Genomic DNA, 47919 nt, shown 5'->3' on the forward strand with positions numbered 1-47919 from the left:
GAGCGATGATCAGTCGTAGATCGTCGAGCCCGTCAATGCCGGCCACCAGGGCGCTTTCCGGCTCGAAACGCACATCGCCTTCGACCAGATGCGGATCGGCGGCGCGGATGTATGGCGGGTTGCTGATGATCAGCTCGAAACGCTTGCCTTCGAGAGCACTGAACCAGTGACTGCTGAGCACAGTGGCGTTGTTCAGGTGCAGACGCTGGCGGTTGCGTTCGGCCAGGGCCACGGCTTCCAGCACGCGATCCACGGCGGTGACGTTCCATGCCGGACGCTCGCTGGCCAGGGCCAGGGCAATCGCCCCGCTGCCGGTGCCGAGGTCGAGAACCTTGGCCGGAGTTGCCGGCAGCAATTCCAGTGCTGCTTCCACCAGCAGTTCGGTGTCCGGGCGCGGAATCAGCGTATGCGGCGCGACTTCCAGATCCAGCTTCCAGAAACCCTGCTGGCCGAGAATGTAGGCCACCGGCTCACCGCTGCGGCGGCGTTGCAGGTATTCGGTGAAGACCAGCACGGCTTCGCTGGGCACGATGCGTTCGGGCCAGGTGTGGAGAAAACTGCGGGACTTGCCCAGCGCCGCGGCGAGGAGCAGTTCGGCATCCAGGCGTGCGGTGGGCGAGTCCGGCAGTTCGGCGGCGCGCAACAGGCTGGCGATGATGGTCATTTATTCACCTATCGCTGCCAGTTGGTCGGCCTGGTATTCGGCCAGCAACGGTTCGATCACCGCTTCGACGCCACCGGCGAGGATCTCGTCGAGGGAATACAGGGTCAGGTTGACGCGGTGGTCGGTGACCCGGCCCTGGGCAAAGTTGTAGGTGCGGATCCGCTCGGAGCGGTCGCCGGAACCCACCAGCAATTTACGCTCGCTGGCGATGGCGTTGGCCGCTGCGGTGGTCTGCTGATCGTTGAGCTTGGCCGACAGCCAGGCCATCGCCCGCGCACGGTTCTTGTGCTGGGAACGTTCTTCCTGGCACTCGACCACGATGCCCGTCGGCAAGTGGGTGATACGGATCGCCGAGTCGGTCTTGTTGACGTGCTGACCACCGGCCCCGGAGGAACGGTAGGTGTCGACGCGCAAGTCCGCCGGGTTGATCTCGATCGCTTCCTGCTCGTCGGGCTCCGGCAACACGGCCACGGTGCAGGCCGAGGTGTGGATGCGGCCCTGGGATTCGGTGGCCGGCACGCGTTGTACGCGGTGCGCGCCGGACTCGAATTTCAGCTTACCGTAGACATTGTCGCCTTCGACCCGGGCGATGACTTCTTTATAGCCGCCGTGCTCGCCTTCGTTCTCCGAGAGGATTTCCACCCGCCAGCCGCGTTTCTCGGCATAGCGCGAGTACATGCGGAACAGGTCGCCGGAGAAGATCGCCGCCTCGTCGCCACCGGTGCCGGCGCGGATTTCGAGGAACACGTTGCGCCCGTCGTTGGGATCCTTGGGCAGCAGCATGCGCTGCAAGGTGGCTTCCAGCTCGATGAGTTGCTCTTTGGTTTCGCGGACTTCTTCCACGGCCATTTCGCGCATGTCCGGGTCGCCGTCCTTGAGCAGCGCCTGGGCGCCTTCCAGATCGGCCTGGGCCTTGAGCAGCTGTTTATAGGCTTCGACGACCGGCTCGACTTCGGCGTATTCCTTGGAATAGGCGCGGAATTTGGTCTGGTCGGAAATGACTTCGGCGTCGCCGAGCAGCGCCGTCAGTTCCTCGAAACGGTCCTGGAGGATGTCCAGCTTATTGAGCAGTGACGCTTTCATTGCGGTTTTTTATCCGAAAAGCTATCCGGTGAGCCCTCGAGGGCAAAGAGTTCCTGGGCCATGGCCAGCGCATCGAGGCGGCCTTCGGCAGAAAGCTTTTTCAACTGCACGCTCGGGGCGTGCAGGAGTTTATTGGTCAGGCCACGGGCCAGCTGGCCCAGCACGTCTTCGGCGTTGCCGCCATTGGCCAGCAGGCGCAGGGCCTTTTGCAGTTCTTCGTCGCGCAGGCGTTCGCTCTGTTGACGATAGGCCTTGAGCACGTCGACCGCAGCCAGCTCGCGCAGGCGCACCATGAAATCGTCGGCGCCGACCGAGACCATCTCTTCGGCGGCTTGCGCTGCGCCCTGACGGCTCTTGAGGTTTTCGGCGACCACTTCGTGCAGATCGTCGACGCTATAGAGGTAAACGTCGTCGAGTTCGCCGACTTCCGGTTCGATATCCCGGGGAACGGCGATGTCGACCATGAAGATCGGCTTGTGCTTGCGCAGCTTCAGGGCGCTTTCAACGGCGCCCTTGCCGAGGATCGGCAACTGACTGGCGGTGGAGCTGATGACGATGTCGCTGCGCACCAGTTCCGCCGGAATGTCCGACAGCAATACCGCGTGGGCGCCGAACTGTTCCGCCAGCAGGCTGGCGCGTTCCAGCGTGCGGTTGGCCACCACGATACGCTTGACCCCCAGATCATGCAGATGGCGGGCGACCAGGGTGATGGTCTCGCCGGCGCCGATCAGGAGGGCCTGGCTGCGTTGCAGGTCACTGAAAATCTGTTTGGCCAGGCTGACCGCGGCAAACGCCACGGACACCGGGTTTTCGCCAATGGCAGTATCGGTGCGCACTTGCTTGGCGGCGTTGAACGTTGCCTGGAACAAGCGCCCGAGCAGCGGCCCGATGGTGCCGGCCTCGCGGGCCACGGCGTAGGCCGATTTCATCTGGCCGAGGATCTGCGGTTCGCCCAGCACCAGCGAGTCGAGCCCGGAGGCGACGCGCATCATGTGACGAACTGCCGCATCATCTTCATGCACATAAGCACTCGCGCGCAGCTCATCGAGGCTTAAATGGTGATAGTCGGCCAGCCAGCGCAGCACGATATCGGCCGAAAGCTGATCCTGTTCTATATACAGTTCACTGCGATTGCAGGTGGAAAGGATCGCAGCTTCGCGGCTGTCGGTGAGTCGGCAGAGCTGCTGCAAGGCCTCCACCAGCTGCTCAGGGGTAAAGGCCACGCGCTCGCGGACGTCTACTGAAGCAGTCTTGTGGTTGATACCGAGTGCAAGGAAGGCCATTCAAGGTCGCTGATGGTGACGTGAAGCCGGCAATTGTCCTACTTCGTCAGATTCAGAACAACTACCGCTGACTATTGTCCCAATTGTCGGCCCCTATAATGGCCACAATCGAGACTCGGTTATGTTTGGCCGAAGGCTTGTGTCATGATGATCCGACCGCAGGTTAGTCGTCCTCTTCCTATATGAATAGATCTTCCGCGTTGCTCCTAGCTTTTGTCTTCCTCAGCGGCTGCCAGGCCTTGGCCCCCGTTTCGCACGATGGCGCCTCATCGGTCGAAGACACCACGCCAGCCCCTGAAAAGCCCAAGGTTTACAGCTCGTTCAGCCAGGAAACGGTGTTCAGCCTGCTGAGCGCCGAACTCGCCGGCCAGCGCAATCGCTTCGACATTGCCCTGGACAACTACGTGACCCAGGCCATCAACACCCAGGACCCGGGTGTTTCCGAGCGGGCGTTCCGTATCGCCGAGTACCTGGGCGCGGATCAACCGGCGCTGGATACCGCACTGATCTGGGCGAAAAACGCACCTGACGACCTCGAAGCGCAACGCGCCGCCGCCGTGCAACTGGCACGCGCCGGGCGTTATGACGACTCGATGGTCTACATGGAGAAAGTCCTGCAGGGCAAGGGCGACACCCATTTCGACTTCCTCGCGCTGTCGGCCGCCGACACCGATCAGGAAACCCGCAACGGTCTGATGAAAAGTTTCGACCGCCTGCTGCAGCGCCACCCGCACAACAATCAGCTGATTTTCGGCAAGGCCCTGCTGATGCAGCAGGACGGCGACACCAAAGGTGCGCTGACCCTGCTCGAAGACAATCCGCCGGACGACGGCGAAATCGCCCCGATCCTGCTGCGTGCCCGCCTGCTGCAAGGGCTGAACCGTGGCGACGAAGCCCTGCCCCTGCTGCAGAAGAACATCAAGAAGTACCCGGACGACAAGCGCCTGCGCCTGACTTACGCACGGATGCTGGTGGAACAGGACCGGATGGACGACGCCAAGGTCGAGTTCTCGACGCTGGTCCAGCAATACCCGGAAGACGACGAACTGCGTTACTCGCTGGCATTGGTCTGCCTGGAAGCCAAGGCCTGGGACGAGGCCAAGGGTTACCTGGAAGACCTGATCGCCCGGGAAAGCCACGTCGATTCCGCGCATCTGAACCTGGGGCGCATCGCCGAAGAACGCAACGACCCGCAAGGCGCACTGATCGAGTACGCCCAGGTCGGGCCGGGCAACGACTATCTGCCGGCGCAACTGCGTCAGGCCGACATTCTGATGAACAACGGCAAGACCGCCGAGGCCCAGAGCAAACTGGCCGCCGAACGTGATGCGCAACCGGATTACGCGATCCAGCTGTACCTGATCGAGGCCGAGACCCTGTCCGCCAACAATCAGGGCGACAAGGCCTGGAAAACCCTGCAGCAGGCGTTGCTGCAATACCCGGACGATCTGAATCTGCTCTACACCCGGGCCATGCAGGCGGAAAAACGCAATGACCTGGCACAGATGGAAAAAGACCTGCGCCTGATCATCAAGCGCGACCCGGACAACGCCATGGCGCTCAATGCCCTCGGCTACACCCTGTCCGATCGCACCACCCGCTACGCCGAAGCCAAGGCTTTGATCGAGCAGGCACACCAGATCAATCCGGAAGACCCGGCGGTACTCGACAGCCTCGGCTGGGTGAATTTCCGCATGGGCAACCTGGATGACGCCGAGAAGTATCTGCGTCAGGCGCTGGAGCGTTTCCCCGATCACGAAGTCGCCGCTCACCTGGGCGAAGTCCTGTGGACCAAGGGTAACCAGCGCGAAGCCAAACAAATCTGGGGCAAATTCCTCAAGGACCAGCCCGATAGCACCATCCTGCGCAGCACCATCAAGCGCCTGACCGGATCCGAGACTCTTTAACCCATGTTTTTGCGCCACGTCATCGTTTTCAGCTTCATCGCCCTCCTCGCCGGTTGCGCGGGTTTTGGCGCCCGCGAATCCGTCGAGGGCCACGGCAGCCCGGCACAATGGGCCGCGAACAAACAGCAACTGACCGGCCTCGACGGCTGGCAGATCGACGGCAAGATCGGCATCCGCGCCCCGAAAGACTCGGGCAGCGGCACGCTGTTCTGGCTGCAGCGCCAGGATTATTACGACATCCGCCTGTCCGGCCCGCTGGGTCGCGGCGCGGCGCGATTGACCGGTCGCCCGGGCAAGGTTTCGCTGGAAGTCGCCAACCAGGGCCGCTATGACGCGCAATCCCCGGAAGTCCTGCTGGAAGAACAACTCGGCTGGAAACTGCCGGTATCGAATCTGTCCTGGTGGGTTCGAGGCCTGCCGGCTCCGGCCAGCAAGAGCCGCCTGACCCTCGATGCCGACAGTCGCCTGGCCAATCTGGAACAGGACGGCTGGCAGGTCGAGTACCTCGGTTATGCCGAACAGAATGGTTATTGGCTCCCCGAGCGGATCAAACTGCACGGCACCGATCTGGACGTGACCCTGGTCATCAAGACCTGGCAACCGCGTAAATTGGGGCAATAAGCATGACCGCTCCACGCCTGACGCTGCCTTCTCCGGCCAAACTCAACCTGATGCTGCACATTCTCGGTCGTCGTGAAGACGGCTATCACGAGTTGCAGACGATTTTTCAGTTCCTCGACTACGGCGACGAAATCAACTTCGCCGTCCGCGACGATGGCGTGATTCGCCTGCACACCGAATTCGACGGCGTGCCTCACGACAGCAATCTGATCGTGCGTGCGGCGAAAAAACTGCAAGAGCAATCCGGTTGCTCGCTGGGCATCGACATCTGGATCGACAAGATCCTGCCGATGGGCGGCGGCATCGGTGGCGGCAGCTCGAATGCGGCGACCACCCTGCTCGGACTCAATCATCTTTGGCAACTGGGCTGGGATGAAGATCGGCTGGCAACACTGGGCCTGAGCCTGGGCGCCGACGTGCCGGTGTTCGTCCGTGGCCACGCGGCTTTCGCCGAAGGTGTCGGCGAGAAACTGACCCCGGTCGAGCCCGCCGAACCGTGGTATGTCGTGCTCGTACCGCAAGTCTCTGTTAGTACGGCAGAAATTTTTTCAGATCCATTGTTGACACGTAACACGCCGCCCATTAAAGTGCGCCCCGTTCCCGAGGGAAACAGTCGAAATGACTGCTTGCCGGTGGTAGCAAGGCGTTATCCAGAAGTACGTAACGCATTGAATTTGCTAGGTAATTTTACCGAAGCAAAACTCACCGGAACTGGAAGTTGTGTGTTTGGGGGCTTCCCAAGCAAAGCTGAAGCTGATAAAGTCTCGGCCCTTCTGACAGAGACCCTTACAGGGTTTGTAGCAAAAGGAAGCAACGTTTCGATGTTGCATCGCAAGCTGCAAAGTCTGCTCTAAAGGAACCAAGTGCCCGGCACTTGCAAGCAACAGATACAGGGGCGTCGCCAAGCGGTAAGGCAGCAGGTTTTGATCCTGCCATGCGTTGGTTCGAATCCAGCCGCCCCTGCCATTTTCTATACTCATCCAGGTTACCCTCAGCCTCTAGGTACTGCGCGTGTCCAAGATGATGGTCTTTACGGGGAACGCTAACCCCGATCTGGCTCGGCGTGTCGTACGTCAGCTGCATATCCCTCTCGGTGACATCTCTGTCGGTAAATTCTCCGACGGCGAAATTACAGCCGAGATCAATGAAAACGTTCGCGGTAAAGACGTTTTCATTATTCAGCCGACTTGCGCTCCGACCAACGATAACCTGATGGAACTGGTAGTGATGGCTGATGCCTTCCGCCGCTCCTCGGCTACTCGTATCACTGCTGTTATTCCTTATTTTGGTTATGCCCGTCAGGATCGCCGTCCGCGTTCCGCACGTGTGGCTATCAGCGCGAAAGTCGTCGCTGACATGCTCACCGTAGTCGGCATCGACCGTGTTCTCACGGTTGATCTGCATGCTGACCAGATTCAGGGTTTCTTCGATATTCCGGTAGATAACATCTACGGCTCCCCGGTTCTGGTGGATGACATCGAAGATCAGCGCTTCGAGAACCTGATGATCGTGTCCCCGGACATTGGTGGCGTCGTGCGTGCACGTGCCGTTGCCAAGTCGCTGGGCGTGGATCTCGGGATCATCGACAAACGCCGTGAGAAAGCCAATCACTCTGAAGTGATGCATATCATCGGTGATGTCGAAGGGCGTACCTGCATCCTGGTCGATGACATGGTCGATACCGCCGGCACTCTGTGCCACGCGGCCAAGGCCCTGAAAGAGCATGGCGCAGCCAAGGTCTTTGCCTACTGCACACACCCTGTGCTGTCGGGTCGGGCCATCGAGAATATCGAAAATTCCGTGCTGGACGAGCTGGTGGTCACTAACACCATCCCGCTGTCCGCAGCAGCACAAGCCTGTGCACGTATCCGTCAACTGGATATCGCACCGGTTGTTGCCGAAGCGGTTCGCCGCATCAGCAATGAAGAATCGATCAGCGCGATGTTCCGCTAAGGGCCCTGCCCTTCTCGAAATGTCTCGTTGACGAAAAGCGCCCCGCCCCAACACTCATGTTGGGGCGGGGCTTTTTTGCCCATGCCGCTTTGACGTCGGTCGCAGACGTCGCCCGGACATGGCTATTTTGGAGATACAAAATGACTGATTTCATCCTGAACGCCGAAGCGCGTACCGACCTGGGGAAAGGTGCGAGCCGCCGCCTGCGTCGTCTCGCCAGCCAGGTTCCTGCCGTTGTATACGGTGGTGACAAGGCTCCTGAGTCCATCATGATGCTGGCTAAAGAAGTAGCCAAGCTGTTCGAAGACGAGGCTGCTTTCAGCCACGTCATCCAACTGAACATCGGCGGCGTCAAGCAAGACGTGGTTGTTAAAGCCATGCAGCGTCACCCGGCCAAGCAGTTCATCATGCACGCCGACTTCGTACGCGTTGTTGCCGGCAAGAAACTGACTGCCGTTGTTCCAGTGCACTTCATCAACGAAGAAGCTCCGGTCAAGAAAGGCGGCGAGATCTCGCACGTTGTTGCAGAAATCGAAGTTTCCTGCGAAGCCAAAGACCTGCCTGAGTTCATCGAAGTCGACCTGGCCAAAGCCGAAATCGGCACCATCATTCACCTGTCGGACCTGAAAGCTCCTAAAGGTGTTGAGTTCGTTGCTCTGGCACACGGCGATGACAAGGCTGTTGCCAACGTCCACGCTCCACGTGTTGCTCCAGAAGCTGCCGAAGGCGCTGCAGAGTAATCACTCTGTAAAGCCGGAGTGAACAGGTAACATCGCGGACTGGAACGTAGCGAGAAAGCGGGCGGGAACGCGGAGTTTACATCCATGGTAAATGAGCATTTTTCGTCCACTTTCGCCGCCTTCCCCGATCGCGGCGATGTTATCCACCACTCCAAGGAAGGGCCCCTATCGTGACTGCCATCAAACTGATCGTTGGCCTGGGAAATCCAGGTGCCGAATACGAACAGACCCGGCATAACGCAGGGGCCCTTTTTGTTGAGCGTATCGCCCACGCACAGAACGTGAATCTCGTGGCCGATCGCAAGTATTTCGGCCTGACCGGGCGTTTTTCGCATCAGGGTCAGGACGTTCGTCTGCTGATTCCCACCACCTACATGAACCGCAGCGGCCAGGCCGTGGCGGCACTCGCCGGTTTCTTCCGCATCAAGCCCGAAGAGATCCTGGTGGCACACGACGAACTCGATCTGCCTCCGGGCGTCGCCAAGCTCAAGGTTGGCGGCGGCCATGGCGGTCACAACGGGTTGCGCGACATCATTGCGCAATTGGGCAATCAGAATACGTTCCACCGCCTGCGGCTTGGCATCGGCCACCCGGGCGTCGCCAGTATGGTTTCAAATTTCGTCCTGGGTCGTGCGCCACGCGCCGAACAGGAAAAACTCGATGCCAGCATCGACTTTGCCCTCGGCGTGCTGCCGGATATCCTCGCCGGTGAATGGAACCGCGCGATGAAAAACCTGCACAGCCAGAAGGCCTGACTCTAATCCGAGGGGAAACACCATGGGATTCAATTGCGGCATCGTCGGCCTGCCTAACGTCGGCAAGTCCACCCTGTTCAACGCCCTGACCAAATCCGGGATCGCGGCCGAGAACTTCCCCTTCTGCACCATCGAGCCGAACAGTGGCATCGTGCCGATGCCGGATCCACGCCTGAACGCTCTGGCGGAAATCGTCAATCCGAAGCGCATACTGCCGACCACCATGGAATTCGTCGACATCGCAGGCCTGGTGGCTGGCGCGTCGAAAGGTGAAGGCCTGGGCAACAAGTTCCTGGCCAACATCCGCGAAACCGACGCGATCGCTCACGTCGTGCGCTGCTTCGAAGACGAAAACGTGATCCACGTTTCCAACAGTGTCGACCCGAAGCGCGACATCGAAATCATCGACCTGGAACTGATCTTCGCCGACCTCGACAGCTGCGAGAAGCAACTGCAGAAAGTCGCGCGCAACGCCAAGGGCGGTGACAAGGACGCAGTGGCCCAGAAGGCCCTGCTGGAACAATTGATCCCGCACTTCACCGAAGGCAAGCCTGCGCGCAGCCTGATGAAGAACATGAGCGCCGACGAGAAGGCAATCATCAAGGGCTTCCACCTGCTGACCACCAAGCCGGTCATGTACATCGCCAACGTCGCTGAAGACGGTTTCGAGAACAACCCGCACCTGGACGTGGTCAAGGCCATCGCCGAAGAAGAAGGCGCCATGGTCGTTCCGGTCTGCAACAAGATCGAAGCGGAAATCGCCGAGCTGGACGACGGTGAAGAGAAAGACATGTTCCTCGAGGCCCTGGGCCTGGAAGAGCCTGGCCTGAACCGCGTGATCCGCGCCGGCTACGAAATGCTGCACCTGCAGACCTACTTCACCGCCGGTGTCGAAGAAGTCCGCGCCTGGACCGTCCGCGTCGGTGCCACCGCACCACAAGCCGCCGGCGTGATCCACACCGACTTCGAGAAAGGCTTCATCCGCGCCGAAGTGATCGCCTACAACGACTTCATCCAGTACAAGGGCGAAGCGGGCACCAAGGAAGCCGGTAAATGGCGTCTGGAAGGCAAGGATTACATCGTTAAAGATGGCGACGTGATGCACTTCCGCTTCAACGTGTAAAAGCTGCACCCAAAAAAAGCCGCGTTCGATACGCGGCTTTTTTGTGCCTGAAATTCAGCCCGTCAGGCCTTTTTGGTTCTCGGCAGGAAAATCGCCAGCACCCCGAACAACGGCAGGAACGAGCACAGGAAGTACACGTACTCGATGCCGTGAATGTCCGCCAGATGCCCGAGCAACGCCGCGCCAATCCCGCCAAAGCCGAACATCAGCCCGAAGAACACCCCGGCAATCATCCCGACATTGCCCGGCACCAGCTCCTGCGCGTACACCACGATGGCCGAGAACGCCGACGCCAGAATGAAGCCGATCACCACGCTCAGGACAGTGGTCCAGAACAGATCAACATGGGGCATGAGCAGCGTGAATGGCGCAACGCCAAGAATCGAAAACCAGATCACAGCCTTACGGCCGATCTTGTCACCAATTGGCCCACCGAAGAATGTGCCCGCCGCCACCGCGCCGAGGAACAGAAACAGATGCAGTTGCGAACTGGCCACCGACAGGTCGAACTTTTCGATCAGGTAGAACGTGAAGTAACTGGTCAGGCTGGCCATGTAGAAATACTTGGAGAACACCAGCAACCCGAGCACCACCAATGCACTGACCACCCTGCCCTTCGACAGTCCATGAGTGGCAGCCTGGCCGGCCTTGAGCTTGAACAGGTTCAGGTGATGGGCGTACCAGCGACTGATGCGGTACAGCACGAACAGCGCAAACACTGCGAACAGCCCGAACCACGCCACGTTGCCCTGTCCGAAGGGAATGATGATCGCTGCCGCCAGTAACGGGCCGAATGCCGAACCGGCGTTACCACCGACCTGGAAGGTCGATTGCGCCAGACCGAAACGCCCGCCGGAGGCCAACCGTGCGATACGAGAAGCTTCGGGGTGAAAGGTCGAGGAGCCGATACCGATCAGCGCCGCCGCCAGCAGAATCAGCGGGAAACTGCCGACCATCGACATCATCACAATACCGATCAGCGTACACACGGAACCGGCCGGCAACAGCCACGGTTTCGGATGCCGGTCAGTGTGATAACCGACCCACGGCTGCAACAGCGACGCGGTCAATTGGAAGGTCAGGGTAATCAGGCCGACCTGAGTGAAGCTCAAGCCGTAGTTGGCCTTGAGCATCGGATAGATCGACGGCAGCACTGACTGGATCAGGTCGTTGATCAAATGCGCCAGCGCCACCGCGCCGATGATGCGCATCACCAGTGGACTGCTTTGGGGAGGAGCGGACGCCGACGCAGCGGCGGTCTGAACGTTGCTGATAGCCATGGGAGTTTCCGTACAGCAGATGGGTGCACGCAGGCAGGTGCATCAATGTGCCATTTTTCGGTGCGCCAGCGCCATCCCCTTAGCCAGCTAACGAACTATTCATTCATCGCAGTAAAAGTGATAGCGCAAAGCCATGGTCTGATTCTTGCCTTGCTTCTTCGCTTGAACGCGGCCCCCTTACAAAGGGGATCGAGAATGGGAAGTTCTGCTACAGAGTCTGCCTACAGAGCGGGCGAGAGTGGACTTTCGAAGCCTTTTAGCAGGGCACGGATCGCGCTCGCAAAGAGCGCGGCGCACGCCGATGGTGCGTGGTGTCCAGAGGAGTCATGGGGCATGCAGGCTTTCTTGTTACCGGGGATCAAATTGCTGGGGCGGTTTGGCTTCGCGCGTAAATTCCAGTTGTTGTTTCTGCTGTTCATCCTGCCGTTGGCCGGCAGCCTGTTGATGATCGGCCAGGACTATCGCGTCAAGCTCAACCTGATTTCCGGCGAACGTGCCGGCGTGCGCCAGTTGCTCGCCCTCGATGCGCTCGACAACCTGCTAGCCGCTCAACGCGACCGCGCAGCTCGCTGGCGTGCCACGGAAACCAACCGCCAACCGACGCCCGCCACCCTCGCGGCCATGGCTGCATTCGATGCCGTCCAGCCTGCCGTCGCTCAGGCTACAGTGGATCTGGGCAATGCCTTGCAAACCGAAGCTGCAGAAGGTGAAACCCTGGCCCGCTTCCAGGCCCTGCAAACCGCCCTCGGCGGTCTGGACTCCAAGAGCCTGGCCGGCGTCGGCTGGTGGCCGGACGGTTACGATCGTTTCACCAACGCCCTCAGCGCCCTGCAAGCATTGCGTGAGCAGATTGCGATGGACAATCGGCTGATCCTCGCGCCGTGGCTGGAAACCTATCTGCTGACGCAGATTTCCACTCAACATGCACCGGACCTGATCGAACGGGTCGGCCGACTTGCAGCCGTGGGCCAGGCGTCTGTGGTTTCCGGTCAATTCACCCTGCAAAGTCGCCTTCAATTGCGGGACCTGCGCAGCCGCATCGGTGATGCCCGGGAGCAGCTTGTTAAAACAGCGAGCCTTCTGGAAGCGCGGCTGCCGAACGATCTGCAAGGCTGGGCCGGGCAGTATCACGACAGCCTCAAACAGCTGGATGCCGGTTTGAAGGTGCTGGATGACGGCGTGTTCGGCGGCAGCATCAATCTCAAACCGGAAGACTTCGAACGCAGCCTCGATGCCCTGCTCGGCAATCTCGCCACGCTGCGTCAGCAATCACTGGTGGCACTGGATCAGCGACTGGACGATTACCACGGTTCGGCGATCCGTCAGTTCATCGTGGTCGCGGCGGTGTTCGGTTGCCTGTTGCTCGCGGCGCTGTACCTGTTCGTCTGCCTGCAAGCCTCGATCCGTCGCAGCGCCAGCGGCATCACGGTACTCGCCGAAGCGTTGCGCGACGGTAATCTGAGCCTGCAGGTGCCTGTCGTGGGTCGCGATGAACTGGCCTCGATCAGCACCGCGCTCAACGTGGCCGTGGTGCAATTGCGCACCAGTTTGCTGGGTGTCGATCACGAGACTTCACAACTGAGCCACGCGGTGCGCAGCCTCAACGATCACTCCAGCGGCGCCCTCAGCGAAGTCGAAGCCCAGCAATTGCAGATCAGCCAAATCGCTGCCGCCGCCACGCAACTGGCGGCCACGTCCCAGGGTGTGGCGCAGAGCTGCGAACAGGCCTCCGGCAGCGCCCAGCAGACCCGGCGCATCGCCACCGACAGCAGCCGCGACAGTCAACGCACCACGGCGAGCATTCAACAGCTCAATCAGCGCCTGAACGAAACGGCGGCAGCGCTGGGCCGGGTCAGCGAGCAAGGGCAGCAGATTCAACTGGTGGTCGACACCATTCGCGGCGTCGCCGAGCAGACCAATCTGCTGGCGCTGAACGCCGCCATCGAAGCCGCTCGCGCCGGTGAACAGGGTCGCGGTTTTGCCGTGGTGGCCGACGAGGTGCGCAGCCTCTCGCAGCGTACGCAATCGTCCACCGCGCAGATTGCCGGTACGGTCGACAGTCTGCGCAACACGGTCAATGAAGCGGTTAGCCTGATGGAGGCGGCCTGCGGCCAGGCGCAATCGGATGCCGAAGCCGTCACCGGGCTCGGAGAACGTCTGGGGGAAATTGCCAGCGCCGTGCAGAGTGTCACCGACACCCTCGCCCAGATCGCCACGGCGGTGGAAGAACAGGCGAGCACCGCCGATGAGGTCAGCGGCAATATCCAGCAGGTCGATCAGGCAGCGGTTCGCCTGCTCGACGGCGCACGGGCAGTCAACCTGGCGGCAGACACCTTGAGCCAGGGCAGCAAGGCCTTGAGCGACAACACCGCGCGCTTCCGGCTCAGTTGATCAACGCTTCGGGGAAGTCCTTTTCCAGTTCGGACTTGAGCCATTGAATGAACCACGCCGCATCCGCCGACAGCTCGGCGGACGGCGTCAGCACCCGATAGCTTTCCAGCTTCACCTGAGCATCCACCGCGCGCACCAGTTTGCCGGACCTGAGCTCTTCGCGGACCAGCACCTCATTGGCCAACGCGATGCCCTGCCCGCTCTCGGCCACCGATAACGCGTGATCGTTGTTGACGTAGAGCATGTCGGAATTGAGGTGAATATCGAGGTCATGGGCGGCGAACCACAGGTTCCACCACTCGCCGTCATCGACGTGGATCAACTCGTGCCGGACCAGATCGGCCGGGCCGCCGAGCGGCTCGATGCTTGCCAGGTATTGCGGGGTGCAGATCGGAAACACACGGGGGCAGATCAACGCTTCACGGGAGTCCGCGTACTGCCCGTCGAGGCCATAGACGATGCCGAGATCGGCGCTTTTGCCATCCACTTCGGTGAAGGTCGAGTTCGGTTCGATGGCAAACTTCAACCCCGGGCGCAGGTGACGCATGGCCTCGATGCGCGGCATCAGCCAGCGCTTGGCAAAACCCGGCACCACCATGATCCGCAGCCAGCGCTCGGCCTCTTTGGGGCGTGCCTCCTTGCCCGCCTCGATGATCAACTGCAGGGCGGTCGCGATCTTGCGGTGGTACTTCTCACCGGCCGGCGTCAGATTGACGCCGCGTGACGTGCGTTCGAACAGCTGAATGCCCAGCCAGTCCTCCAGCAGCTTCACATGCCGGCCAATCGCCGGCTGAGTCACGTGCAAGGCTTTCGACGCCTCGACATAGCTGCCCAGGCGGGCAGCGGCATCGAACGCACGCACTGCATTGAGTGGCGGCAAACGGTGGTCGGGCATGTTCCTGGCACCTGTCGGTATTAAATTAACTAACACCTGCCATGTTTAAATTGAAGTTTCGCCCCGCGCAACCCCTCGCCGATAATCGAGCCACAGCAGAACAACAAAACAGCTGGTTTCACCCCGTACGCAATCTCGATCCTGCCCAGAAAAATAATATCCATGGCCCGACAGATTCGCTGACCAACAGCGCAATCGCAGGCGATGGGGGAATCGGAGGTAACGCATGAATGCCCTGCATTCGCTGCAAACGCTGGCGGTGTCGATCCGCTCGGTGCGCAAGGTCTACGGCGATCCGTCCACCGGTCCGGTGGCGTTGAAAAATATCGATCTGGATATCCGCGACAACGAATTCTTCACCCTTCTCGGGCCCTCCGGCTGCGGCAAGACCACGCTGCTGCGGATGATTGCCGGGTTCGAATTTCCGACCCAGGGCGAGATCCTGCTCTACGGCGAAAACATCGCCGAGCGCCCGCCGTTTCAGCGCCCGGTCAACACGGTGTTCCAGCACTACGCCCTGTTCCCGCACATGACCATCGCCGAAAACCTGGCCTTCGGCCTTGAATCGCACCCGATGGGCAAGGTCCTGAACAAGGCACAGATCGCCGAGCGCGTCCGCGAGATGCTTGCCCTGGTGCAGATGGAGCGCTTCGCCAATCGCAAACCGGCGCAACTCTCCGGTGGCCAGCAGCAGCGCGTCGCCCTCGCCCGCGCTCTGGCACCGCATCCTAAAGTCCTGTTACTCGACGAGCCGCTGTCGGCACTTGATCTCAAGCTGCGCCAGGCCATGCGCGAAGAGCTGAAAACCATCCAGGCCAGAACCGGTATCACCTTCATCTTCGTCACCCATGACCAGGAAGAAGCGCTGACCATGTCCGACCGCATCGCCGTGCTGTCCGAAGGCGAAGTGCAGCAAGTCGGTCGCCCGGAAGACATCTACGAACGGCCGCGCAATCGCTTCGTGGCCGATTTCATCGGCGAAACCAACTTCATTCAGGCCAGCGTCACTCGGGTCGAGGACGGCATGGCGTGGTTCGCCGGGCCGGCCGGTCATCCGCTGCCGGCGCAACCGTGCAACGACGTGCAACCGGGTGCCAGCGTGACCCTGTCGGTTCGCCCCGAGCGCCTGCACCTGGTGCCTGCCAACACTGAGGCGGCTTTGCCGTGCCGGGTCGAAGCGCAGATTTATCTGGGCACCGACCTGCAATACCAGGTCAGCCTCGGCGACGGTTCGCGCCTCACCGTGCGCACACCCAACTGCGTCGATCAGAGCCTGCGTTTTGCCGTGGGCAGTCAGGCCGGTCTGCTGTTCGACCGGGGAAGCGCCAGCGTCCTGCACGATTGAGTCCGAGGAGTTGCCATGCACGCCTTACCGATAACCAACACGCTTGAACGCCGACGGGCGTTCCAGAGCTTTCTCGGTGTCAGCCCGGCGCTGATCGCCATCGCCCTGTTTCTGGTGGTGCCGATCCTGATCGTCATCGGTTATTCGCTGATGGAAGCCAACCCCTACGGCGGGGTCAACAAGGTGTTCAGCAGCGACGCCTACACCTCACTGCTGTTCGAACGGCAAATGGACGACAGCCTGGCCTTCGCTGACTCCTACCTGATCATCGCCCTGCGCTCGGTCGGAATTGCCGGCCTGACCACCGTCATCACGCTGCTGATCGGTTTTCCGGTGGCGGTGTGGCTGGCCATGCAACCGGCGCATCGGCGCGGTCTGTTGATCTTCCTGATCACTGTGCCGTTCTGGGCCAACCTGCTGATCCGCACTTACGCGTGGATTCTGCTGCTGCGTAACACCGGGGTGATCAATAACAGTCTGATGGGCCTGGGCGTTATCCATGAGCCGCTGCAGTTGCTGTACACCGACGGCGCCGTGCTGCTGGGGCTGGTTTATACCTATGCGCCCTTCGTAGTTCTGCCGATCTACGCCACACTGGAAAAGATGGATATCCGTCTGCTCGAGGCCGCTCAGGACCTGTATGCCGGGCGCCTGCGCACCTTGCGCAAAGTGGTGCTGCCGATCGCCAGACCGGGAATTCTCGCCGGTGCCATTCTCACCTTCGTACCGTGCCTGGGCGCGATGATCGCCCCGGAACTGCTCGGCGGCGGCACGCGGATGATGCTCGGTAACCTGATCTTCCGGCAGTTCAGCGATGCCCGTAACTGGCCGTTCGGCGCGGCGTTGTCGCTGGTGCTGATGGCGGCGGTGATGCTGGTGCTGACGGTCTATGCCCTGCGCGCCGAACGCCAGCGCATCGCCAATGGAGGTGCGTGATGATCGGTCTGTTCAAACGCAAGGGACTGGGCGTCCAGGATTTCCCCGGATTCGGCGGTTTCAGTTTCCTGTTCTACCTGTACCTCTACGCGCCGATCGTGGTGCTGGTGGTGTTCTCGTTCAACGCCAACCAGTCGGCCACGGTATGGACCGGCTTCAGTCTCGACTGGTATCGCGCCGCGTTCGCCAATCAGGCGCTGCGCCAGGCGGCCGGCAACAGTCTGCTGATTGCGGTGTGCGCCAGCATGGTCGCCACGGCGATTGCCACCCTCGCGGCCCTCGGCACCTCGCGGGGTGCGAAGTTCAAGGGCCTGCAACTGTCGATGGGCGCGATCATGCTGCCGCTGGTTCTGCCGGAAATCGTCGTCGGCGTCGCCACGCTCGCACTGTTTTCCACCATCGGCCTGTCGCTCGGCTACGGCAATCTGATCATCGCCCATACGGTGTTCTGCATTCCGTTTGCCTACCTGCCGATCCGGGCACGCCTGAACGACATGGACCTGTCGCTGGAACAAGCCTCGGCCGACCTGTATGCCGGGCCGTGGCGGACCTTTCGCAAGGTCACCCTGCCGTTGCTGATGCCGGGAATTTTCTCCGGGCTGATGCTGGCCTTCATCGTCTCGCTGGATAACTTCGTGATCTCGATGATGGTTTCCCAGGCCGGCACCACGACCCTGCCGATCTTCATCTTCGGCCTGTTGCGCATGGGCGTGACACCCGACGTCAACGCCGTGTCGACCCTGATCCTGGGCGTCTCGGTGCTGTTTGTCAGCCTCTCTTACCTGCTGGGCAAAAAGAACGCCTGAACCTTCCAAGAACCGTGGGGAAATAGCATGAGCAAGTGGATAAAAAGCGTCGGTACTTCGTTGTTTCTGACTGTGCCGCTGGTCATGGCCGGGGGTGTTCAGGCCGCTGAAAAACTCAACGTGGTGAGCTGGAGCGGTTACTTTTCACCGGAGATTCTCGCCAAGTTCCAGAAGCAGACCGGCATCGAAGTCACCGTCGACTCCTACGATTCCAACGAGACGCTGCTGGCCAAACTGAAGCAGGGCGGCGCCGGTTACGACGTGGCGATTCCCTCGCATCAGTTCATTCCGATCCTGATCAAGGAAAACCTGCTGGAGCGCTTCGATCCGGTCAAGGAGCCCTACTACGCCAGCGTGGTCGACAACCTGAAGAAACCGAGCTGGGACCCGGAAGGCGCCTATTCGGTGCCGTTCATCTGGGGCACCACCAGCGTGGTGCTCGACAGTGGCCGCTACAAAGGCCCGGCCGACAGTTACAAGGTGCTTTATGAGCCGCCGGCCGAGTTGCAGGGGCGGATCAACATGTTCGATTCGGTCAGCGATATGGTCGACATGGCCAGCCTGTACCTGAACATTCCGCTGTGCAGCGAGGACCCGAAACAGATGCAGCAAATCCTCACGCTGCTCAAGGCGCAGAAGCCATTCGTCAAAACCTACAGCTCCAAGGCCGGCTCGATCCGCGAGAACCTCGCCTCGGGCGAAATCGACATGTCGATGTTCTGGGGCGGTTCGTCCATGCGCGCCCGCGAGATGAAACCGAGCCTGAAATACCTGTACCCGAAAGAAGGGGTGCTGGCCTGGGTCGACAACATGGTCATCCCCGCCGGCAGCAAAAACCCGGCAAATGCCAAGGCGTTCATCGCGTTTCTCAGCCAGCCGGAAAACTCGGCGATGACCCAGAACTTCCTCAAGCATCAGAGCCCGATCAAAGGCGTCGAACCGTTCCTCGATGCGAACCTCAAGGATGCACCGGAACTGCATATTCCCGAGGGCACCCACGTGGTGTTCAGCAAGACCTGCGGTGAAGGCGCGATCCGTCTGGCCGATCGTCTGTGGACCAACCTGATGCGTTGATTTCTACCGCCCCGGCACGAGGCCGGGGCGTTTTTCCAGCCGTCTGAAGGGCGCCGTCGTCATGAACTCCAATAACATCAGCGAACTGGTCCAGTTGCCGGCCATCGAGCTCGCCGAACGCATCCGCCTGCGCCAGATTTCCTGCCGCGAAGTGATGCAGACCTATCTTGTCCACATCGAACGGTTCAACCCGTCAGTCAACGCACTGATCAGTCTGCAGGCGCCGGAAGATCTGCTGGCCCAGGCCGACACACGGGACGCCGAACTGAGCCGGGGCCAATACCGGGGCTGGATGCACGGCCTGCCCCACGCCATCAAGGATCTGTCGCTGACCTGCGGCATCCGAACCACGCTGGGCTCGCCGCTGTTCAAAAACTACATACCCGAGCGTGACGGCATCATGGTCGAGCGGATCAAGGCTGCCGGCGCGATCATCATCGGCAAGACCAACACCCCGGAATTCGGCCTCGGTTCGCAGAGCTACAACCCGTTGTTCGGGGCCACCGGCTGCGCCTTTGACCCAAGCAAAACCGCAGGCGGCAGCAGTGGCGGCGCGGCGGCGGCGCTGGCGATGCATCTGGTGCCGGTGGCCGATGGCAGCGACATGATGGGCTCGCTGCGCAACCCGGCAGCGTTCAATAACATCTTCGGCTTCCGCCCGTCTCAGGGACGCGTACCGTTCGACGACAGTGCCGATCTGTTCTTAGATCAACTCGGCTATGAAGGGCCCATGGCGCGCAGTGTGCGCGATGCCGCGATGCTGCTGTCGGTGCAGGCCGGCGGCGATGCGCGGGCGCCGTTGTCGATCCATGAATCCGGTGAGGTTTTTACCGCACCGCTGGAGCGCGACTTCACCGGCACCCGGATCGGCTGGCTTGGCGATTTCAACGGGTACCTGCCCATGGAGAACGGCATCCTCGCGTTGTGTGAAAAGACGTTCGCCGACTTTGAAAGCCTGGGTTGCCATATCGAGTCGGTGCGTCCGGAATTTGCCCCTGAAAAGCTGTGGAGCAGCTGGCGCACCTTGCGCCACTGGATGGTCGCCGGCTCCCTGGGCGCGGCTTACGCCGATCCGCAGAAACGGGCGCTGCTGAAACCGGAAGCCTGCTGGGAAGTGGAAAACGGTCTGAAGCTCTCGGCCAGCGAAGTGTTTGCCGCCTCGGTGGTGCGCAGCGACTGGTATCGGGCAATCTCACGCTTGTTCGAGCAGTACGACTATCTGCTGCTGCCCAGCGCGCAGGTCTTTCCGTTCGACAAGTCGCAGCCGTGGCCGACCGCGATCGAGGGCGTGAACATGGACACTTATCATCGCTGGATGGAGGTGGTGATTCCCGGCACGTTATCCGGTTGCCCGGTGGCGAACGTCCAGGCCGGCTTCAATGCCCGGGGGTTGCCGATGGGGCTGCAGATCATCGGCCGGCATCAGGCAGACTTCGCCGTTCTGCAACTGGCGCACGCGTATGAGCAGGCCAGTCGCTGGTTCCAGCGCTGCCCTTCGCCACTGTTGAATGCCTGATTTTGATAAACGGTTGAAAGCGTAGAAAAAATTTTGAAATTTACGCTTGACGCTTTTCCATTTCAGGGGAATAATGCGCGCCACTTGGCTACATAGCTCAGTTGGTTAGAGCATAGCATTCATAATGCTGGGGTCCGGGGTTCAAGTCCCTGTGTAGCCACCAAGTACTAAAAACGGCTTACCGAAAGGTAGGCCGTTTTTTTATGCCTCGAGAAAAGTGCCTTCCCCGCTGGATCGGTCTGATTCTGTAGGAACCCGGTGCAAAAGGCGTACGAAGAGGATTTTTCGTTCGCTTAGGCACCTGCATCTTCGCCAGTCGATTTGATCGCCATCCCGATTGACCGACACGCTCCCCTGTCTCGATTCCAGGACAGACAGGGAGTGGTCATGGACCTGAACAAATTCCTATTCGACGATGAGTGGCGTCGAAATCGCCCGAGCGAGAACGCTATTTGGAGCGGATGGATTCCGCCCCCGCCGCCAGAACCGGTTTATATCCGGACAGACGAATGGCCCACCCCGAAGCCCCGCGACGATCTGGTATTTGCCAAATCCTGCACACCGGATAACTGGTGCCGAACGGAGGCCGGCACAGCCCCCGAACCCGTCTCAAGTTTCGGCAAGGTCATGGTCGCGGGCGCCATGCGCATTCCCGCTGCCAGTCACGCCGCAGCCAAGGCCATCGGCGCCGATCTGGCCCTGGGGCGCATGGCTGGCGGCGGAATCCTGCAGCAACGCCTTAACTGGGCAATACGCGGCGCCGGCGGTCCGGCCAGTGTGTTCATCCTCGGGATGCTGCCGACCCGAATGGGCGACGGCACGCTCTACACCGACGATCAGCTACGCACCTTGTCTCGCGCAACCACTCGAGTGCGCTTCCAGTTCCGGCGCGATGCCGAAGGCGTCATGCAGGTCTACGGCATCCACACCGGCGCCTCGGGCGACGACTCGGTGCGTACCGTAAAAGTCCAGTGGAACAGCGACAAGACCGCCATGGAGGCCAAACTCAACGGCATCACCATTCTGTGGACGCCGCAACGCGGGCCGCTGGGAGCAATGCCGCCGCTGGTTTATCCGGAACACGGCGAACCACTGAGCACGATCCTCGTCCACCCGATCGCCGCGAACACCGACAGCCAGATAGAAATCCTGCCCGGCGAAGACATCACCGCCGAAGACTGCATTCTGGTGTTTCCGGCAGAGACCGGGCTGAAGTCGTTGTATGTGGTGTTTTCGAAACCGGCCAGGTTGATGCCGGGGATGGTGACGGGGGTTGGGGAGGATGTTGCCGGGATATGGCTGGCAGGAGCGGGGGAAGGGATTGGAGCGCCGATTCCGACGCGGATTGCGGATCGCCTTAGAGGGCAAGAGTTTTCCAGCTTTGACAAATTCAGGGAGGCGTTTTGGGAGGAAGTAGCCAATGATCCCGATCTGGCGGGACAATTCGTACAAGGCAACATTGAGCGAATGCGCGATGGTTTGTCGCCAAAGGTTCGCAGGCAAGACAGGGCCGGAGATAGAACATCTTATGAGTTACATCACGTGGAGCATATTGCCAATGACGGTGCGGTATACGACATAGACAACTTACGAGTGAACACTCCAAAAAATCATATTGAAAACCACCGAAGTGGACAGCCATGAAAAAAACCATTTCTGACTACACGGAAGCCCAGTTCCTTGAGTTTCTGAACTCCGTGCTGGCGGCCAATACAAGTCCTGATGAAATACTTGATCCTCTACTTTTTGAGTTTGAACGTCTCAGTGAGCACCCGGCAGGATCTGACTTGATCTACTGGCCAGAGGATGGCGCGCAATGCACCGCTGAAGGCATCACAGAAACGGTGAAAAAGTGGCGCGCTGCCAACGGACTGCCAGGATTCAAGCAGTGACCCTCCGGTATCCATAGTCAAAATCGCTGCGCATCACCAAGCAGTCAAAACGGCTTACCGAAAGGCAAGCCGTGTGTTTATGCTTCGCCCACTAACGCCGCCAGTCCCTTCGCCCAGATCTGCCGCGTACGTAAACCGACCATCGCCCGCCAGTCCGGATCCGCCGGATAGAACTGCTCCAGCAGATTCAACTTGATCGCCCGCCCCGTCGCATCCAGCGGATCACCGTGCAGATGCAGCCAGTGATCGTCGCGCAAGTAGCGATGTACGTCCGGCCCAGGATAAGTCCCGCACTCGATCACGAACGGCATCAACTGCACTTTCGGCAGCGCATTGAGCAATGCCTGCGAGGTGTAACCGGTAGCCGTTGCCGCGACACCGGTTTCGCTCAAGGTCTCGGCACCTGTGTGCAGCGTGTAGAGCCACGGGCCATAGATCGATTGCGCCCGGGCCAGCGCCGGATACGGTGCCTGAGTGATCGTCAGCAGCATCGGATGACCGTACTCGCCGGCGCCGGTGTGCAGGTCGAAACACATCACGGTTTCGGCACCGGCCAGATGATTCTCGATGATCTGGTGCAGCGTGCGATTCGACCAGCTCGGGGCAAAGCCTCCGAAGAACAGGCCGTCGGGATGGCTGTGCTGACCGCCCTCGACAATCGACATCACCGCCGGCCAGCCGTGCTCGGCGATTTGGGCGTCGAGCAAGGCATCGGCGCGCTGGCGCTCGGGGCCGTTCAAATCGGCGCAGGCGTAAATTTCGTGCAGCGCGGCGTAGGCCTGGTTGTCCGGGAGGGGCTGGTTGAAATCCAGATGATTGCGGTTCAGGTCGATGTTGTCTTCGTTGACCCGTCGCAGCCATGCCGTGCCCCACGGGTTGATCAGGTGGATCAACACCACCGCCACATCCTTCGGCAGCGAACCCGGCGTGAAATGCTTCAGCCAGTCGATCTGACATTCCGAACCGTAATAGCCCTCCACCCCGTGGGTGCCGCTGAGCGCCACCAGACGCCGTCTGGCTTGCGGATCCCCCAGCACCGCCACATCGGTGCTCAACGGCTCGCCGAACGGTCCACAACGCGGATGGGCGTAGGAGGTGAGCGTCGCACCGGCCGCGGTTGCGGCGGCAAGAAACTGTTCGCGCTGCTGGCGGTAGCTGGAGTGGGTCGGAAACTCGCTTTGCATAGTGGCCTCTTGTTGATTGTTCTGGCTTCACGTGTGCCCATGACCCTACAGAAAATTCGCCAATGCATGAAGGACAAACATACCGACGGTTTGCGTCCTGCACGGTCGGCCGATACAGTCCGTCAGACTTTTATCCCACGGACGGAGAGCCCCGCGTGTTTCCAGCCCAGCCCCTGAAACGATTTCGCCTGCCGGCCCTGACGTTGATCGTCAGCGCCATCACCCTCGCCGCCTGCAACGCCCCGCCCTCCTCGACCCTGCCGCTGGCGCCGGAAGCCGCCTCCGGTTACCGCACAGGTCTGCAAGCCAGTCACGCTGATAAACACATGGCCGCTGCTGCGAATCCGCTGGCTGCCGAGGCCGGTCGCGAGATGTTGCGTAAAGGTGGATCGGCCATCGATGCGGCCATTGCGATGCAAGCCGTGCTGACCCTGGTCGAGCCGCAATCCTCCGGGATCGGCGGCGGCGCGATGATCGTGCTCTGGGACGGCAAACAGGTGCGTACCTATGACGGTCGTGAAACAGCACCGGCCGGCGCTACCGAAAAGCTGTTCCTCCAGGCTGATGGAAAACCGATGCCTTTTCCGCAGGCGCAGATCGGCGGACGTTCCGTCGGCACACCGGGTGTGATGCGGGCGCTGGAGATGGCGCACAAACAACATGGCCGCTTGCCGTGGGCGACGTTGTTCGAACCGGCGATCAAACTGGCGGAGCAGGGCTTTGCGATCTCGCCTCGCCTGCATTCGCTGCTGGACTCAGACCCTGTGGTGCGCCGCTCACCAGACATGGCCAGGTATTTCCTCAACAGCGACGGCAGCGTCAAAGCCATCGGTACGCGCCTGCAAAACCCGGCGTTGGCCGCCGTGCTCAAACGCATCGCCAACGAAGGTGCAGACGCGCTGTACAAAGGCCCGATCGCCGAAGAGATCGTGGCCAAGATTCAGGGTCACGCCAACCCCGGCAGCCTGTCGTTGAACGACCTTCAGCACTATCAGGCCAGGGAACGCGCGCCACTGTGCACCGACTACAAGCGCTGGCAGGTTTGCGGAATGCCGCCGCCGTCATCGGGCGGGATTGCGGTGGCGCAGATTCTCGGCACCTTGCAGGCACTGGAAACTCGCGATCCGCGCCTGTCGCTGACACCGCTCAAACCCGTGAAAACCGATAAACCGGCGGGCCTCGAACCGGCGCCCCAAGCCGTGCACCTGATCGCCGAAGCCGAACGCCTGGCCTACGCCGACCGCGCGCAGTATGTGGCCGATACCGACTTCGTACCGGTGCCGGTCAAGGGGCTCGTCGACCCGGGTTATCTGGCCAGCCGCGCCAGCCTGATCGGCGATCGCAGCATGGGCAGCGCCAAACCCGGCACACCACCGGGGGTGCAGGTCGCCTACGCGCCGGACCGCTCGCCGCTGCGCATCTCCACGTCGCAAGTGGTGGCGGTGGATGACTTCGGTGGCGCGGTGTCGATGACCACCACCATCGAAGCGGCATTCGGCTCGCACCTGATGGTTCAGGGCTTTTTGCTCAACAACCAGATGACCGACTTCTCGTTCATCCCCGAAGAGAACGGACAGAAAGTCGCCAACCGCGTCGAGCCCGGCAAACGCCCGCGCTCGTCGATGGCACCGACCCTGATCTTCGACCGCAACAGCGGTGAGTTCGTTGCCACCGTCGGCTCCCCGGGCGGCTCGCAGATCATCGAGTACGTAGCCAAAACCACTGTCGGCCTGCTCGACTGGAACCTCGACCCGCAAAGCGCCATCAGCCTGCCCAACTTTGGCAGCCGCAACGGGCCGACGGAGCTGGAACAGGGTCAGTTCACCCCGGCTCTGATCCAGGCACTCAAGGACAAGGGCCACGCTGTGAGCGAAATCGACATGACCAGCGGCACCCAGACCACCGTGCGGATCAAGGATACGCAGGGGAAATCAACGCTGGCCGGTGGGGCGGATCCTCGGCGTGAAGGGGTAGCGTTGGGGGACTGAAATCCCTTACGCCAACTGAAAAAGGCTTACCGAGAGGTAAGCCTTTTTTGTGTGTCCATGAATCCATTTCAGCGGTCGAAATCTACGTTCCACTGAGCAATTGATGACAGCGAAACAAGCGTCATCCGTCGCCCGATTTCCGGTCAGCGATTCGCCACCAGATGCGCACCGAACAGCAGATAGCAACCACCCGCCAACCGATCCAGCCATGTCCGCGACCGCTCATAAATCCCGGCAATCCGTCGACTGGCGAAGAACAGCGCCACACTGCAATACCAGCTGAAGGACAGCGTTGCCATGGTCAAGACCGCCAGTGCCAGCAGCATCGGTGGCACATGGGCCGGCATGGCGGTGGCGAAGATCGTCGCCACGAACAGCGCCGATTTGGGGTTGGTCATGTTGCCCAGAAAACCTCGCCCGTAGGCACCGAGCAAGGTTTGCTCAGAAGCGTCAGGTGCCCCTTGCGTGAGAGGGACCTTGCGCTTGAATTGCTTGAGTCCGAGATAGATCAGGTAGCAGCCACCGGCAATCTTGAAGCTCAGGTAAAGCGTCGGCGCCGCACTGAACAGCGACTGGATGCCCAGGCCACCGGCCAGCCCCCACAATACCGTTCCACTGGCGACGCCGAGCGCCGCGACCACACCATGGCGTCGGGAGCGGCTGACGGCCAGTTGCGCGATGTTGAAAAAGTTCGGCCCGGGTGTCACCACGGCAACCGTCCACAACAGCGCCAGCGACAACAACGGTGCAAGGTAACTGGAAAACATGGGGCAGGCGCCTGATGGATTAGACAATGCCCCTACCTTGCAATATCCAGCGACGTTTTGCCATCAGACCGAAAGCGTCTTGCCATCCACCGGATCGCCAATCGTCAGGAAATGCCCACCGGCCACATGGTGCAAAGTGCGCAAACCGTCATGCCCTTCAAAATGCCAACGTCCATCGCTGAACACCCGCGAATCCGCCTGGGCCGCGATCACCTCAGCCAGGAACAGATCGTACTGTTCGTGATTGCGCGGCTCCGGCAGCAACCGGCATTCGAGCCACGCCACGCAGCCGTCGAGCATCGGTGCCTCGACCTGCTCGCCAGTGAAGGTCTGCAAGCGATAGGCCTGAAACTTGTCCTGCCCTTGTTCACGATTGATTTCCAGGCCAGAAGTCGAACCGACGGTCTGCACGATGTCAGCCTGGTTCACGCAAGGGACGTTGAGGACAAAGGTGCCCGAGGCCTCGAGCAGTTGCCGGGTCCAGGTGGATTTATCGAGGACCACCGCGACTTTCGGCGGCTCGAAATCCAGCGGCATGGCCCAGGCCGCAGCCATGATATTGCGCTGCCCGTCATGAGCGGCGCTGACCAGCACGGTCGGCCCGTGGTTGAGCAAACGGTAGGCTTTGTTCAGGGGAACCGGGCGACGGAAGGACTCGCTCATGGGATCTGCTCCGGGAAAAAGAGCCGATTGTAGCGGGATAAAAACAGCGAAGGGATTGCCATGGACAATCCCTTCGCCTGACAAGCATCAGTTGGATAGCTGGTTGGCGAACTGACCGACCGCGTCCACCACTTTCTGCGCGCCATCCTGGATCTCGACGATCACCGTGCCCGCCTCCGCCGCCAGCGCCAGCCCTTGCTCGGCCTGGAGCTTGCCGTCGGTCATCAGTGCCACGGCGTTGCGCGCCATGTCCTGGTTCTGACGGACCACACCGACGATTTCCTCGGTCGCCTGGCTGGTGCGCGAGGCCAGTTGCCGTACTTCGTCGGCCACCACCGCAAAACCACGGCCCTGCTCGCCTGCACGGGCGGCTTCAATGGCGGCGTTGAGCGCCAGCAGGTTGGTCTGCTCGGCAATGCCGCTGATGGTCTTGACGATGGTGCCGATCACCTGGGATTGCTCGTTCAGCGCCTCGATGCCTTCGCCGGCAGTCTGCATGTGCCGCGACAGGTCGCGCATCACATTGACCGCTTCAGTGACCACGCGGGTCCCGCGCTGGGCAGTGCTGTCGGTCTGCAAGGACGTGCTGTAGGCGATGTTGGCAGCCTCGGCGACGGCTTGCTCCTGATTGACCTGATCGGTGATCACGGTGGCGAACTTCACCACTTTGTAGAGTTTTTCGTTGGCGTCGAGCACCGGGTTGTAGGACGCCTCCAGCCAGACCTCGCGACCATGGGCGTCGATCCGCTTGAAGCGACCGGCGACGAACTCACCGTTGTTCAGGCGGCGCCAGAAATTCTGGTACTCGGCGCTGTTGGCCTCGCCCGAGTCACAGAACATGCGGTGATGTTTGCCCTTGATCTGCGCCAGGCTGTAACCCATGCCCTGAAGGAAGCGGTCGTTGGCGCTCAGCACGTTACCGTTGAGGTCGAACTCGATCACCGCCGTCGAACGCACCAGCGCGCCGATCAGGTTCTCGTGTTCGCGTGAGGCTTCGATGGTGCGGGTCAGGTCGCTGGAGAAAATCGAGAAATGCTTGATGCGCCCGTCCGAAGAGCGGACCGGCTGGACGATCGAACGCAACCACGCCTCTTCGCCATTGCCGCGTGACAGACGCACGGCGCCGGCGAAGTGCTCGCCCCGGCTCAGTGCGGCCCGGAAGCGGTGATGAAACTCGTCGGACTTCACATGGGCCGGCACGATGTCTTCGATGGCGCGGCCGATCAGGTCGTGGCTCTTGTAGAGCATTTCATTGAGGAAGTTCTGGTTGACCGATTGAATCCGCCCGTCGGGCTCAAGGGTCAGCACCAGCATCTCGCTTTCCAGGCTCTCCTTCACTTGCAGAAGGCTGGAGAGTTCTTCACGAAGAGCCGCCAGCTCTTGCTTGAGGCGTTTGTTGAACATGGGAAAGCACCGATGGACTGGATGGAAAGCGGGGTTGCAGCCCTAACCATCGGCCTTGGAAATCTTTTCTGAAGAGCTGTCGAGACCGGTCAGTCAAAAATAATCTCAATTGGCCATTGGTCTTATCCGTCCTCGCAGAACGGATACAAAACCCGGCGCTCTGGCCCGGCCACATCAGGTATTCTCAAGTCAAATTGCAACAATATGTTGCCGCTATCCGCCCGATAAGGAGTTCCGTTTTGGATTTATCGACCGCTGCCTGGATGGTTCACGACACCCGCCTGATTCTCTGCTGCCTGCTGGCGATTGCGACGATTATCGTGTTGATCAGCGCCAGCAAGCTACCGCCCTTTCTATCGATCCTGATCGGTACGTTCATCGCCGGCGTCGGCGCGGGTTTACCGCCAGAGGACGTGGCCAAGGCGTTCAGCAAAGGCGCCGGGGCGATTCTCGGCGAGGCAGGGATCATCATCGCGCTGGGCTCGATGCTTGGCGCGCTGATGGCCGAGTCCGGTGCAGCCGACCGCATTGCGTCGACCTTGCTCGGACTGGGCAAAGGCAAATCCCTGCCATGGGTCATGGCGCTGGTGGCGATGGTGATCGGCCTGCCGCTGTTCTTCGAAGTGGGGCTGGTGATGATGGTTCCGATCATCTTCGTCATGGCCCGCCGTTCCGGTCAGCCGCTGTTGAAAATTGCGATTCCGGCGCTGGCCGGCATGACCACGCTGCATGCCCTGATGCCACCGCATCCCGGACCGTTGATCGCGGTCAGCGCATTGCATGCCGACCTTGGGCTGACCATGCTGCTGGGCTTCAGCATCGCCATCCCGGCGGTGATCCTGGCCGGACCGATCTACGGCAACTGGCTGTCGAAACGCATGCACGTCGATGAGCCGGCAGAACTTGGCGCGCTGTTCAGCGCCCCGCCGAAAGCGCCGCGCCAGCCGAGTTTCGGCATGTCGCTGCTGATCATTCTGTTGCCGGTGCTGCTGATGCTCGGCAGCACGCTGGCGAAAGTTGCGATGAGCCCGGAAAGCAACGTCGCCCTGACCCTGAAGTTTCTCGGAGAACCCTTGGTGGCGTTGGGCATTGCCGTCATGGCGGCGGTGATCTGCCTCGGCTGGGCCAACGGCATGCCGCGTGAACAAGTCGGCGGCACCCTGCGCAAAAGCCTCGCGCCGATTGCCGTGCTGTTGCTGACCATCGGTGCCGGTGGCGGCTTGAAGCAGACCTTGCTGGATGCCGGCGTCAGCCAGACCATCAGCAAAGTCGCCGAAGGCGCGCACATGCCGTATCTGCTGCTGGCCTGGCTGATTGCCGTGGCACTGCGTCAGGCCACAGGCTCGGCGACCGTGGCCACGACCACAACTGCGGGGATTCTGGCGCCGATGATGGCGGGCCTCGCCGCGACGCAAAGTTCGCTGGTGGCGCTGGCGATTGGTGCCGGGTCAGTGTTCTTCTGTCACGTGAACGACGCCGGCTTCTGGATGGTTCGCGAGTACTTCGGCCTGCAACTGAAACAGACGATCTGGGTCTGGTCGGTCCTGCAAACCATTGTCTCGGTGGTGGGTCTTGTGGGGACCTTGCTGTGGTGGCACTGGTTGACGTGACGGCGACGCGAGTTTGCGCCGAGGCCGTCAACCAGCCTTCAGGAACAGGGCGCCACCGAACGGCGCCCGCCTCCGGGCACGCGCACTCCGAAATACGCCGCGCTGACGATACCGACCGCGCCCATCACCGCGCAGAACATCACACAGATCCACGGGCTCCACGGCATCAGACCGATCAGCAGCAGCGGTGTGATGCTTGCCCATGCGGCGTAGGCAATGTTGTAGGTGAAGGAAATACCGGATACCCGGATACGAGCCGGGAACAGACCGACCATCACCGAAGGCACGGCGCCGACCACACCGCAGGCAAGGCCGGCGATAGCGTATGCCAGCCCTACCCAATCGCCGCCCATGATCAAACAGCTGTAAAGCACGCCGATGCCCAATGGCAGCAGCAGGCTATAAAACATCACCGTGCGCCAGGCACCGATGCGGTCCACCAGCAGCCCGGCAATCACGCAGCCGATGTTCAGGAACACGATGCCCAGAGCGCTCAGGGCAAAGGTATGGCCGGCGGTCATGCCGAAGGTCTTCTGCATCATGGTCGGGGTGATGACCACGAACACCACCACCGCCGAAGTCAGCACACAGGTCATCAGCATGGCCGGCAGCATCGCCAGACGATGCTCGCGCAATACTGTGCGCAAGGGCAGTTCGACCCGCGCCTCACGCTGCGCTTCCATGGCCATGAATACCGGGGTTTCGCTCAACCAGCGACGCAGGTACACGCCGATCACGCCGAACACTCCACCGAGCAGGAACGGATAACGCCAGGCGTAATCGAGGATTTCCGCCGGGGTAAACACCTGTGCGAGAAACGTCGCAGTCAATGCGCCGATCAGGTAACCAAACGTCAGCCCGGCCTGCAGAAAGCCTAATGCGTAACCGCGATGCGCGACTGGCGCATGCTCGGCAACGAACACCCAGGCGCTCGGCACCTCACCGCCCACCGCCGCGCCTTGCAGGATGCGCAGCGCCAGCAGCAACAGCGGTGCGAAATAGCCGATCTGGGCGTAGGTCGGCATGATCCCGATCAGCAGGCACGGCAGCGCCATCATCAGGATGCTCAGGCTGAAGACTTTCTTGCGCCCCAGCCGGTCGGCGAAATGCGCCATCAGGATCCCGCCCAGCGGCCGTGCCAGATAGCCCGTGACGAAGATCCCGAAGCTTTGCAGCAGGCGCAGCCACTCGGGCATTTCCGGCGGGAAAAACAACTGGCTGAGGGTCAGGGCGAAGAACACGAAAATGATGAAATCGTAGATCTCCAGCGCCCCGCCCAGGGCCGCAAGGCCGAGGGTCTTGTAGTCGGAACGGCTGAACGGCGCCGGTCGGGCAGTGGAATGGGCAGTCATGGCAAAGAACTCTGGCAGGCAAAAAACCAAGGCGCCCATGGTCTACGCAAACGGGCCGGTCGACAACCCGTTAGACCATAGTCTGATTCAGTGAAACACGGTCACAAAAATCCGTCGGTTGATTTACTGTTGGCACCTGTCCAGACGGGCCGGCCAAGCCCCGAAGACCACAATAAACATAAAAATCCGAGGTACTCCCGTGGCCGTTGATATCGAAGATAGCCGCTCTGCGCGCTTTGCCTTGCGCTGCTCCAGTTTTGCCGAACGCTGGTTTCCCGACTCCTGGGTGTTCGCCGCACTCGCCGTGATCATCGTGGCCCTGGCTACCCTGGCCATGGGCGCCAAGCCCACCGATGCTGCCATGGCTTTCGGCGACGGCTTCTGGAGCCTGATCCCCTTCACCATGCAGATGGCCTTCGTGGTGATCGGCGGTTATGTCGTCGCCAGCTCGCCGCCCGCCGTGAAGCTGATCGATCGTCTGGCGCGAATCCCGAAAAACGGCCGCTCCGCCGTGGCCTGGGTCGCGCTGATCTCGATGGTCGCGTCGTTGCTCAACTGGGGCCTGTCGCTGGTATTCGGCGGTCTGCTGGTGCGTGCCCTCGCCCGCCGCACCGATCTGAAAATGGACTACCGCGCCGCCGGTGCCGCGGCTTATCTGGGCCTTGGTGCGGTGTGGGCGCTGGGGCTGTCATCGTCCGCCGCGCAGTTGCAGGCCAACCCCGCTAGCCTGCCACCGTCGATCCTGTCGATCACCGGGGTGATTCCGTTCACTCAGACGATTTTCCTCTGGCAGTCCGGCGTGATGCTGCTGGCGCTGGTGGTGATCTCGATCATCATCGCCTACGCCACCGCGCCCGGCCCGAACTCGGCGCGTGACGCCAAGGCCTGCGGCATCGACCCGGCCTTCAACCTGCCGCCGCTGCAACCGCGCACCCGGCCCGGCGAATGGCTGGAGCACAGCCCGCTGCTGATCATCGTGCTGGTGCTGCTGGCGGCCGGATGGCTGTTCCACGAATTCTCGACCAAACCGGCGATCACCGCGATTTCCGGGCTCAACACCTACAACTTCCTGTTCATCATGCTCGGCGCATTGCTGCACTGGCGGCCGCGCAGCTTCCTCGATGCGGTGGCGCGAGCGGTGCCGACCACCACTGGTGTGCTGATCCAGTTCCCGCTGTACGGCTCGATCGCTGCGCTGATGACCACGGTCAAAGGCACCGATGCCCAGACTCTGGCTCACCATATCTCGACGTTTTTCGTCAGTATCGCGTCCCACGACACCTATGCGCTGCTGATGGGCGTGTACTCGGCGATTCTCGGTTTCTTCATTCCGTCCGGGGGCGGCAAGTGGATCATCGAGGCGCCGTACGTGATGCAGGTGGCCACCGATCTGAAGTACCACCTGGGCTGGGCCGTGCAGATCTACAACGCCGCCGAAGCCCTGCCGAACCTGATCAACCCGTTCTACATGCTGCCGCTGCTGGGCGTGCTGGGGCTGAAGGCCCGGGACCTGATCGGCTTCTCGTTCGTGCAACTGCTGGTGCACACGCCGCTGGTGCTGTTGTTGCTGTGGGCGTTGGGGACGACATTGGCGTATACGCCGCCGGTGATGCCATGACGCGGAATCATCTTCAGGCGTAATTCTCATGAGGGAGCTAGCGTATTGGCTCCCTCATTTGTTTCTGCGCCTTGGAAATGTCACCCAACCGTCACATTCCCTTGCTAGCGTCCTCCCGAAACATACTGAAACAATTAAGCATAAACGGACTTCTACATGAACGACGACACCGACGGCAAAGATCCCTCCTCGCCTGAATCCGACAATCCCACCGACACCAGCCGCCGCCGTTTTCTCGGCGGTGTCGCAGTCCTGGGTGTGGGCGCCACGCTGGCCGGGTGCGGGAATGCCGCTGATCAGCCGGGCAAACCCGACGAGCGTCCGCTCACGCCCGCCGAGCTGGACAAGGCCCTGCACGATCAGGTGAAGACCGTCGTGGTGATCTACGCCGAGAACCGCAGCTTCAATAACCTGTTCGGTGATTTCCCCGGTGTCGAGAAGCCGCTGTCTGCACTCAAGCCTGAGGAATACCAACAGCGCGACCGCGACGGCAGCCTGCTGCAGACCCTGCCGCCGGCCTGGGGCGGTGTGTTGCAGATCGGCCCGCAAACGCTGGATGGCGTGACCTATCCCAACGCTGTGCAGTTTCAGGAAAACCTGCCCAACGCACCTTTCGCTCTGAAAGGCCCGAATGCCGAAGACCTGCCCCTGGGTCTGGTCACTCGGGATCTGTGGCACGTGTTCTATCAGAATCAGATGCAGATCAACGGCGGCAAGAATGACGGTTTTGTCGCCTGGGCCGACTCCGGGGGCCTGACCATGGGTCACTACGCCCAGAGTCGCTACTCCCTGCGCCTGTGGGACGTGGCCCAGGAGTTCGTGCTGTGCGACAACTTCTTCCAGGGCGCCTTCGGTGGTTCGTTCCTCAACCACCAATACCTGATCAGCGCCACCGCGCCGTTCTACCCGAACGTCGCCAACTCAGTTGCCAAGAGCCAGATCGCCGCGCTGCAAAGCGATGACCCGGCCGACCCGCGCCTCAAGCCGCTGGAGCAATCCCCGGCCAGCGCCATGACCGGCCCGCCGCAGTTCGGCCCGAGCGCGCTGACCCCGGACGGTTACGGGGTCAACACCCTCGCCCCGCCCTACTGGCCGACCTGGATCCGCGACCCGGAGCGCCCGGCGTACTCCAAAGCCGATCTGCCGAACGTCATGGTGCCGCAGACCCACGAGCACATTGGCGACAAACTGTCGAAGAAGAACATCGACTGGGCGTGGTACGCCGGCGCCTGGCAGGCGACGCTGGATCAGTTCAAGGATTCCGGCGGCATCCCGAAAATCCCCAACTTCCAGTATCACCACCAGCCGTTCAACTACTTCCAGCAACAAGGCCCGGAGCATCCCGAAGAGCGCAACAAACGCCTGCGCGACGCCGGTCTGGGCGATGAGTCGAGCACCAACAAATTCTTCGCGGACGCCGAGGCGGGCAAGTTGCCGGCCGTGAGTTTCTACAAGCCCCAGGGCAACCTGAACATGCACGCCGGTTACGCCGACGTGGCTTCGGGCGATCGCCATATCGTCCGCGCGCTGAAAGTGCTGCGGGAAAGTCCGCAATGGAAAAACATGGTGGTGATCGTGACCGTCGATGAAAACGGCGGCTGGTGGGACCACGTCGCACCGCCCAAGGGCGATCGCTGGGGGCCGGGTTCGCGGGTGCCGGCGCTGGTGGTGTCGCCGTTCGCCCGAAAGGGAACGGTGGATCACACGGTCTATGACACCGCTTCGATCCTGCGTCTGATCACCCGCGTCTTCCAGCTGGAGACCCTGGCAGGGATCAAGCAGCGTGACGATGCGATGACCGGCCGGGGCCAGAAACCCATGGGTGACCTGACCAACGCCCTGCATTTCAAGGCCTGAGGACGAGTCCTGCGATACGGCTCAAAAAACTGCGGCTGACGGCTTCTCGCCATCACCCGGCTGATCCAATATGTGGCGCACCCGAGCAACGGGGAACCCACGCTGAAAAGGATCTGAGCATGTTCAAACTCGCAGGACTCACCCTCGCTGCGCTCACATTGAGCGCAGCCGCCCACGCCGATGTCGACCTGAAACTGGGCAGCACCGAACGCGTCACCCGCCTCTTCGCTTATCCCAACAATTGCAGCGTGATCTGCTTTCGCAACTGGACGCTTGAGCAGACCGTCGCCCATTACCTGAGCCAGAGCGTGCAACGCGATGGTTATACCGGTGCCAAGGTGCTGGTGAAGAATGACAACGGACAAATCTATGCCGAGATCAGCGGCGTGCCGAAAGGCTACGACAAACCGCTGACCGCGCTGCTGGATGCCGGCGACCTGGCCTACACCGGCGCCAGCAAACTCAACGCCGATGGCAAGTGGGCGTACAGCTGGTATCTGTTCCTGCCGCTGGGCATGGCCCTGGAAAACCGTAAAAGCGTCGAACTGCTGCACTTCCCGCCGGATTACTCGCTGACCCAGGCCCAGGACTACCTGCGCTCCAACACCACTGATCGCTGGGCTGCGCTGCTGACCGACAACGGCATCCCGGCCGACCAGACGCCGGGCTACCAGACCATTGTCGACATCGCACCAATTGCTGCCCCCGCCAGCGCCGGCAGCGACCTTGAAGGGGTCTACGACTACTTCAAGGATTACCAGACCACCATGGTCAAACAGGTCAGCGTCAGCGCCAGCGGTGCAGCCCTGCCGATGGTGGCCTTCGGTGCACCGGTGCGTAACTGGATCAAGCAGCAATACGGGCCGACCGTGAACGTACTGGGTCTTGCAACCATCACTCCGAGCGCCGGGGTGAACGTGCCGGTACTGGGTTCCAACCACCCGAGCTACATCTGGTACGCCGCCGATCCCAAGAGCTACACCGGTGACGACGCCCAGGCCAAGGCCGACGCGGCGGGGCTGAAAGTGATGGGCCAGGACTTGAGCGCCGCCTGCTGGCAGGCCGGCATGGGCAGCAAGCCGGGCACCGACCCGAAAACCCTGCTGAACAGTTGCACCCAGACCTGGCAAGTGACGCAGAAGGTCAAGACCTGCGAGTTGTTCTACACCTCGATCCGCAACCTGACCGCCGAACAGGCCGCCGCCAAGTGCGCCACCACGCCGATCAAGGCTCAGTTGCAACAGCTTCAAAGCCCGATGCCGGACACCGCGGTGCCTGCTCCGCATATTTGACGCAAGGATGGATTTTCCGTGTCAGCGCAGGCTGACGCGGAAAAACGTATTTCACCCCTGTCAGATGTGACAGTAGATCTGTAGTTTCATATACGAGATATTGGATCCAATACTGTGTTGCCGGGCCGAATGGAAACCGCCCTGTTGAAGTCGCAGCATCTTTTCGACAGGGATCGTTATGAATACGCAAGTCCTTCGCCATCCCACGCCCCGCGATACAGAAGGGATCTACCCGTTCATGGGGCTTCCCGTCCGTCTCGGATTCCCTTCCCGGGCCGACTTCGAAGTGATGCACGACGCCCGGGGAACGCCCTGTGCAGTCGTCGCGCGCCGGGAATTCCTGCGCATCACCCGCATGTGCAGGGTCTCGGGCCAACTGCTGCCCTACCGCTGCCGCCAGACCCGGCAATTACAGGCAGGCATCCATATTTACGATCCACGCTTCTGCGGATTGTTAGAACACTCCTGTGACCCGAACGTGTTCATCGACATGAGTGAATTATGGTTGTGGGCCCTGCGAGACATTCAGCCGGGCGAGCGACTGACCATGGATTACACCGCCACCGAGGACAAACTGCTCAGGCAGTTCGCCTGCGGTTGCGGGTCTGCTCATTGTCGCGGCTGGATCACCGGTTACGACGAACCACCCAGCCTTGAAGGCCAGCGCTATTTGAAGAGCTGGCTGCGACAAGGCTTGCGCTGACTTGCAGGTTACGGTGCGCCGACCGGCCGCAGGCGGTATTGCGGCGGCAGTTGCTCGAAGCCGCTGATGGTGGTGTTCAGACTTTTCCAGCGGCCATCCTTGATGCCGTAGATGCAACCGTGGATCGACAGGCTCTGCCCGCGATGCCAGGCGTTCTGGATGATGCTGGTGTGAGCGACGTTGGCCACTTGCTGGATCACGTTGAGCTCGCACAGTCGATCGACCTGTTCCTCCTCGGTCGGCAGCTTGGCCAGTTCTTCGCGCTTTTCGTAATACAGATCGCGAATCGACCGCAGCCAGCCATCGATCAGACCGAACTGGCGATCCTGCATCGACGCCCGCACACCGCCGCAACCGTAGTGGCCGGTGACCAGAATGTGTTTGACCTTGAGCACGTCCACGGCGTACTGGATCACCGACAGGCAGTTGAGGTCGGTGTGCAGCACCACGTTGGCGACGTTGCGGTGAACGAACAGATCGCCCGGCAACATGCCGACGATTTCGTTGGCCGGCACCCGCGCATCGGAGCAACCGATCCACAGGTATTCAGGCGTCTGCTGGCGGGCCAGCTTGGCGAAGAAATCCGGGTCTTCCTTGGTGATCGCGTCAGCCCAACGCTCGTTGTTATCAATCAGGTCTTGTAAGTCATGCATGCTGTAAGGCCTCAAGAAAGATGCGCTGCTATGACAGACAACCGTCCGTCGGGGTCACGAAAGGATCGCAAGTGATTTCGTTGGAATTTCTCGTGTGCCGAGTGAGTCCACCTGAGTAAGGCCCACAGTATGAGGAATTGCCATGACTGATTCACGACGTCCCTTCGACGCGGTGCAGCCGGAGCCCATCGATGATAACGAAGACCGCATGGGATCGGTGCATGAGCTGGATTTCGACGACGAACAGCCCAGTGCGAAGATCGGCGATGAACTGCCGGAACGTGAGCGTGAGCAACGGATGCCTCGTGAGCGGGTACGGGAGGCGGGCCTGACCGGCGCTTCAGTGGCTGATCATGAGCCGACCGACGATGACCTGAGCCCGGAAACTTTGATCCGCGAAGACGGCGCCCGTGATGCCGATGAGTTGGGGTCAGGCAATCAGGCGGATTGGGATTTGAGCATTGTCGATGAGGACGACATTGGCGGCGGCGACGGACTGGATGAAGCGGAAATGGCGCGTCGCGACCCGATGGACGGCAAACGCTGAAGTGCTCCGTAGAAGCTGTCTCCGGTTGAGACAGCTTCTACCGCCGATCAGTCAACCAGGGTGCAGGCCATGACCACGGCGTCTTCACGCCCGCCCACTGCCGGGTAGTAATCGCGACGACGGCCGATTTCGTTGAAACCGTAGCGCTCGTATAGGCGGAACGCCGCTGTGTTGCTGTCGCGCACTTCCAGGAAACACTCCCGGGCATCGGCCGCATAGGCACGGGACATCAGGTATTCGAGCAATGTCAGCCCAAGGCCCCGGCCCTGATTCTCCGGCTTGACCGTGATGTTGAGCAGGTGCGCTTCATCCAGAATGATCTGCACCACCCCGTGGCCGACCTGCTGCTCGCCTTCGAACATCAGCCAGATCTGGTATTTGCCCAGCCCGTCGAGAAAAATCCCGCGGGTCCAGGGATGGCTGTAGGCCGCGAATTCAATTTTCAGCACAGCGTCCAGATCGGCTTCGACCATCGGACGGAAGGTTACCGCATCACTCATTCGATTCTTTCCAGCGCGCCATCAGCCGACGCATGGCTTGCCACACGGCGGCTTTGCGCTGTGGCTCTTCCATCAACAATTCCAGTCCCGGCACGGCCCAGGCCAGGCCAAGACCCTCGATCTGCAATTCACTGTTGAACGCCTCGGCGTCCTTCTCACCGGCGAAGCGCACCGCCGGCAGACCGATCAGCCACAGGCAGGCGCACGGCGCGGCTTCCATTTGCACCGAAAGGAAACCCTGGACGAAATCCCGGGCCGCATCCGGCCCCTGATCCATGGTGCCGCGCACCAGCAGTGGCCAACGCACCGGATCGCCGACGATCTGCGGCGCATCCGGCAAACCGGCGGCCCGCAGCATGTCCTTCAGCAGCAGATAGGCCGGATCCCGGCTCTGGAACGATTCGCCTGTGGGTAACTCCACCAGCAACAGGCAACGGCCGGCGCGTAGCAATTGCAGGGCGAAACGCGGTGGCGGCACCGGCGCGGGCCGTGCGACCACCGGCGCTTCTTCGGCTTCCTCCACCGGTTTGGCGGCAGGGCGGCCGCTGGCGGGCGTCGGTCGCGGGACCTCGATCTTCGGCCGCTCGGCCACACGCGCAGCCGGCTGAGCCGGCGCCTCAGCCGGGGATGCCGGTGCGACGGACAGCAAAACCTCGGGCTCCGGCTCCAGAGGCTCCAGAGGCTCCAGCAGCTCGGGCCGCGACGGAGCGGCGAAAGGCAATTCGGTGCGCGGCAGCCAGTTGACCACCTGCATGGCGTTCAAATAGGCGCGGCGGCGGGACTCGATTAGCAAGGGTCGGCCACTTGTGGATAACTGAAGTGCGCTGATTCTACCGCCCTTCGCTCAAGATCGCCCGCTGTTGATCGATAGTCTTGACCGATACCTTGACGCAAAGAAAAGCGACAGCCCGTCCCGAGAGTGAATCGCATCCCGCGTGATGCAGTACAATCGCGGCTTTTAATCGCCAACCAGCCGGCCATTCCGATGATCGAACCCAAGCGCGTCTTGCGCGCCCTCGCTGAACACTGGGCACTTCTGGAGCCACTGTGCGAGCACTTCGACCAGGGCACCCTGAGCCTCAACGAACTGCGCACGCAACTGGCCGCCCAACAACTGGAAAGCACGCCACAGGACATCACCAGCCTGCTCGACGTGTGGATTCGCCTCGACATTCTGGTCCCCGTGGCGAAAAGCCCGAACCGCTTCGAGCTCAACGCGCAAATCCACGACTTCCTCGCCTACCTGCGCCGGGAGCACCGTCTGGGCCTGTGCCTGGAAATCGAAGCCTACCTGCGTCACCTCGAGCGTCTGGCCGGTTATATCCAGGATGCGTTCGACATCCGTGACGGCAATGACCTTGCCCGTCAGTTGCGCCTGCTCGACATGCGTGTGCGTGACGTTCTGAAGAAACTCGACAACGACGAACAGGCGCTGGTGGCGGTGGCCGAACGGGCCAAAACCAGCGACCGGCAAATCCCCCTGCGTCAGCGTTACGCCGAAGTACTGGCGACCTGGGACGAATACGTCGAGCCGATGATTGATCTGGTGAACGCCGACGGCGCCTTCGAACAAGGCGTGCGCAAGGTCGAAACCGTGCTGTTGAAGATGCTCAGCGAACAACAGCGCCTCGGCCATCTGGTCGATGACGACATGCTGCTGCGCACCCACGCGCGCATCCTCGAAATGCAGACCAGCGCCCAGTTGACCCTGCGTCACGCCCGGGAACTGCTGCTGCCGCTGCGTGAAGAAGCGCGCCGACACAACGCCGTGACCCGTGGTGCTGCGCTGGCGCTGGCGGCGATCCGCCGCAAAGGCATCGACGCCGTGCCGCAAGCCGCGATGCCGCTGTTCACCCGGCCGCAAAGCACCTTTCTCGGCAGCGCCAGTCAGGTTGAAGCCTACGTCTACGCCCTGGCCCGTTTCGAGCCGAAACCGGCGCGTTTCCCCAAGGCGCACAAGTCGCAAAAGACCGGCGATGCGCCGCGTGCACCGCGCACCGTGCGCGAAATGGTCGACCGCTGCGAAGAATCCCTGCCGATGCCGGATCTGATGACCTGGCTGCTGGAACAGGAACCGGACGGCGCCACCGACGAATTGCTTTACTGGTTCTCGCGCCTGTCGCGGGAAAAACGCTTCAAGCGCGAGCGTCTGGAACGCCGCGAATACCATACTCACGAGCACCAGGTCAGCCTGCGCTCCTTCGCCCTGCTCTCGGCCCGCGACCCCGCCGCCGAGGATTCTGCGAGCACTCCACATGCATCTTGATCTCTCCGAACTGTCTCAACTGGCGCCGATCTTCCGCGAACTGTTCAAGGGCTACCACGTCAGCCGCCGCGATCCTGAGCTGTATGCGCAGCTGTCGAACTTCCAGGACCAGTACCGCACGCTGTTCAAGGCCCTGGGTTTCGAACTGGTCTGCGACACCCGTGGTTTCTACTACTTTGTGCCGGACATGGCTGCTGCGGCGGTGAACAAGACCGCCCAGCGTCTGGCGCTGTTCACCTTCATCCTTGTCGAGCACCTGGCTGACCAGGGTCGCGACCCGATCGCCGTGCTGGACGGCGGCAGCCTCGGCCGTGACGAACTGCCATCGCTGCTGGAGAAGTACCGCGACCTGTTCATCCAGGCCGAAGTGCAGACCGTTGATGAGCTGGAAGAGAAGATCATGCGCCGCATGACCCAGCTCGGCTTCGCCGGCGAAGAAAACGGTGTGTACCGCTTCCTGCCGCCGATGCACCGCTTCCTCGACGTGTGCCTGTCGGTGCAGCAGGACCGCGATCTGGCGGCCAGCGTACACAGCGTGCTGCCGCTGCCGGCGCCGGTGCTGATCGACGAAGAGGCCGAAGCCCGAATGCTGGAAACCGACGATCCGCTCGATCTTTCCGAATTTGAAGAAGAAAGCGAAGAAGACGCACTGGCCCGCGCCATTGCCGAAGAACAGGAGTCCGACGCATGAGCCAGGAACGCTACGGCATCCGCCGCTTTGCCCTTTTGAACACCGCCGGTTACAGCCTCGGCCTGTTCCCGCTGGAAGAGCCGCTGTCGGTCTACGGCGCGAACAACCTCGGTAAATCCGCCTCGATCAACGCCTTGCAGTTCCCGATTCTGGCGCGCATGTCGGACATGAGTTTCGGCAAGTACAGCCTGGAACAATCCCGGCGTTTCTACTTTGCCTCCGACACCAGCTACATCCTGGTCGAAGTGAACCTGCCTCACGGCCCGCACGTGATCGGCGTGGTCGGTCGCGGCCCGGGCGGGGGTTTCGGTCACCAGTTCTTTGCCTACGCCGGCAAGCTCGATCTGGCCCACTACCAGAAAAACGATACCTGCCTGCGCCAGAAAGAGCTGTTCAGCAACCTTGAGAAGGAAGGCCTGAAAGCCTACGAGCTCAAGCCTGATGAACTGCGCCGTTTGCTGGTTGGCGGTCACACGTCGATCCCGCTGGATCTGACCCTGATTCCGCTGCGCTCCACCAGCGAGCAGAGTCTCAAGACCTTCCGCGCGCTGTTCATCAACCTGCTGCACATGCGCGAAATCACCGCAGCCAAGCTCAAGCAGCTGTTCCTCGATGCCTTCGAACACAGCCTGCGTTCCGGCAGCGTCGACTACATCGCCGCGTGCGAAGAAGCCTTCCGCGATGTGCGTCGCATGGAACAGGACTACAACTCGCTGGTCGCTGCCGGCCCATTGGTCGAAGCCTTGGCCAACGGCGTGAAACAGCGCGACGTGCTGCGCGGCAAGCTGCATCGCCTGTCGCCGCTGCTCGACTCGTTGCTCGGTACGTGGTCGGACTACGCCACGGCGCGCAAGGAAGAGCTGACCATTCAGGCCGAACACTACCGTCGCGAACAGGACGACCTGCAGAACGACCAGCGCGGCGGCACTCAGGAGCTGATGCGTCTGGAGCGGGAAATCTCCGGCATCCAGCGCTGGCTCGGTGAGTTGTCGGTACTGAAGAATCGCTTTGCGCTGATCGATGACGTGAAAGTGCTCGAGCAGCAACTGCTCGCCGCCAAGGACGCTCACGATGAACTGGCCGGTGCGCTGGCGCAGTCCCGTCAGTTCAGCGCCGAGGATCTCGAAGAACGTCTGCGGGATCTGGAAAAACGCCTGAAGTCGGTGAAGCAGCAACTCGATCACGCCGACAACAACAGCTACGCCCGCCTGCGCGAAGAGTTTTCGCAACAGGACGTCGAGCGTCTGATGCGCCTGTTCAACAGCGCGCTGTTCAGCCTGCCGCTGGGCGAGCACGGCATCACCCTCGACGAGGATGGCGAATGGGTGAAATCGGTCGAGCTGATCCTCGACGGCTTCAAGGGCGAACGTTTCGAAGTGCCGGGCCTGTCGATCGACATCTCGCACATCGAGCCGCCGGCCCTGCAAGCGCTGGCTGACCGTGCCGCGCTGCGCGATCAGAAAGAGCGTCTGGAAAAAGAACTCAAGCAACTCAAGACCCAGCAAGCCGTGGCCGCCGACCGCGCTGCGAGCAAGACCCAGACCGAAGCGCTGTACCAGCAGGTGCTGGACGCTCAGAAAGCGCTGGAAGATTTCCGTCGTACTCAGACCCTGAGCGCCGAAGAAGGCGACAAGCTCGAGCAACTGGCGCAGATGGAAGCCGCGCAGGACGAACTCAAGCGCTCCAGCGATGCATTCACCGAGCGCGTCCAGCAACTGTCGGCCAAGCTGCAACTGGTCGGTCGGCAGATCGCCGACATGGAAGCCAAGCAACGCACTCTCGACGATGCCCTGCGCCGTCGTCAGTTGCTGCCGGCAGATCTGCCGTTCGGCACGCCGTTCATGGATCCGGTCGACGATTCCATGGACAACCTGCTGCCCCTGCTCAACGACTATCAGGACAGTTGGCAAGGCCTGCTGCGTGCCGATGGCCAGATCGAAGCGCTGTACGCGCAGGTGCGCCTCAAGGGTGTGGCCAAGTTCGACAGCGAAGACGACATGGAGCGACGCCTGTCGCTGTTGATCAACGCTTACGCGCACCGTACCGACGAAGCCCTGACCCTGGGCAAGGCACGTCGCGCAGCCGTGACCGATATCGCGCGGACCCTGCGCAACATCCGCAGCGACTACGACAGCCTCGAGCACCAACTGGCGCTGTTCAACCGCGAGATCAACAAGCGTCAGGTGTCCAACCTGCAGAGCTTCCGCATCGTGCTCGCGCCGAACAAGGAAGCCCTCAAGCACATCGACCAGATCATCCACAGCGCCGGTCAGTACGAAGAAGGCGAAACCCTGTCGGTGTTCGACCTGAGCCAGAGCGCCGAGCAGGACAACAAGAACGAAGAGGCCAAGGAATACCTGGCGCGGCTGGTGGCGGCGAACCACAACCAGCTCGGCCTCAAGGACTTGTTCGAACTGGCGTTCGAGATCACCAAGGTCAACGGTCAGCCGGTTATCCACACCGACATCGATGGCGCGGCGTCCAACGGCACCACGATGACCATCAAGGCGCTGACCAACATGTATTTGTTGCTGCACTTGATGGACCGCGATCTGGCCGGCCGAGTGCGCCTGCCTTACTACCTCGACGAGGCGGCGGACATCGACGAAAGGAACCAGGCGGCGTTGCTGGAAACCAGCCTGCAACTGGGCTTCGTGCCGATTCTGGCGAGCGTGAAGCCGCAGGTCTGCGCCAGTGTCGCTATTGACCTGGAAGGCGGCAGCGGCCCGGCCGGCATCTACATCGACGAGGCGGACTGGAAGTACATCCGCCGCCACGATGTGGTGAAAGCCACGATCAATGTCGAAGCGGATGAACCGGAGCTGGATGCGGTTTGATGCGTAGCTGACGGGCACAAAAAAGGGCCGCGATCCATTGGATCGCGGCCCTTTTCATTGGGCGGGATTATTTGCCGAGGGGGATTTTCGGCGCCCAGGTCAGCCACTCGTCTTCGAACTTGTCGAACAGCGGGAAGGTCTGCTCGGCGCGAGCCGGGTTGCCCATCCGCTCGCCATCCGGTGTGGCGAAGGCGATACCGCCCTGAATCGCCGTTTCGAGAGACTCGGTGCGTACGGTCAGGCCATTGAACAAACCAATATCGAAACCGACACCGCTGGTGTTCCAGAAGCGGCTGCCACTGCGTACCAGCGGCGCGTATTTCGGCTCGATCAGGATGTGCACCAGAACGCGGTCGGCGGTTTGACCCAGTTCGTAACCCGTGACTTTACCCACCGTGATTTCGCGATAGGTTACCGGCACGCCGGGTTTCAACGAGCCGCGACGGGCGGCACTCAATACCAGACTGAGACCGGCCTCTTGTTTGCTCACTTCCGGCGGATTGGCCAATGCCACGAAGTTCTTCTGCGGGCCGAGGCTCTTCGCCGCCGGCTGAACTTCGATGTACTGCCCCGTGACCAGGGTTTCCAGATTCGAGGTCTTGATCAGCCCCAGTTCCGGCTTGACCACCCAGAACTGGCTGCCGACCCGGGCAATCTTCTCCGGCACTTCGGTGATGCGTGCGGTGAGGATCACCGATTGCAGATCATCGGTCAGGTCGACGCTTTCAATCTTGCCGACATCCAGTCCCTTGAAGCGAACCGGCGTGCCGCTGCGCAAGCCGTCAGCGCGGTCCACCTTGATGGTCACCACCTCACCCTTCTGATTCGCGTCATCATGATTGGCGAACAGACGGAAGCGCGGAATACGCTTCTGCAACGGCGCCTTGACTTGCGGCGTTTCGAAGGCGATACCGCCGGCCATCAGAGTCTGCAAGGACTCGCTCTTGACCTGAATGCCACCAGTCAGGCCACCGGTCAGAGTGATGCCGCTGACGTTCCAGAACCGGGTCGAGGCGTTGACCAGGTTTTCGTATTCCTTCTCGATGTGGACGCCAATCACCAGTTGCTTTTTGGTCTTGGAGAACTGATAGCTCTGCACCGAGCCGACCTTGACCTGTTTGTAGAGAATCGGACTGCCGACCTCGATCGAACCGAGGCTGTCGGTGAACAGCACCAGGTGCAGGCCCGGTGCCTTCAGATCCAGAGGCGGCGCCTTCGGCCGTGCCTCGAACTCGCGTTGCGGCGCACCGCCCTTGTCGCCGGGGCGCACGGCGATGTAGTTACCTTTGACCAGTGCTTCCAGACCGGTGATGCCGGCCAGGGAAATCGACGGTTTGACCACCCAGAACTGGGTACCGGTGACCAGATACTCTTCGGCCAATGGATCGAGGGTCAGTTCTGCGGTTGCGCTGGACAGATCCGGATCAATTTTCAGGGCTTTGAGGTTACCGACCTGAATGCCCTTGTACATCACCGGGGTACGTCCGGCCTGCAGACCTTCGAAATCGCTGAGTTTGACCTTCACGCGGATACCGGCGGCGGCCGCATCGAAGTCTTCGTACAGGCGGAACGGCAGGCTCGGATCGGTGGGCGGGCTGTCCTTGCGGTTCTCCGGCGTAGCAAAGGCAATACCGCCGGCGACGATGCTGGCCAGGGATTCACTGCGCACTTTCACCCCGGACAGGTTGGCGTCGATGCTGATGCCGCTGGCGTTCCAGAAGCGCGTGTGTTTGCGCACCAGTTTGGCGTAGGTCGGTTCGATGAATACCTTGAGTTCAACAGTGCTCTGGTCTTCCGACAGCACGTAACTCTTGATCTGGCCAACCTTGATCTGCTTGTAGAACACCGGGCTGCCACGGTTCAGCGACCCCAGGCGATCAGCCTTGATTGTCAGGTGCAGGCCGGGTTTGGAGTCCGACAGTGGGGGCTCTTCGGCCAGGGCCTTGAACTTGCGGGTCGGCTCGCCTTCACCCGGGCTGATCGCGACATAGTTGCCCGACACCAGGGTTTCCAGGCCGGTAATACCGGCCAGGGTTACGCTCGGTTTGACCAGCCAGAAGCGGGTGCTGGTCTTCAGGTATTGATCGACATCCTTGTTCATCTCGATGGTGGCGATCACCCCTTTGGTAGCACCTTCGTCATCGAGCTTGAGGGCTTTGACCTTACCGACAGACATGCCTTTGTAGACCACTTCGGTCTTGTTGGCCTGGATGCCTTCACCACTTTCGAAACGCACCTGAATCTCGATGCCGGTTTCGTTGTAGGCACGCCATCCCAGCCAGCCACCGATGATCAGGGCAATCAGGGGCAGTACCCAAATGGCAGACCAGTTCGAAGCCGGTCGGGTTTTCGCTACGGGCAAATCAGTCATGGTCGGCGTCCGACTCCGTGTTATCCCAAATCAGTCGGGGATCGAAAGTGACAGCGGCGAGCATCGTCAGAATCACCACACTGGCGAAGGCGATGGCGCCCAGATTGGCTTCGACGCTGGCTAGCCGGCCGAAGTTGACGACCGCCACCAGAATGGCGATCACGAAAATGTCGAGCATCGACCAGCGGCCGATGAACTCGATGAAGCGGTACATCCAGATTCGCTGGCGCGCGGACAATGGCTGGCGGCGCTGTACCGAAAACAGCAGCAGCGCGATGCCCACCAGCTTGAAGGTCGGCACCAGAATGCTGGCGATAAACACTACGGCAGCGATCGGAATCATGCCGTGCTGCACCAACTGGATGACCCCGGACATGATGGTGCTCGGATCACCCTGACCCAGCGAACTGACCGTCATGATCGGCAGGACGTTCGCCGGAATGTAGACGATCGCGGCCGTGATCAGCAGCGCCCAGGTACGCGCGAGGCTGTTGGGCCGTCGGGCGTGAACCAGCGCACCGCATCGGGTGCAGGTCTGCACGTCGCTGTCGGCATCCTGCTTGTTCAGTTCGTGGCATTCGGTACAGATCAGAATGCCCGCATCAATCGCCCGCATGGGGATCTTCTCCTGATAACGCCTGCCAGATCTGGTGCGGTGACATCACCACTTCGAGCCAGACCTGAACCAATAACAAACCGATGAAACAAGCCAGACCGAGACCGACGGTGATGGCCGCCATGTCCGCCAGTTTGACGATCGCCACCAGGACACCCATGAGGTAGACCTCAAGCATGCCCCAGTCTTTGAGGTGGTGATAAATGCGGTAGAGCAACAGGCCGTAGCTACGACCGATGTTGAAACGGATGGTCAGCAACACGATCAACTGACACAGCAGTTTCAGCAGGGGGATCGCCATGCTGCACAGGAATACGACGACTGAAACACCACGCATATCGGTATTGAACAGGCCGACAACGCCGCTCCAGACAGTGTCCTGCGACGATTGCCCGAGAACATTGAGCTGCATGATGGGTAAAAAGTTCGCCGGCACGTAGAGCAACAGTGCTGCAATGACCAGGGCAAGGCTACGTTGCACCACGTTATGACGGTGGGCATACAGTTCGTAGCCGCAGCGTGGGCAGAGGGCTTTCTCACCGTGGGCAAGCTTGGGCTTGCGCATCAGCAGATCGCACTCATGACAGGCCACCAAGTCATCCAGCGGTAAATCTGACAGCCCGGGGGCGTCAACCGAATCCGACATAAGGGCTCTGGCTCCGAAAAAGATGGGGACTATTCTAGTGTTCTGATTCGAAAATAACTGTGCAAATTTGTTCGCTGTCGCGGGCAAAAA

41 protein-coding genes, 2 tRNA genes and 1 pseudogene (1 of these 44 only partly in view) are annotated in these 47919 nt (G+C 61.1%); 27 read left to right on the forward strand and 17 right to left on the reverse strand.

Going from position 1 to position 47919, the window contains the following annotated elements:
* The 3 genes in view from prmC to hemA are tightly spaced (each overlapping or abutting the next) and all read right to left on the reverse strand, a layout consistent with a single transcriptional unit that may run on beyond the window.
* Nucleotides 1-664, reverse strand: partial view of a peptide chain release factor N(5)-glutamine methyltransferase gene (prmC, locus tag M5B44_RS13010; RefSeq protein ID WP_248739379.1) — the 5' portion only. Its footprint begins 167 nt before the window's first position; only the first 664 of its 831 coding nucleotides appear in the window; it begins with the start codon at nucleotides 662-664; the stop codon falls past the left edge of the window.
* Nucleotides 665-1747 carry a peptide chain release factor 1 gene (gene prfA / locus M5B44_RS13015; RefSeq protein ID WP_114885501.1) on the reverse strand — a complete coding sequence of 361 codons (1083 nt, stop codon included), beginning with the start codon at nucleotides 1745-1747 and terminating at the stop codon, nucleotides 665-667. It lies immediately after the preceding gene.
* Nucleotides 1744-3030 carry a glutamyl-tRNA reductase gene (gene hemA, locus M5B44_RS13020; protein ID WP_085700892.1) on the reverse strand — a complete coding sequence of 429 codons (1287 nt, stop codon included), beginning with the start codon at nucleotides 3028-3030 and terminating at the stop codon, nucleotides 1744-1746. The genes prfA and hemA overlap by 4 nt, the downstream gene beginning before the upstream one ends.
* A 182-nt stretch (nucleotides 3031-3212) precedes the next feature.
* On the opposite strand from hemA, the gene M5B44_RS13025 reads away from it, so the two are divergent.
* The 8 genes from M5B44_RS13025 to ychF all read left to right on the forward strand — a co-directional run bounded on the left by M5B44_RS13025 (nucleotide 3213) and on the right by ychF (nucleotide 10129).
* Complete coding sequence (locus M5B44_RS13025; protein WP_248739380.1) at nucleotides 3213-4937, forward strand: tetratricopeptide repeat protein; 1725 nt, start codon at nucleotides 3213-3215, stop codon at nucleotides 4935-4937.
* 3 nt (nucleotides 4938-4940) lie between these two features.
* A complete protein-coding gene (gene lolB, locus M5B44_RS13030) occupies nucleotides 4941-5558 on the forward strand; it encodes a lipoprotein insertase outer membrane protein LolB (protein WP_085709291.1) in 618 nt (205 codons plus the stop codon).
* A 2-nt stretch (nucleotides 5559-5560) separates the two neighbouring features.
* Nucleotides 5561-6412: a 4-(cytidine 5'-diphospho)-2-C-methyl-D-erythritol kinase gene (gene ispE, locus M5B44_RS13035; RefSeq protein WP_248739381.1), complete on the forward strand. Its 852-nt coding sequence runs from the start codon at nucleotides 5561-5563 to the stop codon at nucleotides 6410-6412.
* Between the two features lie 37 nt (nucleotides 6413-6449).
* Nucleotides 6450-6524: transfer RNA gene (locus M5B44_RS13040), tRNA-Gln, on the forward strand.
* Between the two features lie 45 nt (nucleotides 6525-6569).
* A complete protein-coding gene (locus M5B44_RS13045) occupies nucleotides 6570-7511 on the forward strand; it encodes a ribose-phosphate pyrophosphokinase (protein ID WP_003171603.1) in 942 nt (313 codons plus the stop codon).
* Between the two features lie 140 nt (nucleotides 7512-7651).
* Nucleotides 7652-8251: a 50S ribosomal protein L25/general stress protein Ctc gene (locus tag M5B44_RS13050; protein ID WP_085709289.1), complete on the forward strand. Its 600-nt coding sequence runs from the start codon at nucleotides 7652-7654 to the stop codon at nucleotides 8249-8251.
* A 170-nt stretch (nucleotides 8252-8421) separates the two neighbouring features.
* On the forward strand, nucleotides 8422-9006 hold the full coding sequence (pth, locus tag M5B44_RS13055) for an aminoacyl-tRNA hydrolase (RefSeq protein WP_007951726.1): 585 nt from the start codon (nucleotides 8422-8424) through the stop codon (nucleotides 9004-9006).
* A gap of 22 nt (nucleotides 9007-9028) precedes the next feature.
* Nucleotides 9029-10129 (forward strand): redox-regulated ATPase YchF, encoded by a 1101-nt coding sequence (ychF, locus tag M5B44_RS13060; protein WP_085709288.1) that lies wholly within the window; start codon nucleotides 9029-9031, stop codon nucleotides 10127-10129.
* Between the two features lie 62 nt (nucleotides 10130-10191).
* On the opposite strand, the gene M5B44_RS13065 is transcribed toward ychF, so the two are convergent.
* On the reverse strand, nucleotides 10192-11409 hold the full coding sequence (locus M5B44_RS13065) for an MFS transporter (RefSeq protein ID WP_248739382.1): 1218 nt from the start codon (nucleotides 11407-11409) through the stop codon (nucleotides 10192-10194).
* Nucleotides 11410-11742: 333 nt separating this feature from the next.
* Between M5B44_RS13065 and M5B44_RS13070 the strand changes: the two genes are divergently transcribed.
* The gene (locus M5B44_RS13070) at nucleotides 11743-13800 is read left to right on the forward strand and encodes a methyl-accepting chemotaxis protein (RefSeq protein WP_248739383.1); all 2058 of its coding nucleotides are present in this window, start codon (nucleotides 11743-11745) and stop codon (nucleotides 13798-13800) included.
* Here M5B44_RS13070 and M5B44_RS13075 read toward each other — a convergent pair.
* Nucleotides 13793-14695 (reverse strand): LysR substrate-binding domain-containing protein, encoded by a 903-nt coding sequence (locus tag M5B44_RS13075; RefSeq protein ID WP_248739384.1) that lies wholly within the window; start codon nucleotides 14693-14695, stop codon nucleotides 13793-13795. The genes M5B44_RS13070 and M5B44_RS13075 overlap by 8 nt on opposite strands.
* Nucleotides 14696-14921: 226 nt before the next feature.
* Here M5B44_RS13075 and M5B44_RS13080 point away from each other — a divergent pair, with 226 nt between their 5' ends.
* The 8 genes from M5B44_RS13080 (at nucleotide 14922) to M5B44_RS13115 (ending at nucleotide 22264) form a co-directional block, all read left to right on the forward strand.
* Nucleotides 14922-16040: an ABC transporter ATP-binding protein gene (locus M5B44_RS13080; protein WP_248739385.1), complete on the forward strand. Its 1119-nt coding sequence runs from the start codon at nucleotides 14922-14924 to the stop codon at nucleotides 16038-16040.
* A 15-nt stretch (nucleotides 16041-16055) separates the two neighbouring features.
* A complete protein-coding gene (locus M5B44_RS13085) occupies nucleotides 16056-16976 on the forward strand; it encodes an ABC transporter permease (protein WP_248739386.1) in 921 nt (306 codons plus the stop codon).
* Nucleotides 16976-17782 carry an ABC transporter permease gene (locus M5B44_RS13090; protein WP_085709283.1) on the forward strand — a complete coding sequence of 269 codons (807 nt, stop codon included), beginning with the start codon at nucleotides 16976-16978 and terminating at the stop codon, nucleotides 17780-17782. Before M5B44_RS13085 ends, M5B44_RS13090 begins: the two co-directional genes overlap by 1 nt.
* A gap of 27 nt (nucleotides 17783-17809) precedes the next feature.
* Nucleotides 17810-18856: an extracellular solute-binding protein gene (locus M5B44_RS13095; protein WP_248739387.1), complete on the forward strand. Its 1047-nt coding sequence runs from the start codon at nucleotides 17810-17812 to the stop codon at nucleotides 18854-18856.
* Between the two features lie 61 nt (nucleotides 18857-18917).
* The gene (locus M5B44_RS13100) at nucleotides 18918-20372 is read left to right on the forward strand and encodes an amidase (RefSeq protein ID WP_248739388.1); all 1455 of its coding nucleotides are present in this window, start codon (nucleotides 18918-18920) and stop codon (nucleotides 20370-20372) included.
* A gap of 86 nt (nucleotides 20373-20458) precedes the next feature.
* A tRNA-Met gene (locus M5B44_RS13105) sits at nucleotides 20459-20535 on the forward strand.
* Nucleotides 20536-20759: 224 nt separating this feature from the next.
* On the forward strand, nucleotides 20760-22016 hold the full coding sequence (locus M5B44_RS13110) for an S-type pyocin domain-containing protein (RefSeq protein WP_248739389.1): 1257 nt from the start codon (nucleotides 20760-20762) through the stop codon (nucleotides 22014-22016).
* Nucleotides 22013-22264, forward strand: coding sequence for a bacteriocin immunity protein (locus M5B44_RS13115; protein ID WP_248739390.1), 252 nt, complete (start codon nucleotides 22013-22015; stop codon nucleotides 22262-22264). The genes M5B44_RS13110 and M5B44_RS13115 overlap by 4 nt, the downstream gene beginning before the upstream one ends.
* A gap of 77 nt (nucleotides 22265-22341) precedes the next feature.
* On the opposite strand, the gene M5B44_RS13120 is transcribed toward M5B44_RS13115, so the two are convergent.
* On the reverse strand, nucleotides 22342-23448 hold the full coding sequence (locus M5B44_RS13120) for a DUF2817 domain-containing protein (RefSeq protein WP_248739391.1): 1107 nt from the start codon (nucleotides 23446-23448) through the stop codon (nucleotides 22342-22344).
* Between the two features lie 155 nt (nucleotides 23449-23603).
* Here M5B44_RS13120 and ggt point away from each other — a divergent pair, with 155 nt between their 5' ends.
* Nucleotides 23604-25436: a gamma-glutamyltransferase gene (gene ggt, locus M5B44_RS13125; protein ID WP_248739392.1), complete on the forward strand. Its 1833-nt coding sequence runs from the start codon at nucleotides 23604-23606 to the stop codon at nucleotides 25434-25436.
* 143 nt (nucleotides 25437-25579) lie between these two features.
* On the opposite strand, the gene M5B44_RS13130 is transcribed toward ggt, so the two are convergent.
* The 4 genes and pseudogenes from M5B44_RS13130 to M5B44_RS29060 form a co-directional block, all read right to left on the reverse strand.
* The gene (locus tag M5B44_RS13130) at nucleotides 25580-26203 is read right to left on the reverse strand and encodes a LysE family translocator (RefSeq protein ID WP_248739393.1); all 624 of its coding nucleotides are present in this window, start codon (nucleotides 26201-26203) and stop codon (nucleotides 25580-25582) included.
* A 63-nt stretch (nucleotides 26204-26266) separates the two neighbouring features.
* A complete protein-coding gene (locus tag M5B44_RS13135; protein WP_248739394.1) occupies nucleotides 26267-26866 on the reverse strand; it encodes a flavin reductase family protein in 600 nt (199 codons plus the stop codon).
* A gap of 87 nt (nucleotides 26867-26953) precedes the next feature.
* Nucleotides 26954-27385 (reverse strand): methyl-accepting chemotaxis protein, encoded by a 432-nt coding sequence (locus tag M5B44_RS29055; protein ID WP_371320925.1) that lies wholly within the window; start codon nucleotides 27383-27385, stop codon nucleotides 26954-26956.
* Nucleotides 27386-27493: 108 nt separating this feature from the next.
* Nucleotides 27494-28270 (reverse strand): annotated as a pseudogene (locus tag M5B44_RS29060) (PAS domain-containing protein); the annotation flags it as partial.
* A 239-nt stretch (nucleotides 28271-28509) separates the two neighbouring features.
* Here M5B44_RS29060 and M5B44_RS13150 point away from each other — a divergent pair.
* A complete protein-coding gene (locus tag M5B44_RS13150) occupies nucleotides 28510-29880 on the forward strand; it encodes a gluconate:H+ symporter (protein WP_248739395.1) in 1371 nt (456 codons plus the stop codon).
* Between the two features lie 38 nt (nucleotides 29881-29918).
* On the opposite strand, the gene M5B44_RS13155 is transcribed toward M5B44_RS13150, so the two are convergent.
* Complete coding sequence (locus M5B44_RS13155) at nucleotides 29919-31232, reverse strand: MFS transporter (protein WP_248739396.1); 1314 nt, start codon at nucleotides 31230-31232, stop codon at nucleotides 29919-29921.
* 199 nt (nucleotides 31233-31431) lie between these two features.
* Between M5B44_RS13155 and M5B44_RS13160 the strand changes: the two genes are divergently transcribed.
* The 4 genes from M5B44_RS13160 to M5B44_RS13175 all read left to right on the forward strand — a co-directional run bounded on the left by M5B44_RS13160 (nucleotide 31432) and on the right by M5B44_RS13175 (nucleotide 36702).
* A complete protein-coding gene (locus M5B44_RS13160) occupies nucleotides 31432-32850 on the forward strand; it encodes a short-chain fatty acid transporter (RefSeq protein WP_085709272.1) in 1419 nt (472 codons plus the stop codon).
* A 156-nt stretch (nucleotides 32851-33006) separates the two neighbouring features.
* Nucleotides 33007-34707 (forward strand): acid phosphatase, encoded by a 1701-nt coding sequence (gene acpA / locus M5B44_RS13165; protein WP_248739397.1) that lies wholly within the window; start codon nucleotides 33007-33009, stop codon nucleotides 34705-34707.
* Between the two features lie 119 nt (nucleotides 34708-34826).
* Nucleotides 34827-35999, forward strand: coding sequence for a hypothetical protein (locus tag M5B44_RS13170; protein WP_248739398.1), 1173 nt, complete (start codon nucleotides 34827-34829; stop codon nucleotides 35997-35999).
* A gap of 178 nt (nucleotides 36000-36177) precedes the next feature.
* Complete coding sequence (locus M5B44_RS13175) at nucleotides 36178-36702, forward strand: SET domain-containing protein-lysine N-methyltransferase (protein WP_248739399.1); 525 nt, start codon at nucleotides 36178-36180, stop codon at nucleotides 36700-36702.
* 8 nt (nucleotides 36703-36710) lie between these two features.
* Here M5B44_RS13175 and can read toward each other — a convergent pair whose 3' ends face one another.
* Nucleotides 36711-37355, reverse strand: coding sequence for a carbonate dehydratase (gene can, locus M5B44_RS13180; RefSeq protein WP_007951756.1), 645 nt, complete (start codon nucleotides 37353-37355; stop codon nucleotides 36711-36713).
* A gap of 142 nt (nucleotides 37356-37497) precedes the next feature.
* Between can and M5B44_RS13185 the strand changes: the two genes are divergently transcribed.
* On the forward strand, nucleotides 37498-37902 hold the full coding sequence (locus tag M5B44_RS13185; protein WP_114885535.1) for a serine kinase/phosphatase: 405 nt from the start codon (nucleotides 37498-37500) through the stop codon (nucleotides 37900-37902).
* Between the two features lie 47 nt (nucleotides 37903-37949).
* Here M5B44_RS13185 and rimI read toward each other — a convergent pair whose 3' ends face one another.
* Together rimI and M5B44_RS13195 are read right to left on the reverse strand one after the other, a co-directional pair.
* Complete coding sequence (gene rimI, locus M5B44_RS13190; protein ID WP_085709267.1) at nucleotides 37950-38402, reverse strand: ribosomal protein S18-alanine N-acetyltransferase; 453 nt, start codon at nucleotides 38400-38402, stop codon at nucleotides 37950-37952.
* The gene (locus M5B44_RS13195; protein ID WP_248739413.1) at nucleotides 38395-39156 is read right to left on the reverse strand and encodes an energy transducer TonB; all 762 of its coding nucleotides are present in this window, start codon (nucleotides 39154-39156) and stop codon (nucleotides 38395-38397) included. The genes rimI and M5B44_RS13195 overlap by 8 nt, the downstream gene beginning before the upstream one ends.
* Nucleotides 39157-39387: 231 nt before the next feature.
* On the opposite strand from M5B44_RS13195, the gene mksB reads away from it, so the two are divergent.
* From mksB to mksF, 3 genes are read left to right on the forward strand one after another with little or no spacing between them, the layout of a single operon-like run.
* On the forward strand, nucleotides 39388-40668 hold the full coding sequence (gene mksB / locus M5B44_RS13200; RefSeq protein ID WP_162803512.1) for an Mks condensin complex protein MksB: 1281 nt from the start codon (nucleotides 39388-39390) through the stop codon (nucleotides 40666-40668).
* On the forward strand, nucleotides 40658-41359 hold the full coding sequence (mksE, locus tag M5B44_RS13205; RefSeq protein ID WP_248739400.1) for an Mks condensin complex protein MksE: 702 nt from the start codon (nucleotides 40658-40660) through the stop codon (nucleotides 41357-41359). Before mksB ends, mksE begins: the two co-directional genes overlap by 11 nt.
* Nucleotides 41356-44196 carry an Mks condensin complex protein MksF gene (mksF, locus tag M5B44_RS13210; protein ID WP_085709263.1) on the forward strand — a complete coding sequence of 947 codons (2841 nt, stop codon included), beginning with the start codon at nucleotides 41356-41358 and terminating at the stop codon, nucleotides 44194-44196. Before mksE ends, mksF begins: the two co-directional genes overlap by 4 nt.
* A gap of 67 nt (nucleotides 44197-44263) precedes the next feature.
* Here mksF and M5B44_RS13215 read toward each other — a convergent pair whose 3' ends face one another.
* From M5B44_RS13215 to M5B44_RS13225, 3 genes are read right to left on the reverse strand one after another with little or no spacing between them, the layout of a single operon-like run.
* Nucleotides 44264-46567 carry an intermembrane transport protein PqiB gene (locus tag M5B44_RS13215; protein WP_248739401.1) on the reverse strand — a complete coding sequence of 768 codons (2304 nt, stop codon included), beginning with the start codon at nucleotides 46565-46567 and terminating at the stop codon, nucleotides 44264-44266.
* Nucleotides 46560-47183, reverse strand: a complete 624-nt coding sequence (locus M5B44_RS13220) for a paraquat-inducible protein A (RefSeq protein ID WP_085709261.1) — start codon at nucleotides 47181-47183, stop codon at nucleotides 46560-46562. Before M5B44_RS13220 ends, M5B44_RS13215 begins: the two co-directional genes overlap by 8 nt.
* Complete coding sequence (locus M5B44_RS13225; protein ID WP_248739414.1) at nucleotides 47170-47829, reverse strand: paraquat-inducible protein A; 660 nt, start codon at nucleotides 47827-47829, stop codon at nucleotides 47170-47172. Before M5B44_RS13225 ends, M5B44_RS13220 begins: the two co-directional genes overlap by 14 nt.
* Between the last annotated feature and the right edge of the window lie 90 nt (nucleotides 47830-47919).

The organism is Pseudomonas sp. MWU12-2029 (genome assembly GCF_023242425.1).
Lineage (GTDB): Bacteria > Pseudomonadota > Gammaproteobacteria > Pseudomonadales > Pseudomonadaceae > Aquipseudomonas > Aquipseudomonas kribbensis.

Bases quoted from the DNA above. Each gene is read 5' to 3' on its own strand.
- prfA (WP_114885501.1), bottom strand. From the start codon at position 1,747: ATGAAAGCGTCACTGCTCAATAAGCTGGACATCCTCCAGGACCGTTTC.
- hemA (WP_085700892.1), bottom strand. From the start codon at position 3,030: ATGGCCTTCCTTGCACTCGGTATCAACCACAAGACTGCTTCAGTAGAC.
- M5B44_RS13025 (WP_248739380.1), top strand. From the start codon at position 3,213: ATGAATAGATCTTCCGCGTTGCTCCTAGCTTTTGTCTTCCTCAGCGGC.
- lolB (WP_085709291.1), top strand. From the start codon at position 4,941: ATGTTTTTGCGCCACGTCATCGTTTTCAGCTTCATCGCCCTCCTCGCC.
- ispE (WP_248739381.1), top strand. From the start codon at position 5,561: ATGACCGCTCCACGCCTGACGCTGCCTTCTCCGGCCAAACTCAACCTG.
- M5B44_RS13050 (WP_085709289.1), top strand. From the start codon at position 7,652: ATGACTGATTTCATCCTGAACGCCGAAGCGCGTACCGACCTGGGGAAA.
- ychF (WP_085709288.1), top strand. From the start codon at position 9,029: ATGGGATTCAATTGCGGCATCGTCGGCCTGCCTAACGTCGGCAAGTCC.
- M5B44_RS13065 (WP_248739382.1), bottom strand. From the start codon at position 11,409: ATGGCTATCAGCAACGTTCAGACCGCCGCTGCGTCGGCGTCCGCTCCT.
- M5B44_RS13070 (WP_248739383.1), top strand. From the start codon at position 11,743: ATGCAGGCTTTCTTGTTACCGGGGATCAAATTGCTGGGGCGGTTTGGC.
- M5B44_RS13075 (WP_248739384.1), bottom strand. From the start codon at position 14,695: ATGCCCGACCACCGTTTGCCGCCACTCAATGCAGTGCGTGCGTTCGAT.
- M5B44_RS13080 (WP_248739385.1), top strand. From the start codon at position 14,922: ATGAATGCCCTGCATTCGCTGCAAACGCTGGCGGTGTCGATCCGCTCG.
- M5B44_RS13085 (WP_248739386.1), top strand. From the start codon at position 16,056: ATGCACGCCTTACCGATAACCAACACGCTTGAACGCCGACGGGCGTTC.
- M5B44_RS13090 (WP_085709283.1), top strand. From the start codon at position 16,976: ATGATCGGTCTGTTCAAACGCAAGGGACTGGGCGTCCAGGATTTCCCC.
- M5B44_RS13095 (WP_248739387.1), top strand. From the start codon at position 17,810: ATGAGCAAGTGGATAAAAAGCGTCGGTACTTCGTTGTTTCTGACTGTG.
- M5B44_RS13100 (WP_248739388.1), top strand. From the start codon at position 18,918: ATGAACTCCAATAACATCAGCGAACTGGTCCAGTTGCCGGCCATCGAG.
- M5B44_RS13110 (WP_248739389.1), top strand. From the start codon at position 20,760: ATGGACCTGAACAAATTCCTATTCGACGATGAGTGGCGTCGAAATCGC.
- M5B44_RS13115 (WP_248739390.1), top strand. From the start codon at position 22,013: ATGAAAAAAACCATTTCTGACTACACGGAAGCCCAGTTCCTTGAGTTT.
- M5B44_RS13120 (WP_248739391.1), bottom strand. From the start codon at position 23,448: ATGCAAAGCGAGTTTCCGACCCACTCCAGCTACCGCCAGCAGCGCGAA.
- M5B44_RS13130 (WP_248739393.1), bottom strand. From the start codon at position 26,203: ATGTTTTCCAGTTACCTTGCACCGTTGTTGTCGCTGGCGCTGTTGTGG.
- M5B44_RS13135 (WP_248739394.1), bottom strand. From the start codon at position 26,866: ATGAGCGAGTCCTTCCGTCGCCCGGTTCCCCTGAACAAAGCCTACCGT.
- M5B44_RS29055 (WP_371320925.1), bottom strand. From the start codon at position 27,385: ATGCGCGACCTGTCGCGGCACATGCAGACTGCCGGCGAAGGCATCGAG.
- M5B44_RS13155 (WP_248739396.1), bottom strand. From the start codon at position 31,232: ATGACTGCCCATTCCACTGCCCGACCGGCGCCGTTCAGCCGTTCCGAC.
- acpA (WP_248739397.1), top strand. From the start codon at position 33,007: ATGAACGACGACACCGACGGCAAAGATCCCTCCTCGCCTGAATCCGAC.
- M5B44_RS13170 (WP_248739398.1), top strand. From the start codon at position 34,827: ATGTTCAAACTCGCAGGACTCACCCTCGCTGCGCTCACATTGAGCGCA.
- M5B44_RS13175 (WP_248739399.1), top strand. From the start codon at position 36,178: ATGAATACGCAAGTCCTTCGCCATCCCACGCCCCGCGATACAGAAGGG.
- can (WP_007951756.1), bottom strand. From the start codon at position 37,355: ATGCATGACTTACAAGACCTGATTGATAACAACGAGCGTTGGGCTGAC.
- M5B44_RS13185 (WP_114885535.1), top strand. From the start codon at position 37,498: ATGACTGATTCACGACGTCCCTTCGACGCGGTGCAGCCGGAGCCCATC.
- rimI (WP_085709267.1), bottom strand. From the start codon at position 38,402: ATGAGTGATGCGGTAACCTTCCGTCCGATGGTCGAAGCCGATCTGGAC.
- M5B44_RS13195 (WP_248739413.1), bottom strand. From the start codon at position 39,156: ATGCAGGTGGTCAACTGGCTGCCGCGCACCGAATTGCCTTTCGCCGCT.
- mksB (WP_162803512.1), top strand. From the start codon at position 39,388: ATGATCGAACCCAAGCGCGTCTTGCGCGCCCTCGCTGAACACTGGGCA.
- mksE (WP_248739400.1), top strand. From the start codon at position 40,658: ATGCATCTTGATCTCTCCGAACTGTCTCAACTGGCGCCGATCTTCCGC.
- mksF (WP_085709263.1), top strand. From the start codon at position 41,356: ATGAGCCAGGAACGCTACGGCATCCGCCGCTTTGCCCTTTTGAACACC.
- M5B44_RS13215 (WP_248739401.1), bottom strand. From the start codon at position 46,567: ATGACTGATTTGCCCGTAGCGAAAACCCGACCGGCTTCGAACTGGTCT.
- M5B44_RS13220 (WP_085709261.1), bottom strand. From the start codon at position 47,183: ATGCGGGCGATTGATGCGGGCATTCTGATCTGTACCGAATGCCACGAA.
- M5B44_RS13225 (WP_248739414.1), bottom strand. From the start codon at position 47,829: ATGTCGGATTCGGTTGACGCCCCCGGGCTGTCAGATTTACCGCTGGAT.